Source organism: Microvirga brassicacearum, assembly GCF_008757455.1.
Classification (GTDB): Bacteria; Pseudomonadota; Alphaproteobacteria; order Rhizobiales; family Beijerinckiaceae; genus Microvirga; species Microvirga brassicacearum.
This window is the reverse complement of sequence record NZ_VCMV01000010.1, coordinates 1-57,671: the sequence shown is the minus strand read 5'-3', so window position 1 is coordinate 57,671 and position 57,671 is coordinate 1. Positions and strand designations below refer to the sequence as shown.

The 57,671-nt window shown below is 64.9% G+C and carries 50 protein-coding genes and 1 pseudogene (1 of these 51 running past the window's edge); 15 read left to right on the top strand and 36 right to left on the bottom strand.

What is annotated here, in order from left to right; translation table 11 throughout:
* Positions 1-1,341, top strand: partial view of an anti-phage dCTP deaminase gene (locus FEZ63_RS07055; protein WP_150942934.1) — the 3' portion only. It extends 162 nt beyond the left edge of the window; 1,341 of the gene's 1,503 nt are visible here — the last part of the coding sequence; the start codon falls outside the window, past its left edge; the stop codon is at positions 1,339-1,341.
* A gap of 91 nt (positions 1,342-1,432) precedes the next feature.
* Here FEZ63_RS07055 and pnp read toward each other — a convergent pair whose 3' ends face one another.
* Together pnp and rpsO are read right to left on the bottom strand one after the other, a co-directional pair.
* Positions 1,433-3,595 carry a polyribonucleotide nucleotidyltransferase gene (gene pnp, locus FEZ63_RS07050; protein ID WP_150942933.1) on the bottom strand — a complete coding sequence of 721 codons (2,163 nt, stop codon included), beginning with the start codon at positions 3,593-3,595 and terminating at the stop codon, positions 1,433-1,435.
* 210 nt (positions 3,596-3,805) lie between these two features.
* Positions 3,806-4,075, bottom strand: a complete 270-nt coding sequence (gene rpsO, locus FEZ63_RS07045) for a 30S ribosomal protein S15 (RefSeq protein WP_150942932.1) — start codon at positions 4,073-4,075, stop codon at positions 3,806-3,808.
* A gap of 284 nt (positions 4,076-4,359) precedes the next feature.
* On the opposite strand from rpsO, the gene FEZ63_RS07040 reads away from it, so the two are divergent.
* The gene (locus tag FEZ63_RS07040) at positions 4,360-4,899 is read left to right on the top strand and encodes a ferritin-like domain-containing protein (RefSeq protein WP_244622682.1); all 540 of its coding nucleotides are present in this window, start codon (positions 4,360-4,362) and stop codon (positions 4,897-4,899) included.
* Between the two features lie 60 nt (positions 4,900-4,959).
* On the opposite strand, the gene truB is transcribed toward FEZ63_RS07040, so the two are convergent.
* The 24 genes from truB to murJ form a co-directional block, all read right to left on the bottom strand.
* A complete protein-coding gene (gene truB / locus FEZ63_RS07035) occupies positions 4,960-5,898 on the bottom strand; it encodes a tRNA pseudouridine(55) synthase TruB (RefSeq protein WP_150942931.1) in 939 nt (312 codons plus the stop codon).
* A complete protein-coding gene (locus tag FEZ63_RS07030) occupies positions 5,891-6,490 on the bottom strand; it encodes a YcxB family protein (RefSeq protein ID WP_150942930.1) in 600 nt (199 codons plus the stop codon). The genes truB and FEZ63_RS07030 overlap by 8 nt, the downstream gene beginning before the upstream one ends.
* Before the next feature lie 5 nt (positions 6,491-6,495).
* Positions 6,496-6,921, bottom strand: coding sequence for a 30S ribosome-binding factor RbfA (gene rbfA / locus FEZ63_RS07025; RefSeq protein ID WP_150942929.1), 426 nt, complete (start codon positions 6,919-6,921; stop codon positions 6,496-6,498).
* 163 nt (positions 6,922-7,084) lie between these two features.
* Entirely contained in the window at positions 7,085-9,922 is a 2,838-nt protein-coding gene (gene infB, locus FEZ63_RS07020) for a translation initiation factor IF-2 (RefSeq protein WP_150942928.1), read from the bottom strand.
* A gap of 19 nt (positions 9,923-9,941) precedes the next feature.
* A complete protein-coding gene (locus tag FEZ63_RS07015; protein ID WP_150942927.1) occupies positions 9,942-10,589 on the bottom strand; it encodes an RNA-binding protein in 648 nt (215 codons plus the stop codon).
* Between the two features lie 29 nt (positions 10,590-10,618).
* On the bottom strand, positions 10,619-12,238 hold the full coding sequence (gene nusA, locus FEZ63_RS07010; protein WP_150942926.1) for a transcription termination factor NusA: 1,620 nt from the start codon (positions 12,236-12,238) through the stop codon (positions 10,619-10,621).
* 5 nt (positions 12,239-12,243) lie between these two features.
* Positions 12,244-12,882 (bottom strand): ribosome maturation factor RimP, encoded by a 639-nt coding sequence (gene rimP / locus FEZ63_RS07005; protein WP_150942925.1) that lies wholly within the window; start codon positions 12,880-12,882, stop codon positions 12,244-12,246.
* A 214-nt stretch (positions 12,883-13,096) separates the two neighbouring features.
* On the bottom strand, positions 13,097-14,614 hold the full coding sequence (locus FEZ63_RS07000) for a M10 family metallopeptidase C-terminal domain-containing protein (protein ID WP_150942924.1): 1,518 nt from the start codon (positions 14,612-14,614) through the stop codon (positions 13,097-13,099).
* A 128-nt stretch (positions 14,615-14,742) separates the two neighbouring features.
* A complete protein-coding gene (gene trmB / locus FEZ63_RS06995; RefSeq protein WP_150942923.1) occupies positions 14,743-15,432 on the bottom strand; it encodes a tRNA (guanine(46)-N(7))-methyltransferase TrmB in 690 nt (229 codons plus the stop codon).
* Between the two features lie 6 nt (positions 15,433-15,438).
* Positions 15,439-16,617: a methionine adenosyltransferase gene (metK, locus tag FEZ63_RS06990; protein ID WP_150942922.1), complete on the bottom strand. Its 1,179-nt coding sequence runs from the start codon at positions 16,615-16,617 to the stop codon at positions 15,439-15,441.
* A 114-nt stretch (positions 16,618-16,731) separates the two neighbouring features.
* A complete protein-coding gene (locus FEZ63_RS06985; protein WP_150942921.1) occupies positions 16,732-17,130 on the bottom strand; it encodes a helix-turn-helix domain-containing protein in 399 nt (132 codons plus the stop codon).
* Positions 17,131-17,154: 24 nt separating this feature from the next.
* Positions 17,155-18,777, bottom strand: a complete 1,623-nt coding sequence (gene lnt / locus FEZ63_RS06980) for an apolipoprotein N-acyltransferase (RefSeq protein WP_150942920.1) — start codon at positions 18,775-18,777, stop codon at positions 17,155-17,157.
* Complete coding sequence (locus tag FEZ63_RS06975) at positions 18,774-19,817, bottom strand: hemolysin family protein (RefSeq protein WP_150942919.1); 1,044 nt, start codon at positions 19,815-19,817, stop codon at positions 18,774-18,776. The genes lnt and FEZ63_RS06975 overlap by 4 nt, the downstream gene beginning before the upstream one ends.
* A 31-nt stretch (positions 19,818-19,848) precedes the next feature.
* On the bottom strand, positions 19,849-20,328 hold the full coding sequence (gene ybeY, locus FEZ63_RS06970) for an rRNA maturation RNase YbeY (RefSeq protein WP_244622681.1): 480 nt from the start codon (positions 20,326-20,328) through the stop codon (positions 19,849-19,851).
* Positions 20,325-21,395 carry a PhoH family protein gene (locus FEZ63_RS06965; RefSeq protein ID WP_150942918.1) on the bottom strand — a complete coding sequence of 357 codons (1,071 nt, stop codon included), beginning with the start codon at positions 21,393-21,395 and terminating at the stop codon, positions 20,325-20,327. The genes ybeY and FEZ63_RS06965 overlap by 4 nt, the downstream gene beginning before the upstream one ends.
* 14 nt (positions 21,396-21,409) lie before the next feature.
* On the bottom strand, positions 21,410-22,768 hold the full coding sequence (gene miaB, locus FEZ63_RS06960; protein WP_150942917.1) for a tRNA (N6-isopentenyl adenosine(37)-C2)-methylthiotransferase MiaB: 1,359 nt from the start codon (positions 22,766-22,768) through the stop codon (positions 21,410-21,412).
* Complete coding sequence (gene olsA, locus FEZ63_RS06955; protein ID WP_150942916.1) at positions 22,765-23,601, bottom strand: lyso-ornithine lipid O-acyltransferase; 837 nt, start codon at positions 23,599-23,601, stop codon at positions 22,765-22,767. Before olsA ends, miaB begins: the two co-directional genes overlap by 4 nt.
* Positions 23,598-23,972 (bottom strand): Fur family transcriptional regulator, encoded by a 375-nt coding sequence (locus tag FEZ63_RS06950; RefSeq protein WP_150942977.1) that lies wholly within the window; start codon positions 23,970-23,972, stop codon positions 23,598-23,600. Before FEZ63_RS06950 ends, olsA begins: the two co-directional genes overlap by 4 nt.
* Positions 23,973-24,169: 197 nt before the next feature.
* Positions 24,170-24,655 carry a GNAT family N-acetyltransferase gene (locus FEZ63_RS06945; protein WP_150942915.1) on the bottom strand — a complete coding sequence of 162 codons (486 nt, stop codon included), beginning with the start codon at positions 24,653-24,655 and terminating at the stop codon, positions 24,170-24,172.
* Positions 24,652-25,335 (bottom strand): tRNA (adenosine(37)-N6)-threonylcarbamoyltransferase complex dimerization subunit type 1 TsaB, encoded by a 684-nt coding sequence (tsaB, locus tag FEZ63_RS06940; protein ID WP_150942914.1) that lies wholly within the window; start codon positions 25,333-25,335, stop codon positions 24,652-24,654. Before tsaB ends, FEZ63_RS06945 begins: the two co-directional genes overlap by 4 nt.
* 123 nt (positions 25,336-25,458) lie before the next feature.
* The gene (locus FEZ63_RS06935) at positions 25,459-26,019 is read right to left on the bottom strand and encodes a NifU family protein (RefSeq protein ID WP_150942913.1); all 561 of its coding nucleotides are present in this window, start codon (positions 26,017-26,019) and stop codon (positions 25,459-25,461) included.
* Positions 26,020-26,311: 292 nt separating this feature from the next.
* Entirely contained in the window at positions 26,312-26,809 is a 498-nt protein-coding gene (locus FEZ63_RS06930; protein WP_201274104.1) for a universal stress protein, read from the bottom strand.
* A gap of 71 nt (positions 26,810-26,880) precedes the next feature.
* Complete coding sequence (gene trpS, locus FEZ63_RS06925) at positions 26,881-27,921, bottom strand: tryptophan--tRNA ligase (protein WP_150942912.1); 1,041 nt, start codon at positions 27,919-27,921, stop codon at positions 26,881-26,883.
* Positions 27,922-27,988: 67 nt separating this feature from the next.
* Complete coding sequence (gene murJ / locus FEZ63_RS06920) at positions 27,989-29,512, bottom strand: murein biosynthesis integral membrane protein MurJ (RefSeq protein ID WP_150942911.1); 1,524 nt, start codon at positions 29,510-29,512, stop codon at positions 27,989-27,991.
* 162 nt (positions 29,513-29,674) lie between these two features.
* On the opposite strand from murJ, the gene FEZ63_RS06915 reads away from it, so the two are divergent.
* The 4 genes and pseudogenes from FEZ63_RS06915 (at position 29,675) to FEZ63_RS06900 (ending at position 36,826) form a co-directional block, all read left to right on the top strand.
* Positions 29,675-30,556 (top strand): F510_1955 family glycosylhydrolase, encoded by an 882-nt coding sequence (locus FEZ63_RS06915; protein ID WP_150942910.1) that lies wholly within the window; start codon positions 29,675-29,677, stop codon positions 30,554-30,556.
* A gap of 177 nt (positions 30,557-30,733) precedes the next feature.
* Positions 30,734-31,417 (top strand): annotated as a pseudogene (locus FEZ63_RS06910) (UdgX family uracil-DNA binding protein); the annotation flags it as partial.
* 117 nt (positions 31,418-31,534) lie between these two features.
* Positions 31,535-33,661, top strand: coding sequence for a transglycosylase domain-containing protein (locus FEZ63_RS06905; protein ID WP_150942908.1), 2,127 nt, complete (start codon positions 31,535-31,537; stop codon positions 33,659-33,661).
* 147 nt (positions 33,662-33,808) lie between these two features.
* Positions 33,809-36,826 (top strand): beta strand repeat-containing protein, encoded by a 3,018-nt coding sequence (locus tag FEZ63_RS06900; RefSeq protein ID WP_150942907.1) that lies wholly within the window; start codon positions 33,809-33,811, stop codon positions 36,824-36,826.
* Positions 36,827-37,116: 290 nt separating this feature from the next.
* Here the strand turns inward: FEZ63_RS06900 and FEZ63_RS06895 are convergent, their stop codons facing one another.
* The 4 genes from FEZ63_RS06895 to FEZ63_RS06880 all read right to left on the bottom strand — a co-directional run bounded on the left by FEZ63_RS06895 (position 37,117) and on the right by FEZ63_RS06880 (position 41,384).
* Positions 37,117-38,310 (bottom strand): multidrug effflux MFS transporter, encoded by a 1,194-nt coding sequence (locus FEZ63_RS06895; protein ID WP_150942906.1) that lies wholly within the window; start codon positions 38,308-38,310, stop codon positions 37,117-37,119.
* 94 nt (positions 38,311-38,404) lie between these two features.
* Positions 38,405-39,148 carry a M48 family metallopeptidase gene (locus FEZ63_RS06890; protein ID WP_150942905.1) on the bottom strand — a complete coding sequence of 248 codons (744 nt, stop codon included), beginning with the start codon at positions 39,146-39,148 and terminating at the stop codon, positions 38,405-38,407.
* Between the two features lie 91 nt (positions 39,149-39,239).
* The gene (locus FEZ63_RS06885) at positions 39,240-40,499 is read right to left on the bottom strand and encodes a polyhydroxyalkanoate depolymerase (RefSeq protein WP_150942904.1); all 1,260 of its coding nucleotides are present in this window, start codon (positions 40,497-40,499) and stop codon (positions 39,240-39,242) included.
* Between the two features lie 207 nt (positions 40,500-40,706).
* Entirely contained in the window at positions 40,707-41,384 is a 678-nt protein-coding gene (locus tag FEZ63_RS06880) for an ArsR/SmtB family transcription factor (protein ID WP_150942903.1), read from the bottom strand.
* A 72-nt stretch (positions 41,385-41,456) separates the two neighbouring features.
* On the opposite strand from FEZ63_RS06880, the gene FEZ63_RS06875 reads away from it, so the two are divergent.
* From FEZ63_RS06875 to FEZ63_RS06860, 4 genes are all read left to right on the top strand, one after another.
* Complete coding sequence (locus FEZ63_RS06875; protein ID WP_150942902.1) at positions 41,457-41,786, top strand: NIPSNAP family protein; 330 nt, start codon at positions 41,457-41,459, stop codon at positions 41,784-41,786.
* Positions 41,783-42,142 (top strand): antibiotic biosynthesis monooxygenase family protein, encoded by a 360-nt coding sequence (locus FEZ63_RS06870; protein ID WP_150942901.1) that lies wholly within the window; start codon positions 41,783-41,785, stop codon positions 42,140-42,142. The genes FEZ63_RS06875 and FEZ63_RS06870 overlap by 4 nt, the downstream gene beginning before the upstream one ends.
* A 64-nt stretch (positions 42,143-42,206) precedes the next feature.
* The gene (locus FEZ63_RS06865) at positions 42,207-43,586 is read left to right on the top strand and encodes an ActS/PrrB/RegB family redox-sensitive histidine kinase (protein ID WP_150942900.1); all 1,380 of its coding nucleotides are present in this window, start codon (positions 42,207-42,209) and stop codon (positions 43,584-43,586) included.
* 55 nt (positions 43,587-43,641) lie between these two features.
* On the top strand, positions 43,642-44,217 hold the full coding sequence (locus FEZ63_RS06860) for an ActR/PrrA/RegA family redox response regulator transcription factor (RefSeq protein WP_275552335.1): 576 nt from the start codon (positions 43,642-43,644) through the stop codon (positions 44,215-44,217).
* Here FEZ63_RS06860 and FEZ63_RS06855 read toward each other — a convergent pair.
* From FEZ63_RS06855 to FEZ63_RS06845, 3 genes are all read right to left on the bottom strand, one after another.
* Positions 44,214-44,726: an MmcB family DNA repair protein gene (locus tag FEZ63_RS06855; protein WP_150942899.1), complete on the bottom strand. Its 513-nt coding sequence runs from the start codon at positions 44,724-44,726 to the stop codon at positions 44,214-44,216. The two genes, FEZ63_RS06860 and FEZ63_RS06855, sit on opposite strands and share 4 nt — an antisense overlap.
* 78 nt (positions 44,727-44,804) lie before the next feature.
* The gene (locus FEZ63_RS06850; protein WP_150942898.1) at positions 44,805-45,953 is read right to left on the bottom strand and encodes a helix-turn-helix transcriptional regulator; all 1,149 of its coding nucleotides are present in this window, start codon (positions 45,951-45,953) and stop codon (positions 44,805-44,807) included.
* Positions 45,954-46,303: 350 nt separating this feature from the next.
* Entirely contained in the window at positions 46,304-46,858 is a 555-nt protein-coding gene (locus tag FEZ63_RS06845) for a tetratricopeptide repeat protein (RefSeq protein ID WP_150942897.1), read from the bottom strand.
* A 221-nt stretch (positions 46,859-47,079) separates the two neighbouring features.
* Between FEZ63_RS06845 and FEZ63_RS06840 the strand changes: the two genes are divergently transcribed.
* The 5 genes from FEZ63_RS06840 to FEZ63_RS06815 all read left to right on the top strand — a co-directional run bounded on the left by FEZ63_RS06840 (position 47,080) and on the right by FEZ63_RS06815 (position 53,743).
* On the top strand, positions 47,080-49,617 hold the full coding sequence (locus tag FEZ63_RS06840; protein ID WP_150942896.1) for an ABC transporter transmembrane domain-containing protein: 2,538 nt from the start codon (positions 47,080-47,082) through the stop codon (positions 49,615-49,617).
* Positions 49,618-49,704: 87 nt separating this feature from the next.
* Positions 49,705-50,616 carry an MBL fold metallo-hydrolase gene (locus tag FEZ63_RS06835; RefSeq protein ID WP_150942895.1) on the top strand — a complete coding sequence of 304 codons (912 nt, stop codon included), beginning with the start codon at positions 49,705-49,707 and terminating at the stop codon, positions 50,614-50,616.
* Positions 50,617-50,794: 178 nt separating this feature from the next.
* Complete coding sequence (locus FEZ63_RS06825; RefSeq protein WP_150942894.1) at positions 50,795-51,802, top strand: NAD-dependent epimerase/dehydratase family protein; 1,008 nt, start codon at positions 50,795-50,797, stop codon at positions 51,800-51,802.
* Position 51,803: 1 nt separating this feature from the next.
* On the top strand, positions 51,804-52,805 hold the full coding sequence (locus tag FEZ63_RS06820) for an MraY family glycosyltransferase (protein ID WP_150942893.1): 1,002 nt from the start codon (positions 51,804-51,806) through the stop codon (positions 52,803-52,805).
* A complete protein-coding gene (locus FEZ63_RS06815) occupies positions 52,802-53,743 on the top strand; it encodes an NAD-dependent epimerase/dehydratase family protein (RefSeq protein WP_150942892.1) in 942 nt (313 codons plus the stop codon). Before FEZ63_RS06820 ends, FEZ63_RS06815 begins: the two co-directional genes overlap by 4 nt.
* Here the strand turns inward: FEZ63_RS06815 and FEZ63_RS06810 are convergent.
* The 3 genes from FEZ63_RS06810 to FEZ63_RS06800 all read right to left on the bottom strand — a co-directional run bounded on the left by FEZ63_RS06810 (position 53,676) and on the right by FEZ63_RS06800 (position 57,502).
* A complete protein-coding gene (locus FEZ63_RS06810) occupies positions 53,676-55,643 on the bottom strand; it encodes a nucleoside-diphosphate sugar epimerase/dehydratase (RefSeq protein ID WP_150942891.1) in 1,968 nt (655 codons plus the stop codon). The genes FEZ63_RS06815 and FEZ63_RS06810 overlap by 68 nt on opposite strands.
* Before the next feature lie 81 nt (positions 55,644-55,724).
* Positions 55,725-56,507 carry an ABC transporter ATP-binding protein gene (locus FEZ63_RS06805; RefSeq protein ID WP_150942890.1) on the bottom strand — a complete coding sequence of 261 codons (783 nt, stop codon included), beginning with the start codon at positions 56,505-56,507 and terminating at the stop codon, positions 55,725-55,727.
* Positions 56,504-57,502 (bottom strand): FecCD family ABC transporter permease, encoded by a 999-nt coding sequence (locus FEZ63_RS06800; RefSeq protein ID WP_150942889.1) that lies wholly within the window; start codon positions 57,500-57,502, stop codon positions 56,504-56,506. The genes FEZ63_RS06805 and FEZ63_RS06800 overlap by 4 nt, the downstream gene beginning before the upstream one ends.
* Positions 57,503-57,671: the final 169 nt, after the last annotated feature.

The window sequence follows — 57,671 nt, the reverse complement described above, 5'->3', positions numbered from 1 at the left end:
AATAAGCTAGCGCGCAAATTTGATACTTTATTTGATCGATACGATACGCTAATCACGCGCTCCAATGAGCTTCGTCGTGAATATGGCGACAATAGTATAATGGCAATGTTAAGTATTCTAAAAATTCGCGAGTATAGATATAGAAAACACCAGGATTCTGACAAAGCTTTACACAAAACCGCATATATTATTCGTCAATTAAAGCGCCCTGAAGAAATTAAATTATTTCGCGAAATATACGGTAAGCAGGTATTTCAAATATCAATATATTCAGACCATCTTGTTCGAAAGGAACGCCTCGCCGGTCAAATGAGAGAGTACGACTCGGTGAGTACGCGAAGTTCGGACTTTGATGAGCAGGCGTCCAAGCTTCTAGCGCGGGATGAACACGAAAGCGCGGTTACCAGTGGGCAGAGAATAAGAGATGTATTCCCATTGGGCGACGTTTTTATAGACGGTTCTAACAAAAAAACGATCGATTCAACTATCGAGCGATTCATTAAAATAATATTTGGTTATAATTTCTGCTCCCCTAGCAGGGAAGAATACGGAATGTACTTGGCTAAGTCAGCTTCGTTGAGGTCAACTGATCTATCAAGGCAAGTTGGAGCCGCAATCTTTGATCCGAAAGGCGAGGTAAAGGTCCTGGGGTGTAACGAAGTTCCGAGTCCAAGCGGCGGTACCTATTGGGAGGATGATCCAGGCGATTCCCGAGAATTTAACGTGGGTTACGATACTAATGAAGAATTTAAGCACCGTCTCTTAAGCGATTTACTGAGAAAATTTTCAGAAACAAACATAATAAACGATGCGTACAAAAATCTTAAATCGCGGGAATTGATTAAGAAAATAAAAGAAGATCATAAAATAGATCTCGAAAAGAATTTACTTCTGATGGATCTAATTGAGTATGGCCGAATTATACATGCGGAAATGAATGCAATCACTGACGCAGCACGTAAGGGAATTTCACTTCAAGGTACTAATCTATACTGTACAACGTTCCCTTGCCATCTCTGCGCAAAACACATCATATCTTCTGGAATCAGCAAGGTTGTTTACATAGAACCGTATCCCAAGAGTTACGCAGTAGACCTCTATAAGGACGAAATTATCATAGACGAAATAGGGTTAACGGCGGCGACGAGAAAAGCAAAATGGTTCGGTTCGAACCATTTATCGGAATCTCACCTCATAGATACCGGGACTTGTTCGAGAAGACTAAACGGAAAGATGAGCATGGGAAGGCACAGACTTGGCACCACAAGGTGCCGAGACCAATCATCGAAATCTCGTCTGAGGTTTATACACAAGTCGAGAAGGATTATTTTACCATTCTGATCGGAAAATTTGCAGAAAAAAGCATAGATCTGAAATCGCTTTTTTCATTAGGTCAGGAGGCAGGCGAGGTTTAGCCTCGCCTGCCTGAACCTTACTCCCCAGCAGCCTGCCGGTTCTTCTCGGCTTCGCGCTCGGCTTTCAGCTTCTCGGTGATGTCTTCGCCGGTTTCCTGGTCGACGACCTTCATGGAGAGGCGGACCTTGCCGCGTTCGTCCATGCCGAGGAACTTGACCTTGACCTTGTCGCCTTCCTTGACCACATCCGTGACCTTGTTGACGCGGTTCTTGGCGAGTTCGGAGATGTGGACGAGGCCGTCGCGCGAACCGAAGAAGTTCACGAAGGCGCCGAATTCCATCACCTTGACGACCGTGCCCTCGTAGATCGTGTTGAGCTCGGGCTCGGCGACGATGGAGCGGATCCAGTTATAGGCCGCCTTGATCGACTTGCCGTCGGCCGACGCGATCTTGATGAGGCCGTCATCGTTGATGTCGATCTTGGCACCGGTCTTTTCCACGATCTCGCGGATGACCTTGCCGCCCGAACCGATCACTTCGCGGATCTTGTCGGTCGGGATCTGCATGGTCTCGATGCGGGGCGCATGCTCGCCGAGTTCGGAACGCGGCTGGTTAAGCGCGTTGTTCATCTCGACGAGGATGTGATTGCGGCCGGCCTTCGCCTGATCGAGCGCGACGCGCATGATCTCTTCGGTGATGCCCGCAATCTTGATGTCCATCTGAAGCGACGTGATACCGCCCTCGGTGCCCGCCACCTTGAAGTCCATGTCGCCGAGGTGATCCTCGTCGCCGAGGATGTCGGACAGGACGGCAAAGCGCTCACCCTCGAGAATGAGGCCCATGGCGATGCCCGCCACCGGACGGCGCAAGGGCACGCCCGCATCCATCAGCGCCAGAGACGCGCCGCAGACCGTGGCCATGGAGGACGAACCGTTCGACTCGGTGATCTCCGACACGACGCGCAGGGTGTAGGGGAACTCGTGCGCCGGCGGCAGCATCGGGCGAATGGCGCGCCAGGCGAGCTTGCCGTGGCCGATTTCGCGGCGGCCGGGCGAACCCATGCGGCCGGTCTCGCCGACCGAGTAGGGCGGGAAGTTGTAATGCAGCAGGAAGGTTTCCTTGCGGGTGCCTTCGAGCTGGTCGATGTATTGCTCGTCCTCGCCGGTGCCGAGGGTGGTCACGACCAGCGCCTGCGTCTCGCCGCGGGTGAAGAGCGCCGAGCCGTGGGTGCGCGGCAGCACGCCGACTTCCGACACGATCTGGCGAACGGTCGTGAGATCGCGGCCATCGATGCGCTTCGAGGTGTCGAGGATGTTCCAGCGCACGACCTTGGCCTGCGCGTCCTTGAAGACCGCCTTGACCTTCTCGGGGTTGAACTTGGCTTCGCCCTCAGCCGGGACGAGCGCGTCCATGACCTTCTGCTTCACCGCGTCGACGGCGGCGTAGCGGTCCTGCTTCTTGGTGATCTTGTAGGCTTCGCGCAGATCGTTCTCGGCGATTTCCAGAACCGCCTTTTCGATCTCGGCGACATCGGCCGGCTGGTAGTCGCGCGGCTCCTTGGCGGCCTTCTCGGCCAGGCGGACGATCGCCTCGATGACCGGCTGGAAATGCTTGTGGCCGAACATCACGGCGCCGAGCATCACGTCTTCGGCCAGTTCCTTGGCTTCCGATTCGACCATCAGGACCGCATCGGCGGTGCCGGCGACCACGAGGTCGAGGGTCGATTCTTCGAGCTCCTGCAGGGGCGGATTCAGCTTGTACTGACCGCCGATGAAGGCGACGCGGGCAGCGCCCACGGGACCCATGAAGGGCACGCCCGAGAGGGTGAGTGCGGCCGAGGCCGCCACCATGGCGACGATGTCCGGATCGTTCTCGAGATCATGCGACAGGACCGTCACGACGACCTGGGTCTCGTTGCGGTAGCCATCGGCGAAGAGGGGACGGATGGGGCGGTCGATGAGGCGGGAAACCAGGGTTTCCTTCTCGGTCGGGCGGCCTTCGCGCTTGAAATAGCCGCCGGGGATACGGCCGGCTGCGTAAGTCCGCTCCTGGTAGTTCACGGTGAGCGGGAAGAAATCGATGCCGGCCTTGGGCTCCTTGGCCGACACGACGGTGGCGAGCACCGAGGTCTCGCCGTAGGTGGCGACGACGGCGCCGTCGGCCTGGCGGGCGATCTTGCCCGTTTCGAGCACGAGCTTGCGCCCGGCCCAGATCAGTTCTTCGCGTTGAATATCGAACATGCTTTGTCTTTCATGACAGGGCGGAAGCGATGCCATGAGCAAGACGGCAAGAGACTCCGGGGGCTCAGCATTGCTGGGCCGGCAAAGCCTCTTGCGATCCTGCCATGGTCATCGCGTCGTCCGCCTCTTTTCCAAGGACGCGCGGAGCGTGTCTCCGTCGGCGTCAAGAGGCCGTTCGGAGCCGGGCTCCGAACGGAAGTGTCGTCGAGCTTAGCGGCGGATGCCGAGACGCTCGATCAGGCTGCGGTAGCGCGCCTCATCGCCCTTCTTGACGTAGTCGAGAAGCGAGCGGCGCTGGGACACCATCTTCAGCAGGCCGCGACGGGAATGGTTATCCTTCGCGTGGCTCTTGAAGTGGCCGGTCAGGTTGTTGATCCGCTCGGTCAGAATGGCGACCTGCACCTCAGGGGAGCCGGTATCGCCTTCCTTTTGAGCGTATTCCTTGATAAGCGCGGTCTTGCGCTCAGCCGTAATCGACATCGTGTATCCTTTCGGTTGGATCGTTGAAAAAAGACCTGTTTCGTTGGAAACCAGGTCGTCTCGCTGAGGAAGGCCGGGCCGGGATGTCGTCCAGCGCGGTCTCGGTCTCAAGCGCGTCCTGCAGGCATTCTCCTGCGGAAGTGGCCGCACCATACACGAAAACGCAATCGGCGCCAGAAGAATCCCTTTTCGGGGACCAGGCCGCAAATGGGGACGTGGCCGTGTTCCGTCGGAACAACTCCTTGCGGCAATGGTTGGAGGGTAGCCCGAGAACAGGAGACCTCATGATGACCGCAACCACTGTCGATCTGACGTCCTCCGAAACCGTCCGGACAATCTTCATCCGTGGTCTTCAGAACGCCCATGCGCTCGAGAAGCAGGCGATCCAAATCATGAGCCGTCAGATCGAACGGCTCGAGCATTATCCGGAGATGAAGCAGCTTCTGCAGCAGCACACCGCTGAAACGGAAGCTCAGATCCGCCGCCTCGAGGAAATCCTGCAGACCCTCGGGGAGGATCGCTCGTTGTTGAAGGATACCGCCACCCAGCTGATGGGCAACATGGCGGCGCTCGCCCACGTGCCGATGGCCGACGAGGTTCTCAAGGACACGTTCTCCAATCACGCCTTCGAGAATTTCGAGATCGCCGCCTACACGTCCCTGATCGCCGTGGCCGAGGCTGCCGGATATCCGCAATTCGTGCCGGTGCTGCGCCAGACCCTCGAGGAGGAGGAAAAAGCCTCCCGGATGATCTTCGAGCAAATCGGACCCATCACGCTCAAATATCTCGACCGTGAAGCCAGGGGACTGAAGGCCGACCGCTGACCCATCTCACAATGTGCCGGCCCGCCTCGACGCCACAAAAGGGGCGGGGAAGGGCGCGCCTCACGCCCCCAGATTGAACACCCGGTGCGGCACCAATTCGCCCTTCTCCACATCGCCGACGGCCACCAGCACGCCGTTGCATGTGGCGTAGATCTTGCCCGCGATCGGCGCCTCGCGGCCGCGCAGGATGATCGACTGGCCGCGCATGAGCCGGCCCGCCATGTCGCGGCTGACCGCGATCGACGGCAGGTCGTGGAGGGCTGATTCCACCGGGCGCAAAGCGGCCGGATCGGTGGCGAGATCGTCGACCACCACCGCATCGGCCTCGCTGAACGGTCCGACCCGCGTGCGCCGGAGCGCCGCGATGTGGCCGAGGCAGCCGAGCGCCCGGCCGAGATCGCGGGCGATGGCGCGCACATAGGTGCCCTTGCCGCAATCGGCCTCGAGCACCGAGCGGTTGCCCTCGTGATGGACAAGCGCGATGCGGTCGATCTCGACCGTGCGGGCCTGCAACTCCACCACCTCGCCGTCGCGGGCGAGATCGTAGGCGCGCTCGCCCTGGATCTTGATGGCGGAGAAACGCGGCGGGACCTGCTGCACCTGGCCGATGAAACGCGGCAGCAAGGCTTCGATGGCGGAAGGTTCGGGAAGGAGGTCGCTGCGGCCCACCACCTCACCCTCGGCATCGTCGGTGTTGGTCTCCTCGCCCCAGGCGACCGTGAACACATAGGATTTGCGCCCGTCCATGATGAACGGAACGGTCTTGGTCGCTTCCCCGAGCGCAATCGGCAGGATGCCGGAGGCCAGGGGATCGAGGGTGCCGGCATGGCCGGCCTTCTTCGCCGAAAGCCCGCGCTTGACCACCGCGACCGCATGGGTCGAGGTCATGCCGACGCCCTTGTCGAGGATGATCCAGCCGTTGACGTCCCGCTTTTTGGGCCGGTCGGCATGCGGCCGCCGCTGCTGTTGCGGATTGGGGTTCGTCGGCAGTTCATTCATGGCGGGTCTCTGTTGTGTGGCCGTCGGCCGAATCGATCCGGCGACGGAGAAATTCCGCCAAAGCCGTGGCAATTTCAGGCCGGGGAAACGCCGCCCGAGGCAAAGCCAGGACCGGCGCGTAGCGGTGAAAGATGATGAGATGTGCGGGGGTTTCGACAAGCCGGCGCAGGTCGTCGAGATTCATGCGAACAAGCAGGTGCTCGTCCTCGATGGCAAGCGAGCGGCCGTCGCCGATGAGCCGGTAGGGATCCCGTCGCCCGACCACGTTCCGGGCAAGGCGCCGTTTCCATTGATGCTCGATGGCGAACCGGAACGCCGCGATGCCCACGACGCCGCCTGCCAGAGCGGTGCTGAGCAGCAGGATCGTGTCGTCGGCGGAACCCATCAGCCACAGGAAACCGGCCGTGAAGCCGGCGAACACCGCGCCCGATCCGAGGCGCGCCAGGATCGTCAGCAGCGCATTGTAGGGTCGATAGGGATCGGCACGCGCCTCGACGCGCCGCTCAGCGGAGGTCGGCACGACCATGAGGTCGATTACGCCGCGCCGCGCTGCCGCAACGGTGTCCAGAGGGGCCGCGAACGCCTCGCTCACGGACGTTACTCGTCCGAATCGTGGTCGTCGTCGGTCTCTGGTCGCCCGGTATCGCGCGCCACTTTCTCGGTGCGCAGAAGCGCCGTGATGCGATCCGCTTCGTCGAAGGTCTCGTCCCGGTGGAAGCGCAGATCGGGCGCGAATTTCAGCGCCACGCGGCGCGCCACTTCCTTGCGCAGCATGACCTTGTTTTTCTCGAGCGCCTTGATGACCGCGTCCTCGTCCCGGCCGCCGAGCGGCATCACGTAGGCGGTCGCAAGCTTGAGATCCGGCGACATGCGCACTTCGGGGATGGTGATGACGTGCTTGCCGAGAACCGGATCCTGCACGTCGCCGCGCGACAGCACCTCGGCGAGGGCATGCCGCACGAGTTCTGCGACGCGCTGCTGACGCTGGGTCGGACCGGCATTCTGATCGAAACGTTTAGCCATTTTTCAGCCTCCGGGATTGGACCGGACCATTGGGCCGCAGCGTGCGTGGGGGTTGCCCGACCGACGCGCCTCGGCGACGCATTGCGCATGCGCATTGCAAAACAGGGTCACCGGGACAAGCCCGGTGACGATGAGTTTCAGACGATGGAAGGCAACGCCGCCTTTAAAGCGAGCGTTTCACTTCTTCGACGCGGTAGCACTCGATTAGATCGCCCGCGCGCATGTCCTGGTAGTTCTCGAACGACATGCCGCATTCCTGACCCGAGGTCACCTCGCGCGCATCGTCCTTGAAGCGCTTGAGTTGGCTCAGGCGACCCTCGTGGATGACCACGTTGTCGCGGATGAGGCGCACATGAGCGCCGCGCTGGACTACGCCGTCGAGGACACGGCAACCGGCGATCTTGCCGACCTTCGAGACGTTGAACACTTCGAGGATCTGCGCCTCGCCGAGCCGCTCCTCGCGGAGCGTCGGTGCGAGCAGGCCCGACATCGCCTTTTTCACATCATCCACGAGATCGTAGATGATGTTGTAGTAGCGGATCTCGACGCCGGCCCGTTCGGCTGCCTCGCGCGCTTCCTTGTGGGCGCGCACGTTGAAGCCGAGGACGATGGCGCCGGAGGCTTCCGCCAGCGTGATGTCCGATTCCGAGATGCCGCCGACACCCGATTGCAGGATGCGGGCGGTGACCTCGTCGGTGCCGAGCTTTTCGAGCGAGCCGACGATGGCCTCGGCCGAACCCTGCACGTCCGCGCGCACCACGAGCGGGAATTCCTTGCGGCCGGCTCCGGCCTTAAGGTCCTGCATCATGTCTACCAGTGTGCGGCTGCCTGCGCCTGTACGGGCGGCCTGGCGTTCACGCTTCTGGCGGGTGCGGTACTCGGTGACTTCGCGAGCCCGTGCTTCGGATTCGACAACCGCGACGCGATCGCCCGCTTCCGGCGTGCCGTTGAAGCCCAGAACCTCGACCGGAACCGAGGGCGCTGCCTCTTTGACGTTGGAGCCGGTATCGTTGATGAGCGCGCGAACGCGACCCCATTCGGCGCCCGCCACGACGATGTCGCCGGTGCGCAAGGTGCCGCGTTCGACGAGAACCGTCGCCACCGGGCCGCGGCCGCGATCGAGCTTGGCCTCGATGACCGTGCCTTCGGCCGACCGATCGGGATTTGCCTTCAGGTCGAGGATTTCAGCCTGGAGCTGCAAGCCTTCGAGCAGAGTCTCGAGACCGTCGCGGGTCTTGGCCGAGACTTCGAATTCGAGGGTGTCGCCACCCATCGATTCGACCACGATCGAATGCTGCAGCAATTCCGTGCGGACCCGCTGCGGATTGGCATCCGGCTTGTCGATCTTGTTGATGGCGATGATCAGCGGAACATTGGCGGCTTTCGCATGGGCGATCGCCTCCACCGTCTGCGGCATGACGCCGTCATCGGCCGCCACCACCAGCACCACGATATCCGTGACCTTGGCGCCGCGAGCCCGCATGGACGTGAAGGCGGCGTGGCCGGGCGTATCGATGAAGGTGATCTTGCCGCCGAGCGGCGAGGTCACCTGATAGGCGCCGATATGCTGCGTGATGCCGCCGGCTTCGCCCGACACGACGTTGGTCTTGCGAATGGCATCGAGCAGCGAGGTCTTGCCGTGATCGACGTGACCCATGATGGTCACGACCGGGGGACGCGATTGCAGGTTGTCGTCCACGTCGCCGGTGTCGAACAGGCCCTCTTCCACGTCGGATTCGGCGACGCGCTTGACCGTGTGTCCGAGTTCCTCGGCGATCAGCTGGGCTGAGTCGGAATCGATCACATCCGTGATCTTGTGCATCTGCCCTTGCTTCATGAGCATCTTGATCACGTCCACGGCCCGCTCCGACATGCGGTTGGCGAGTTCCTGGATGGTGATCGTCTCGGGAATGATCACCTCACGGGCGATCTTTTCCTTCTGCTCCACGTGGCGATGGCCGGTGAGGCGCTGGTTGCGGCGACGGAACGACGCGACGGAGCGCGTGCGCTCGTCCTCGCCGGAGGTCGCGGCGGTGACCGTCAGGCGACCACGGCGCTTTTCCTCGCCGGGGGCAGCCTTGGGGGCCTTGAGCACCGTTGTGGGTTTGGCCGGGACGCCGGGACGGCGGATGACGCGGGCGCCATCCTCGTCCTCGATGGTCGCAGCGCGTGCGGCCACGGGCGCTGCCGAACGGGTGTTCGGCTTCGCGGTTGTGGGATCGGGCGCCACCGGCGGGGCCGGGCGGGCCATATGGTTGAGGCTCTGCGGCCGACCGCCGACGGTGCCGCCGCCGGAGCGGGGGCCACCAAAGCCGGGGCGCGGACCAGCGCCGGCAGGGCGCGGACCACGGTCGCCCGAAGGACGCTCGCCGCCACCGGGACGCGCTGCTTGCGACGGTCCGCGATTGGCCGGCACGGCCTGAGGCGTTGATTGGCGGGGGGCGGATGCGGGAACGGCCTCTTCGCCAAGGCGACGACGGGCCTGATCCTCGGCGACGCGCTTGCGCTCGTCCTCATGCCGGCGACGCTCATCGTCCTCGCGCTTGCGGGCTTCGGCCGCCTCGCGTTCCTGCGCCTCTGCGGCTTCGCGCTCGGCGCGACGGCGGGCATCGTCTTCCTGCGAAGAACGATCCTCTTCCTCGCGACGACGGGCATCGGCCAGTGCGTTGGCGCGGGCATCGCGTTCGGAATCGGAGAGCGTGCGCAGCACGACGCCGGAGCGTGGGGCATTGGATGCCGGGCCGCCGCGGCCGCCACGACCCTGAGGCGCGACCTTCGGCGCAGCCGGAGCCGGGGCCGCAGCCTGTGGCGGCGCGGCCTTCTGCTCGACAACTCCGCCGGGAGCGACGGGACGACGCTTGACAGTCTCGACCACCACCGCCTTCGAGCGGCCGTGGGAGAAGCTTTGGCGCACCACGCCCTGTTCGACGGGGCGCTTCAGAGACAGCGTCTTGGGCGACACATGGAGAGTCTTGTCGCCCGGATTTTTCGTATCATTCATTCCGCTCAGATCCTGCGGGTTACGTAATCGTGGGTTCGCCGGACTCGGTCTCGAGGCCAGTCGGTTCGGCTTCGATGCCGCAATAAGTACGGTAACGATGCCAGCGGTTGAGAAAGCCATTGCTTCCAGCGCCCGCGACAAGCGCAGCATGTATCACATTTGCCCGGCCTAATGCCAAACCCAATTCGTCATTCGACAAATCTTGGATCACCGGAAAGGCAGATATGGCCCCCCCGAGGCGTTTGCGCAACTGGTTTGCTAGTTTTCTTCGCCCATCTTCGGCCGCTTCTGCGGCGTGAATAAGGGCGACGATGGGCTTTTCGGCGATGGCCGAGTCGAGCTTGGCAAACCCGGTGATGACCGTGCCCGCCTTGTTGGCGAGCGACAGGCCTTGCCGGAGATCTTCCCGCAACGACGCCGCGATATCGTCGGCGAGCGTGTCGGGAACCTGCACCTCCGCCTTGAAGGCGCGGGCGAAGAGGCGGCGCTTGACCGCCTCCTGGACCAGATCGCGGCGGGCGGTCACCCACACGCCGCGACCGGGCAGTTTGTGTTTCAGGTCGGCGAAGACGCGGGCGTCAGGTCCGAGGACAAAGCGGATCAGGCCCGCGGCGGGCAAGGCCGCGCGGGTAACGATGCAGGTCCGCTCCGGTTCATGCCGCGCCAAATGGATTGTCCTCGCCTTGTCATGACCGGTCAGGAAGCTTCGGCTTCGGAAGCGGCGCCTTCAGCCTCTTCCGAACCCTCGGCTTCCACCGCGACCGGCGCTTCGACCCAGCCGGCTTTGACGCGGGCGTCCATCACCATGGCCTCGGCCTCGGTGCGCGACAGATCGAAGCCGTCGAGATAGCCGCTGTAGCGGGTCGCCTCGGGGCCGCGTCCTTCGGTCCAGCCGACGAGATCGTCCGTCGCGCAGCCCGCCAGATCCTCCAGCGTCTTCACGTCGTTCTCGCCGAGCGCGACCAGCATGGCGGTCGTGACGCCCTCGATGTCCTTCAATTCGTCGGCGACGCCGAGTTCCTGGCGGCGGGCCTCGTTCTCGGATTCGATGCGCGCGATGTAATCCTGCGCGCGCGCCTGGATCTCGGCCGCGGTGTCCTCATCGAAGCCTTCGATGGACGAGACTTCGCCCGCATCCACATAGGCAAGCTCTTCGACCGTGCGGAAACCTTCGGAGGCGAGCAGCTGGCCCACGACCTCGTCCACGTCGAGGGCAGTCATGAACAACTCGGTGCGCTCCGCGAATTCCTTCTGGCGGCGCTCCGATTCCTCGGCCTCGGTGAGGATATCGATATCCCAGCCGGTGAGTTGCGAGGCGAGGCGCACGTTCTGGCCGCGGCGACCGATGGCGAGCGAGAGCTGGTCGTCGGGCACCACCACTTCGATGCGGTCCGCATCCTCGTCGAGCACCACCTTGACGACTTCCGCCGGCTGCAGCGCGTTGACGATGAAGGTCGCCTGATCCTGCGACCACGGAATGATGTCGATCTTCTCGCCCTGCAATTCGCCGACCACGGCCTGAACGCGCGAGCCGCGCATACCGACGCAGGCGCCGACGGGATCGATGGAGCTGTCGCGCGAGATCACCGCGATCTTGGCACGCGAGCCGGGATCGCGCGCCACCGCCTGGATGGTGACGATGCCGTCATAGATCTCGGGCACTTCCTGGGCGAACAGCTTCGCCATGAATTGCGGATGCGTGCGCGACAAAAAGACCTGCGGACCACGGGCCTCGCGGCGCACGTCGAACAGATAGGCGCGAATGCGGTCGCCGGGGCGGAAGGTTTCGCGCGGGATCATCTCGTCGCGGCGCACGATGGCCTCGCCGCGGCCGAGATCGGCGATCACGTTGCCGTATTCGACGCGCTTGACGACGCCGTTGACCACTTCGCCGATGCGATCCTTGTATTCCTGATATTGCCGGTCGCGCTCCGCATCGCGCACCTTCTGCACGATGACCTGCTTGGCCGATTGCGCCGCGATACGACCGAAATCGAAGGGCGGCAGGGTCTCGGAAATCGCGTCGCCCTCTTGCGCGGCCGGGTTGCGCTTGCGCGCTTCCGACAGGGCGATTTCGCGGGAATCGTTTTCGAGCGCCGCGTCGTCGACCACCAGCAGGTGGCGCGACAGCCGCAGCTCGCCGGTCTTGCCGTTGATCTCGGCGTGAATGTCGGTCTCGGCGCCATAGCGCGACCGTGCCGCCTTGGCGATGGCATCGGCCATCGCGTCGAGCACGATCTGTTTGTCGATCACCTTTTCGCGCGCCACCGCGTCGGCGATCTGCAGAAGTTCAAGCCTGTTGGCGCTGACAGCCATCGAAGTTACTCCTTCGTCGAATTTGAATCGTCGCGGCCTGGCGCATCGCGCACGGGCTCGACAGGTGTGTGGTCGTCATCGGTCTCGTCCTCGTCGTCCGCCGGCGCAGAGCCGCGACGCAACGATTCGCGAATGAGATTGTCGGTCAGGACCAGATGCGCCTCGGCAAGATCGGTCAGCGGCAGGCGCGCGATCGGATCGAGGCCTTCCTTCACGTCCGGCAACGCGATGATCGCCGCGCCGTTCTCGACCCCGCGGATAAAGCCGCGGAAGCGCTTGCGGCCATCCAGCGGCACTGCCATTTCGACCTTGGCCTCATAATCCGTCCAGCGCTCGAAATCGCTCGCCCGAACCAGCGGACGATCAATTCCCGGCGACGAGATTTCAAGATGATAGGCCTGCGGAACCGGATCTTCGAGATCCAGCACCGGCGAAATCGCCCGGCTGACGGTGGCGCAATCGTTCACCGACATGGTGCCGTCGGGACGTTCAGCCATGATCTGCACGGTGCAGCCGTTCTCGGCGGTGATCTTCACCCGCACGAGGTTGAAACCCAGATCCTCGATCGCAGGCTCGACCACGGCCGCCACGCGCGCGGCGACGCCGGTTTCGGTGATCAGACGCTTGTCGCGTTCGTTTGCCATCAGGTCGCGTATCTCCGCGCTCCGGCATCCGAGCAATAAAAAAGAGCGGACCCGGCGGGGTCCACTCCTGCAAGGCAGTTTACACTGCAACCAGAGCTGACGGCACGGATATATCGAATCCTGCCCGTGATTGCAAGGGTTGTGTCGCCAGAGCACCCGGTTCGGCCGATCGCGCTTCGTGAGTTTGGACCGATTGGGTCCAACTCATCGTGATCTAGACGATCAGGAAGTCGGCCGCCGTCATCTTGAGTTTCTTCGGCAAGGTGGCGATCTCCACGGCCGAGCTTTTGCCCGTCCCGTCGGGGTCATAGAGGAGCACGCCCTTCTGTTTGTCGTACAGAATATGGTCGTTCCGGTCCCGGGCGGCGTGGCCAACGGCAAAGAACCCCTTGGCCAATTTCTCCGGCGTCGCATGGTGGTTCCGGCCGAGCGCCTTGAAGACGGCGTTGTCGAGCCAGATCGTATCGTCCCTGACGTGGAAATCGGTAATCTTGTCGCGATTGGTTTTCCCGGATTTCGTGTCGAACACGAAGACATCCCGGCCGGCCCCACCGCTCAAGCCGTCGCGGCCGAGCTTGCCGGAAAGCCAGTCGGCGCCCGGGCCGCCCCAAAGGTGGTCGCTGCCTCGGCCGCCATCGAGACGGTCGTCGCCGTCGCCGCCTCTCAGTCGGTCATCCCCGTTCCGGCCAGCGAGAAAATTCGCCGCGCCGTTGCCGCTGATCGCATCGCGGCCGGAGCCGCCGATGGCGTCCTCGATCAACGAGCGAGGATCGCCCTGGAAGAGCATCGCGTTGTAGACATTGCCGGCCGCCAGGATGCGGGGGGCGAGTTCGGCGCGCTGAACCGGGGACAGCGCCGAGTGGCTGCCGGGCTCGAGGTTGATCGTGAGCGGGTCGGCATAGGCGGAAAAATCGAAGGTGTCCGCGCCGCCGCCATCCCAGATGGTGCAGAAAATCCGGTTGCCCGCGGGCGCGCCCTGGCCGATCCCGTCGACGAACGCCTCGCCGGTCGCCGGATTCCACGAATAGGTCGTGTTGGCGCTGCGGAACGCATAATTGGCCCCATAGAGGGTCTGCAGCGCCAGAATGTCGAGCATCATGTAGGTCTGCGGATAGCTGGTGGGCTCGTTGGAATAGGCCCCGGTCAGCGACGCGCCGGGCACGGAACGATACGACATCAGGGTGTATTCGTGGGAATCCCGATCGAGCGGCACTGCGGCGGCGTTCGGCTGCGACAGGTCGTGCGGGTGTTTCAATCCCAGGGCATGGGCGAATTCGTGCATGGCGGTCGCGAAGGCGTAACTTCCCGCCCGCGGGGCCGTGAAATCGTAAGTCCGGCCGAACCAGACATCGCCGCCATACGGGGCGGCATCGGGCGAATACGCATAGGCGGTGGAGGGCAGCGACGATCCGGCGATGAGAATGTCGGGCTCGGCCGCGCCTGTCCCCGGCTTGCTCTCGGCGAACACGAATTGCGCGAAACCGGCAAGCGGGGTCAGCGCGCCCGCACCCACATTCGCGCCTTCGAGAAAGCTGCGAAACGCCTGCATCATGGCAGGCGCCACCGGGGCAAAATTCCACTCCGGTTCACCGTTGCCGTAACCGGGCTCATAGGCGGAGGCGGTGGCGGGAAACGCATAGGTCAGGCCGTTGCTCAGCCATTGCCGGCCGGAGAGCAGGCCATCCACGTCGGGATTGCCGGTCGAAATCTTGCGAATGCCACCCAGCGCCATCGCGGTCCCCTCCGTTTGGAGGGTATTTCTACGATTTGGACGCGCGTGGCGAGGGGAGCTACACCGAATTTCCGCCCGTCAGCCGGGAACACCACCAAATGAGCGACCGCTAACGGCGGAACCCCAATCTAGACGCGACTGAACCTGAGATAGCTCGGCACGCGGCCCTCGCGGATCGCTTTCGCCTCGTAACGGGTGCCCGGCCAACCCGCATAAGGTTTGCGCCAATCGTCTGGGCGGGCCGCATTCCAGCGAAAATGCCGGGAGCGGAGCGCGCGGGCGAGCACCCAGCCGATGTAATTGTCGATATCGCTGGCAAAGCGCAGCTCCGCGCCCGGCCGCATGACGCGGGCGAGTTCGACGAGCGTTTCGTCGGAGACGAGGCGGCGCTTGCGCTGGCGGCGCTTGGGCCACGGATCGGGATAGAGGATGTAGACCCGGTCGAGGCACGCATCGGGCAGGGTCGGCAACAGGTCGGTGACGTCCTCGTCCCAGATGCGGATGTTTTCGAGCCGGTCCTGCTCGACCACGGCCAGGAGCTTGGCCATGCCGTTCACGAACGGCTCGCAGCCGATGAAATTCACGTCCGGATGGGCATGTGCCTGGGCCGCCAGATGCTCGCCGCCGCCGAAGCCGATTTCGAGCCAGGTCGGATGATCCTCGCGGCCCGGAAACAGCGCGGCCGGCGCCGCCCCCAAAGGCACGCGCAAGGCCGGCAGCAGCGTCTGGACGAGTCGGTCGTGAGACGGGCGAAGGCGCTTGCCTTTCCGGCGCCCGAAAAAGGCGCCGGCGCGATCAGAACCTTCGCTGTCGGACATGGTGAATTAGCTGAGAGCGGCCTTGAGGGTCTCGGCGAAGTCGGTGCGCTCCCACGAGAAGCCGCCATCGGCATCCGGCTTGCGGCCGAAATGGCCATAGGCCGAGGTGCGCGCATAGATCGGCTTGTTGAGGCCGAGATGCGTACGAATGCCGCGGGGCGACAGGTCGATGGCATCCATCAGGGTCGCTTCGAGCTTCTCTTCCGAGACCTTGCCGGTATCGTGCAGGTCCACGTAGATCGACAGGGGCTTGGCGACGCCGATGGCGTAGGAAAGCTGGAGCGTGCAGCGATCGGCGAGGCCAGCCGCCACCACATTCTTGGCGAGATAGCGCGCCGCGTAAGCCGCCGACCGGTCGACCTTCGTCGGATCCTTGCCGGAAAATGCGCCGCCGCCGTGGGGAGCCGCACCGCCGTAGGTGTCGACGATGATCTTGCGCCCAGTCAGGCCGCAATCGCCGTCCGGTCCGCCGATGACGAACTTCCCGGTCGGGTTCACGTGCCAGATGGTCTCGGCCGAGATCCAGCCCTGCGGCAGGGTCTTGCGGATATACGGCTCGACAATCTCGCGGACGCCCTCGGAGGTCAGGTTCTCGTCGAGATGCTGCGTCGACAGCACGATCTGGGTCGCGGCGACGGGCTTGCCGTTCTCGTAGCGGACGGTGACCTGGCTCTTGGCATCGGGGCCGAGCACGGCGGCGCCATTGGCCTTGGCCTTGCGGGCAATGTTGAGGTCTTCGAGGATCTTGTGGGCGTAGTAGATCGGCGCCGGCATCAGCTCGGGCGTCTCGTTGCAGGCATACCCGAACATGATGCCCTGGTCGCCCGCGCCCTCGTCCTTGTTGCCGGCGGAATCGACGCCCTGCGCGATATGCGCCGATTGGGCGTGGAGGTAGACCGACACGTCGGCGTTCTTCCAGTGGAATCCGTCCTGCTCGTAGCCGATATCCTTGATGGCGTCGCGCGCCAGCTCGATCACGCGCTCGCTGGTGATCGAATCGGGGCCGCGCACCTCGCCGGCAATGACCACGCGGTTGGTAGTGGCGAGCGTTTCGCAGGCGACGCGCGCCTCCGGCTCGGCTGCCAGGTAGGCATCGACGACTGCATCGGAAATCCGGTCGCAAACCTTGTCCGGATGACCCTCGGAAACCGACTCGCTGGTGAAGAGATAGCTTGAACGGCGCACGACCATATTCCTTTGAGGCGAAGAAGAACGCACCCGCGACCGCAGGCTTTGCGCAAGCTCTTGCCGCAGCCCGGTGGAAAGGTCAAGCGGACGCGTTCGTTTTGTCGAACGTTCCTAGTCGTCCTGCGCCGCCAGCGCCGCGACAAGCTGGACGATGCTTTTGCGAACCTTCGGATTCTTGATGCCCGTGAAGGTGCGGATGAGCTGAAGACCTTCGGGAGTCGACATCATCTCGGAGATGTACGGGGGCGATTCTTCCTCCCCGAAGCCGGCATCGGCCTTGGCGCTTCTGACGCCGTCGAAAAAGAAATGGATGTCGACGCCAAGGATCTTGGCGATGTCGACCAGGCGGCCGACGCTGATGCGGTTGGTCCCCTTCTCGTATTTCTGAACCTGCTGGAAGGTGAGGCCCAGCAAGTCGCCAAGCTTTTCCTGGCTCATACCGATGGAAATACGGCGCATGCGCACGCGGCTTCCGATTTCGATATCGATTGAACCGGTCGACTTCTTCATCAGTTCAGACTTCCTGTCCGTGCCTTACGCTGCAGTAGGGCTGGGAGATTGGGGGGAACCGCGTCGCCGCCTGCGTGCGGCGGGTGCCATTAAGCAGATGACAAGCATGGCCGTCAAAACAAACCTGCGGCTTTTGCCGTAAACGGTTTGGGATATCGAACGCGGCAAATCGGCATCCAGCACGCCCTCCGTTCCGAGCGGCAGCGAGCCTATGATGCGGCCAAACGGATCGACCACGGCCGAGATGCCAGTGTTGGCGGCGCGCACGAGCGGCAACCCTTCCTCGACGGCGCGCAGGCGTGCCTGCGCGAAGTGCTGGTACGGGCCGGGAGTCGAGCCAAACCACGCGTCATTGGTGACGTTGAGGATGAGATCCGGGCGCGGACCGTCCGGCAAAAACGCGTCCGGAAAGATTGCCTCGTAGCAGATTGTCGCGGCAACCGGCGGCAGGCCGGGAATCGCCAGGGTCGTGCGTTGCTCGCTCGCCGCGAAGCCACCCGGGATGCTGATGAAGGGCCTGAGCCCCACCGCGCGGATCAGCGCATCGAGCGCGTGCGGCAGATATTCGCCGAACGGCACCAGGTGGATCTTGTCGTAGGCGGAAAGAATGGTGCCGCGATGATCGATGGTCTGGATCGCGTTGTAGAATTTCCCCACCGACTCGCCCGGCAGCGGCTCGTCCATCCGCGCCGCCCCCGTGATGAGCAGGGAGCCCGGGCGAAGGATGCCGGCAATCTGCGCCAGCGCGCCGGGGTCGCGGTGGAGCAGGAACGGGAACGCCGATTCAGGCCAGATCAGGTGCGTTGCCGAATCGAGGGTCTTGCCGGCCTCTCCCGCATAGCGGCTGATCGCCAGATAACGCCGCATGATGGCGTCGCGATTGCGCGGATTGAACTTGGCGTCTTGCGGAAGGTTCGGCTGCATGATGCGCAGCGAGACATTCTCCACTGTGGCCACCGGCCCGTCCGGGAGCCGCCAGATGCCGAAATCGGCCATCAGCGCGAGTACGCCGAGCGCCATGAGAGGTGCGGTCCAGCGCTGCCGTCGGGTAGCCCCTGTCAGCAGCACCGCGGGCGCCGCGCCGATCGCCAGACCGAGCAGCGTCAGGCCGTACAACCCGACCACGGAGGCGCTCTGCATCAGCCAGAGGTTCTGGCCGAGCGCCATGCCGGGACTGTTCCACGGAAAGCCGGTGAACAGATGACCGCGCAGCCACTCGCTCAACGTTACGGCCGCCGCGAAAGCCAGGATGCGGGTCGCGTCGCCGGTCCAGAGCAGCCGCGCCAGGGCAAATCCGAAAGCGGTGAAAAACGCCAGCAATGCCGGCAAGCCGAGGACGCCGAAGGGGAGCGCCCAGGCGAATTGATCGGCCTCGACCAGGAACGCCGCGCCGAGCCACCACAATCCGGCGACGAAATAGCCGAAGCCCCAGAACCAGCCCGTGACGGCGGCGGCTTTCAGCGTCCGCATCCGGGTGTCGCGGGTTGCCCCGTCAAGCAGCCAGATCGCCGGGACGAGGGACACCATCAGGGCGGGCAGAAAGCCGAAGGGCGGCATCGCTAGCGCCCCGGCGGCGCCGGCCGCGAAGGCCGCAAGCGCGCGACGCCACCCGGTCCATCGGGTGACGCGATCCGCCAGAATCGTCATCGAGCGGCGGAGCTTTCGGAAGAGCCCGATTCCACGCTCGCCGGCTGCCCGTTATCGACCGTCGTCCTGCCGTTGAACTCGCGGCGGAAGATGCGCACCCGTTTGACCCGGCGAGGATCGGCGTCGAGGATCTCGAATTCGAGATTTCCGGGACCGAGGATCAATTCGTTGCGCGCCGGCACGCGGCCCGCAATCGTCACGATGAAGCCGCCGATCGTGTCGATATCCTCGGCGCGTTCCTCGTATTGCAGGTCGACCCCGAGGCTTTCCTTGACCTCGTCGAGGCTCGCCCGCGCATCGGCGATGAAGGAGCCATCGGCCGCCGTGACGATCATCATCTCGGTGGCGTCGTCGTGCTCGTCCTCGATATCGCCCACCACCATCTCGACCAGGTCCTCGATGGAGACGAGGCCGTCGGTGCCGCCGTATTCGTCGATGACGAGCGCCATATGGGTGCGGGTTGCCTGCATGCGGACCAGAAGGTCGATGGCCGGCATCGAGCGCGGCACGAACAGGACGGGGCGCAGGATCTCGGCGGATGCCAGGGGAATCGAGAAATCGACCTGACCGAGATTGGGCAGGCTGTGCTTGCCGGGATCTTCCGCCGCGGCCCCGTTGCCGGGATCCGCATGTTTGGCGATGAAGTCGAGGAAGTCCCGGATGTGGACCATGCCCTTGGGATCGTCCAGCGTCTCCCCGTAGACGGGCAGGCGCGAATGGCCCGCCGTGCGGAAGAGGTGGAGCAATTCGCCCAGGGCGGTATCGTCGGAGACCGCCACGATGTCGGCCCGGGGCACCATCGCGTCATCGACGCGGATGCGGTGGAAGCCGAGCACATTCTTGAGCATCGCCCTTTCCTGGGGCGAAAAATCAGGATCCTCGACGGTTTCCGCGAGAGCATCCTCGAGGTCGTGGCGGATGGATTCACGGGGCTTCAGGCCGAGCCGGGTCAGAACGCGGTCGTACCAGTGGTCGCGCAAGCCCTCGGGCTCCGGAATTGGCCGGAGCGGGCGGTCGTTGCGACTTCGATCTTCATTCATAACTTTTGAGTTTCAGCCGAACGTCATCCGTTCAAGCTGCCATATCGCGATAAGGATCGGCAATGCCAAGGGTCGAGAGCGCCTTGACTTCAAGACCTTCCATCAGTTCCGCCTCCGCCTCGGTTTCGTGGTCGTAGCCGAGAAGATGCAGGACGCCGTGAACGATCAGATGGGCGTAATGATGCGCGAAAGCCTTCGATTCGTCTTCGGCCTCACGCACCAGCGTCTCATACGCTAATGCAATGTCGCCGAGATTGCGAGGGCCTGCGTGGCCTCCCGGCGGCGCGGGAGCCGGAAACGACAAAACATTGGTGGCTTTATCCTTGCCCCGCCATGCCTTGTTGAGCTCGCGGATATGCGCGTCGTCGGTCAGCATGACGCTCGCCTCGAAGGCCTCGGCCTCCCGGCCGGCGACGTTCGTCGCGGCGGCGGCCGCCCGCTGCGCCAGGGCCTCGGCATCCTCGAGCCGATCCCAGTCGCCGCCCTCCACCATGACGTCGAGCTCGATCACGGTCGTCGGCTCCCCTGTTCCTGTCGGAAATCGGCGTCGTACGCGGTCACGATCCGGCGCACGAGATCGTGCCGCACCACATCCTGTTCCTTGAAGGTGATCCGCGCGATGCCCTCGACTCCGTCGAGAATGCGCACGGCCTCGATCAGCCCGGATTTCTGCCCTGGCGGCAGGTCGATCTGGGTCGGGTCGCCGGTGACGATCATGCGCGAGCCCTCGCCGAGCCGGGTCAGGAACATCTTCATCTGCATGGTGGTGGTATTCTGCGCCTCGTCGAGCAGCACGATCGCGTTGGTGAGCGTACGCCCGCGCATGAAGGCGAGCGGCGCGATCTCGATCATGCCGGTCTGCAGGCCGCGATCCACCAGCCGCGCATCCATGAAATCGTAGAGGGCGTCGTAGATCGGCCGCAGGTAGGGATCGACCTTTTCGCGCATGTCGCCGGGCAGGAAGCCGAGCCGCTCGCCCGCTTCCACGGCGGGGCGGGAGAGAATCAGCCGGTCGGCCTGCCCGTTTTCGAGCAGCGACACCGCATAGCCGACCGCGAGCCAGGTCTTGCCGGTGCCCGCGGGTCCTTCGGCGAAGATGAGCTCGTGCTGCTTGAGCGCCTTGATGTAATCGTTCTGGGCGGCGTTGCGCGCCCGCACCGGACCCCGCTTGCGGGTGGCGATCTGGTCGAACGCGCTCAGGCCCGCCGGGGCCGCCTCGGTGGTCGGAAACAGCGAGCCCTGCAGCGTGCTCTCCTGGATCGCTCCGTCCACGTCGCCGGTCGACAAGGCGCGGCCCTGCCGGGCGCGCTCGTAGAGTCCTTCCAGCACGCGCCGCACGATCTCCGAACTTTCCGGCGAACCCTTCACGGTCACGCGGTTGCCGTTGGCGACCGCCTTCACGTTGAGGCGGCGTTCGAGATGGGCGAGGTTCTGGTCGAATTGCCCGAAAACGAGGCTGGCGAGGCGGTTGTCGTCGAAGGTGAGGATGATTTCGGCTTCCTCGACGACGCCGGGATGGAGATTCGCAGGATTCCGTCCCTTCTGCGTTCGGGCAGTCGCACTGTCCGCTGGCCTCAAATGCCTCTCCCGTTTTACGCCGCGACTTTGTCGCCGGCTTTGATCAATTCCCCGAACAGGCTGCCGCCGCCTGCCCGTATGATTCGCACCGTCGCGATCTCGCCGACCGCCAGGGTCTCGGTGTCGAACTGGACCGGCTGCAGATAGGGCGACTTGCCGGCCATCTGACCGGGAAGCCGACCCGGCTTCTCGATGAGAACGTCGAGAGTCTGACCGACTGTTCCCTGATTGTAAGCCACCCTTTGCGTTTCCAACAGCTTTTGCAGTCGCGCCAGGCGCTCGGTCTTCACCGCTTCGGGCACCTGGTCGCCGCGCTCGGCCGCCGGCGTGCCGGGGCGCGGGCTGTATTTGAACGAAAACGAGAAGGCGAAGCCAACATCCGCGACGAGGCGCATGGTTTCGTCGAAATCCGCATCGGTCTCGCCCGGAAACCCGACGATGAAATCGGATGAGACGGCGAGGCCGGGCTGGCGGGCACGCATGCGCGCGATGATGCGCCGATACTCGTCCGCCGTGTGCTTGCGGTTCATCGCCTCGAGAACCCGGTCCGATCCCGATTGCACCGGCAGGTGCAGCGAGGGCATCAGCGCCGGCAGATCGCCATGCGTCAGGATCAGTGCCTCGTCCATGTCGCGCGGGTGCGAGGTGGTGTAGCGAAGGCGGGCGATGCCCGGGACCTCGGCGAGGCGGTAGAGTAGCCGGCTCAAGGTCCAGGTCGTCCCGTCGGGTCCCTCGCCGTGATAGGCATTGACGTTCTGGCCGATCAGGCTGAGTTCGCGCACGCCCGCTCCCGCGAGCCGCGTCGCCTCGTCCACAAGCCGCGAGACCGGCCGCGAGATTTCGGTGCCGCGGGTATAGGGCACGACGCAGAAGGTGCAGAATTTGTCGCAGCCTTCCTGAATCGTCAGGAAGGCGGATACGCCCCGCGAGACGATCTGCGCCCGGGTCGGCTTCGGCAGGTGATCGAACTTGTCCTCGATCGGAAACTCGGTGTCGACGACCGCCTTCATGCGCGACCGCTGCAGCAGGTCGGGCAAATGATGATAGTTCTGCGGGCCCACCACCACATCGACGGACGGCGCGCGCCGCAGGATCTCGGCGCCTTCGGCCTGGGCGACGCAACCCGCCACGATGATCTTCGTCTCCTGTCCCTGCGCCTCGCGCTCGATTTTCAGATCGCGCACGCGGCCCAGTTCGGAATAGACCTTCTCGGCCGCCTTCTCGCGGATATGGCAGGTGTTGAGGATGACGAGATCCGCATCCTCCATGGTGGCGGTTTCGCTGTAGCCTTCGCCGGAGAGCAGATCGGTCATGCGCTCCGCGTCATAGACGTTCGCCTGGCAACCGTAGGATTTGACGAAGACCTTTTTCACGAAAGACGAGCCTGCTGGGTTCCGGGGTGAGACGCCTGTTTACGCGGTTTGACGCTGCAAGAGAATAGTGGCGCGTTCACGGCCTCGCGCACCGCCGCCTCGGCCGTCGCCGTCGCTTCCTTGCGATTGCCATTGAAGGAAATCGGCTCCCCCCACGTCACCTCCACATCCACCGCGCCGCCGCGCACGAACGCGCCGAGATGTGGCGCCAGCTCCATGTCGCCGTACCAGGCGAGATACGGCCGGTCGCGGCGGGTCACCGGCATGCCGCTGCGGCGCGTATAGGCGATTGCGAGCGGCTGCAGGACCACGCGTGCATCTGCGTCGTTGACGAGGGCCGCCTGCGCGGCGCCGACGAGGGAGGAGCGGAACGGCAGAAGCCGGTTGCCGTCCCCGGTCGTGCCCTCGGCGAACAGCACCATGACCTCGCCCTTCGCGAGCCGATGGGCCAGCGCGTCGTTGACCTCCGCGGTCGCCCGGCGGCGCTGCCGATCGATGAAGACCGAGCGCTGGAGTTTCGCCAGAAGGCCGACGATCGGCCAGGTTTCGACCTCGGATTTCGCGATGAACGAGAGCGGGTGCAGCGAGCCGATGACCGGAATATCGAGCCACGACACATGGTTGGACAAAACCAGGGTCGGCACCCCCCCGGGCGGGCGGCCCCGCTCGGTGATTCGGACCCCGAAGAGGCGCAGGAAAAGCCGGTGGAACCACATCGGCAGCCTGTGGCGGATCGGCCAGCCGAAGCGCAGCGCCAGCAACTGGAGCGGGATGGCGAAGAGGGCAAAGAGAGCGAGGACCAGAAGCCTCGCGGCGACCCCGATGCGCCTCACGCCTGATCCTCGTCGATGGGCACAGCGTAAAGCTCAAGCCGGTGATAGATCACCTTGTAGCCGAGACGGCGGGCGATTTCCGTCTGCAGCGCTTCGATGTCGTCGGACTGGAACTCGATCACGTCGCCGGTTTCGAGATTGATCAGGTGATCGTGGTGCTCGCGCGCGGCAAGCTCGTAGCGGGAGCGCCCATCGCGGAAGTCGAGGCGTTCGATGATGCCCTGCATCTCCAGGAGCTTCACCGTCCGATAGACGGTGGAGAGCGAAATCCGGTCGTCGACGGCAACCGCGCGCTTGTGCAGCTCGACCACGTCCGGGTGATCTTCGGCCGCATCGAGGATGCGGGCGATGACCCGGCGCTGGCCGGTCATGCGCAAGCCCTTGTCGCGGCACGCCCGCTCGATCGCGTCGGATCGTTTGATTTTCACCGTTTTGCTGTTCCGTACTGCCAAGGCCGACCCCGCTCCTTCCCGATGCTTATAGGGGAGCCGCGACGCGGGGGCTACGGCCCGGGCCGGAGGAAGATCGGCGAAGTGGTCCGCCGAAACACCCTACGCCCATTCGGAGCTTAAAGGTCGAGCCGCATGGTCAGCGCGGCCGTCCGGGCCTTGTCAGCCTTGAGATAATAGCCGGCGCGCCGGCCGATTTCACGAAATCCGAGCCGGCGATAGACGGCGAGCGCCGGAGCGTTGCCGTCCTCGACCTCGAGATGGACGAAAAGCACTCCCGTCCGCGAGAGCCCGTCGAGATGGGCTGCCAGCAAGGGTCGCGAATAACCCCGTCCGCGCAGCTCCGGCAGGAGGGCCACAGTGAGGATCTCCGCCTCGTCGAGAACGCTGCGCGACAGCACGAAACCCGATGGAGCGCTTGCCTGCCCGATGAACAACCCGTCCGCCGTCACGTTCCGCTCGCCCAGCAGGCGTTCGAATTCGAGCGTGCTCCAGGGCCGCGCGAAGGCGGTGGCGTGGATCGCCGCGAGGCGCGCGGCGGCCTGGCTGTCCAGCCCGGCGATGCGCACGGATGGTGGCGGGAAGAAGCGGGCGAGCAGGCTCATCGTCTGGCGATTCGCGCTCCGTCCTGCGGTTTGGCGTCGGGTTCGCGCAGGTAGAGCGGCTTGGGAAGGGCGTTTGCCGGATCGGCGATGGCGCCGAGGCGGGCCACCCAGGCGATGTCGGGCGCCGGCGAATCCTCGATCACATGCGCCTCGACCCCTTGCGCCCGCGCTTCCGCCGCAAGCGACGCGGCGGCGTTGCCGGTCAGCAGCAGCGGCCCGGAACCGAGCTGGCGAATGGCGTCGCGATAGCTCATGAGGGAGGGCGCGATGATGGCCTTGCCGCCGAACGCGATGGCCTGGATGTAGATATGGCTATGCTTGGCGTCGATGGCGCTGGCGAACAGACCGCGGGTCTCGCCCGCCATCAGGGGCGCAAGGTATGCCGACAAGGTGGCGACACCCACCACCGGAATGCCGGCGGCAAGCCCGATGCCGCGCGCTGCCGCGATGCCGACGCGCAGGCCCGTATAGCTGCCGGGCCCGACGGTGACGGCGACCCGGTTCAGGCTCTCGAAGCCGCCCTCGCCATGCGAGACCAGCCGATCGATCAGCGGCAGCAGGGCTTCCGCATGGCCGCGGTCCATCGGAATGGTTTCGCGGGCGAGCAATTCGCCGCTATCCGATTGAAAGATGCAGGCCGAGCAGGCGCCGAGGGCGGTATCGATGGCAAGGACGCGCAATGTTCGTCTCCGTCTGGTGGCGTCTCTTTAGAGCATGATCGGGACGGGTGGGACAAAAAAGGCGGCCCGAAGGCCGCCCTGATTCGCAAAACCGTCGAGACGCCTCAGACGGCCAAGAACACTTCAGACGGCTTGGACCTCGCGCACATCGGGCAGGAAATGGCGCAGCAGGTTCTGGATGCCGTGCCGGAGCGTGGCGGTGGAGGAGGGACAGCCCGAGCAGGCGCCCTTCATGACCAGATAGACGGTGCCGTCCTTGAAACCCCGGAACGTGATGTCGCCGCCATCGCCCGCGACCGCGGGGCGGATGCGGGTCTCGAGCAGTTCCTTGATGGTCGCGACGGTGGCGGCGTCGTCCGCATCGAAGAATTCCTCGCCGTCATGCTCGGTCAGCATGGCGCCATCCGTGAACAGCGGCGCGCCGCTCATGAAATGCTCCATGATGGCGCCGAGGATTGCGGGCTTGAGGTGCTGCCATTCAGCATCGGTCTTGGTCACGGTGATGAAATCGTGGCCGTAGAAGACGCCGCTGACGCCCGGAATGGCGAAGAGCCGGTCGGCGAGCGGGGAGGCTCCCGCTTCCTCGGAGACGCGCGCCTCGAACGTCCCCTCGGGCATGACGACACGGCCGGGCAGGAACTTCAGGGTGGCGGGATTCGGTGTGGCTTCGGTCTGGATAAACATCTGTCGTGTTGTCCTCTGCGCCGGTTCAAGGCCGGCCGAGCGGGTTGAGCGGCCCTGAATGGGCTTGGAATCGTTCTAACAGGTTCTCTCGGAGATGTGGACCGGGTGCGCGGCGATTCCAAGGGGAGATCGTCCTCTCGCCTGCCTCATCCTGAGGAAGCGCGGAGCGCTGTCTCGAAGGACGAGGCAGTTCCAGAGACCACTGGAGATCCTTCGAGACGCCGCTTCGCGGCCCTCAGGATGAGGTCGCGGCCCTCCTCAGGATTGGGTCCGTGGGGAATCTCGGACCCCCTCACCCCGCCAGCGCATCGATCTCCTCGTCCGACAAGCCGCCGGGCACGATCACGATGGGGATCGGGAAGGTTGCGGCGGCCCGGCCGGCGAGCGACGAGACGAGGGGGCCGGGGCCCTCCTTGCCCGATCCGGCGGCCAGCACTAGAAACGAGATGTCCTCGTCCTCGTCGATCAGCGCGATGAGGGCCTGGGCGCGGTCGCCGACCCGGATGACCTGTTCGGGTTCGACGCCGGCGGCATCGCGCGCCTCCTTGGCGGCGGCCTCCAGGCGCTTCACCGCCTCGGCGCGCGCTTCCTCGATCATCGCCTCGCCGACGCCGATCCATTCGAAATTGTCGGGCGGATCGACCACGGCCAGCATGATCATGCTGGCGCCGGTGCGGGCGGCGCGACGGGACGCGAAGTGGACGGCCCGGAGGCATTCCGGCGTCTTGTCGATCACCACCATGAATTTGGGCCGGTGGCCGGCCTCGTAGGATTGGCGCTTACCGCTCACAAGCCTGTCCTCCGAACGGCCGAGATGCTGCCTTGGCGGTACGCCGAGAGCAAGGCTCCCATGGCGGCATTTCAGCGAGCACGCACGAAGCCGAGGATATCCTTGACGGCGTTCATCGTCTCTGCGGCGATGACGCGGGCGCGGCCTGAACCGTCCGCCAGGACTGCGTCAATGTGACCGGGATCGGCCATCAGGCGGCGCATTTCGTCCGCAATGGGGGCAAGCCTCGTCACCGCGACGTCCACCAGGGCGGATTTGAAGCCGGAGAATTGCGAACCGCCGTGATCGCGCAGGACCTCGGCCGGCGAAACGTCGGTCAGCGCCGCGTAGATCGCCACCAGATTGTCCGCCTCGGGACGCGCCCGCAGGCCCTCGGTCTCGGAGGGCAGCGGCTCCGCATCGGTCTTGGCCTTGCGGATCTTCTGCGCGATCATGTCGGCATCGTCCGTGAGGTTGATGCGCGAGTAGTCGGAAGGATCCGATTTCGACATTTTCTTCGAGCCGTCGCGAAGCGACATGACGCGGGTCGCGGGACCGGCGATCAAGGGTTCGGTGAGCGGGAAGAAAGCGTCGCCGAAGCCGTGCTCGGCGATGGAATCCGCCCAGTCGTTGTTGAATTTCTGCGCTACGTCGCGGGTCAGTTCGAGATGCTGCTTCTGGTCCTCGCCGACCGGCACGTGCGTTGCGCGATAGACCAGGATGTCAGCCGCCATCAGGTTCGGATAGGCGTAGAGCCCGACCGATGCGTTCTCGCGATCCTTGCCGGCCTTGTCCTTGAACTGCGTCATGCGGTTGAGCCAGCCGAGACGGGCGACGCAATTGAACACCCAGGCCAGTTCGGCGTGCTCGGAGACCTGGCTCTGGTTGAAGACGATGTGACGTTTCGGATCGATGCCGGCGGCGAGAAAGGCCGCCGTGACCTCCCGGATCTGCCGGTTCAGGTCGTGCGGATTCTGCGGCATCGTGATCGCGTGCATGTCGACCACGCAATAGATGCACTCATGAGTGTCTTGCATGGTGACGAAGCGTTTGATGGCCCCGAGGTAATTTCCGAGGTGAAGATTTCCGGTCGGTTGAACGCCCGAAAACACCAGCTCCTTGAACGTTGCCATCGTAGTCGAACTCCTCAAAACGCATCGCGGCCGGGTTATGACAGGGCGGGGCGGCGATGCAAGCCCATTAGGCTTTTTTGACCGGCGGCGCGAGATCCCGCCACGTCACCGCCCCCAGCAGCCATGCGGTTGCCGCATAGAAGCCAAGACCGCCGAGGCAGAGGACGGCAAGCGAAACGGCGGTGGGTGCCGGCGAGACGCGAAGCCCCATCAGGAGGCCGCCGCCCAAGAGGGCGCTGGCGAGAGCGATTCGCAGGGCCTTGCCGAGCAAGGCGCGGTCGGGCCGCCACATACGGGCCTGCTGCAAAAGCCACACCAGCACAGCCGCATGGGCGAGGCAGCCGAGGCTGATGCCGAGCGCGATGCCGACGACGCCCCATGCGAAACCGAGCAGAACTGACGACAGGCCGGTGGCCGCCATGCCGATCAGCGCGGCGGCGACGGCGCCTTTCAACGCACCCCTGGCAAACAGAGCCTGGCTGAACACCTTGGCGAGGGTCGCGGCCGGAAGCCCGAGGCTGAGGCCCAGAAGGACGAGCGCGGTGCCGGCCGCATCCGCGTCGTCGAAGGCGCCGCGCCGGAACAGCACGAACGCCATGGGCTCCGCCAGGCAGGCCAATGCGACGCTCGCCGGCAGTGACAGCAGCAGCCCCAAGCCGATGGCGCGGTTCTGCGAATCGACGAGGGCTTGCCGTTCGCCGGCCCGGTAGCGCAATGCGAGTTCGGGCAGCAGCACGCTGCTGGCGAGCGCCGCCATCAGCCCGAGCGGCAATTGCACCACCCGGTCGGCGTAATAGAGCCATGAGACGCCGGAGGGCCAGAACGACGCCACCTGCGTTCCGACGAGCACGAAAAGCTGCACCGCCCCACTGGCGACGAGCGCCGGAAATCCCGCCAACAGCAGGCTTTTCAGGGCCGGCGACCAGACCGGCTTGCGAAATCGGACAATGCTCGCCTCGCCGCGCGCAAGAGCGAGGATGACGATCGCCAGCTGAACGACGCCCGCCAGGCTCGAGGCGGCCGCCAGCCAGGCGGCTTTCTGCACGAGCGGAAGCGGGAAGTGGGTCTCCAGCAGCACGACGGCAAGAATCAGGCCGCCATTCATCGCCAGCGGCGCGAGGCTGGCGGCGGTATAGCGGCGGTGGAGATTGAGCAAGGCGGCGCCGATGGAGGCGAGCGTGATGCAGATCACCGCCGGAAACGCCAGCCGCGTGTAAAGCGCCACGAGATCGAGCGTCTGCGGCTCGCCGGCAAAGCCCGGCGCCAGGGCGAAGGCGAGAAGACCGGCGCCGAGTTCAACCAACCCCGTCACCCCGAGAAGCGCCAGTGCGAAGACCGTCACGACATCGCCGGCGGTCTTCGCCGCGGCGTCGGCCTCCAGCGCGCCGAGGACCGGAACGAGGGCCGGGTTGAGGCCGCCCTCGCCGACCACCCGGCGCATGAGGTTGGGCAAGCGGAACGCCGCCAGAAACGCATCCGCCACCGGTCCGGCGCCGAGCGCTTGGGCAAACAGCACATCGCGGACGAATCCGAGCACACGCGACGCGCCCGCGCCGAGGCCGACCAGAAGGGATGAGCGGATGACCGACATGCTGGATCGCGCTTAGCCGGTTGTGTGGGGATTGTCCAAGGGCGACGAAGACGGCCCCCGCGCGCCCGTCCCGCGGGCGGGATACCCAACACGATGATGTGTGTTGCCTGTCGAAAGCGAAGCGGGATCATCTGCGGCTCGACAGGCCTTCAAGGGACGGCGATGACCATCGGCTTCTCCACAAAACTCGCGGTCGCCGGGGCCGTGGCACTCGCAACCTTGGTGGTCGGATCGATCTCCCGGTCGGTGGCCGGTGAGACGGTGGCCGTATCGGAATTGACCCGTCAGACCCACATCCACGGCCTTGCGGTGGATCGGCAGGATTCTTCGCGGCTCTTCATCGCGACGCATCACGGCCTGTTTCACGCAGGCTCGGACGGCAAGGCGGAACGCGTCTCCGAAGTTCAGGATTTCATGGGTTTCAACCCTCATCCGCGCGACGCCCGCACCTTGTACGCCAGTGGCCATCCTCAGAGGGGCGGTAATCTCGGCTTCATCGCCTCCACGGACCAAGGAAGAACCTGGACGCAGATTTCGCCCGGGGTGAATGGCCCTGTCGATTTCCACCAGATGAGCGTGAGCCCGGCGGACCCAACGACGATCTATGGCGTCTATCAGGGTCTCCAACTGAGTCAGGACGGCGGGAGGTCCTGGAAGGTCGTCGGGACGCTGCCTGCGAAGCTGATCGATCTGGCCGCGTCGGCCAGGAACGCGGAGACTTTATATGCCGCCACCGAGACGGGTCTCCTGCGCAGCGGCGATTCGGGCCGAACCTGGACGTCGCTGATCGAAGGCGCACCCGTGACCCTCGTCGAAATCGCACCGGATGGCGCCCTGTACGCTTACGTGTTCGGCCGCGGCTTGGTCCGCTCGCAAGAAGAGACGCTGCAATTCGAAACCCGCGGCAATGATATCGGTGGCGGCTTCCTTCTCCACCTCGCCGCCGATCCCACCAACGCGAACCGGCTCTTTGCAGCCACTGACAGGGGACGAATCCTCAGCAGCGCCGATCAGGGGCGGAGCTGGGCGAGCTTCGGCGGCTGAAGCTCAAACCGGGACTTCCCGATGGACATGATGCAGGGCATGGGTTGGATGATGAGCGGCATGACGCTCCTGTGGGTTGCGGTCGCTCACATCCTCGTTCTCGGGATAGCCGCATTGGTAAAATATCTTCGATCCTGACGAGAGCGAGCATTCGCTCGATCGAACCTCAATCGCCCGCCAGTGCTGCAACGGAGGGCGCGGATGGAGGAGATGGCGATGCCGGCACAATCAAAATCCGCGCGGGCGGCGAAATCCGAGCGATCCTCGGAGGCGCTGTGGGACCAGGAGCCCAGGACGCTGGCGGAGCTGAACGCTCTCATCGCCAAGGCCGGGCCGCTCGTGCCGGGTTCGACCCAGCCGGTCTTCGGCGAGGGTCCGGATCACGCGGAGATGGTTTTCGTCGGCGAGCAGCCAGGCGACCAGGAGGATCTCCAGGGCCGCCCGTTCGTCGGCCCGGCCGGTCAATTGCTCGCGCGGGCGATGACGGAGGCCGGGATCGAGCGCGACGAAGTCTATCTCACCAACGCGGTCAAGCATTTCAAATTCGAGGAACGCGGCAAGCGCCGCATTCACGCCAAGCCGACGGCGGGCGAAGTGAGACATTATCGGCCCTGGCTGATGAAGGAGATCGATCTGGTTCAGCCGAAGCTCGTCGTCGCCCTCGGCGGCACGGCGCTGCTGGCCCTGGCGGGCAAGGCCTTGCCGGTCACGAAAGCCCGCGGCCCGGCGCGGTTCGAGAATCGACCTGGCTTCGTCACCGTTCATCCCTCCTATCTGCTGCGGGTGCCCGACGCGCAGGCGAAGCGGCGGGCCTACGAGGATTTCGTCGCCGATCTCGTGCAGATCCGGGCCATGGCTTAGGGGATGTGAAACCTTGTGCGGTCGCACTTAACCGCCCCTTAAACCGCCATATTTACAGTGCCTCAGAGCGTGCAACGAAAAGCCGGATCACCGGCCGCATGGCACAAGAGGTTTGACGTGGCGAACGGACGTGACAGGCGCGAGCCGGTTTTCGGCGCGCCCGCCACTGAAGCGGAGGCGCAGGATTTTCGCCTTTCGTCTGAAGATCGGGCAGGGGGCAACATGGCGCAGAAGCGCGCGTCTCGAGGCGGCGGCGGAGGCTCGGGTCGTCCGCCCTCGCGGCAGAGAAAGTCGACGCGCAAGCGCCGCGGACGCTCGCTGTGGAGCAAGTTGTTCTATGCGGGCGTGGTCTTGTGCCTCTGGGGCATCATCGCGGTCGGCGGCGTCGTTGCCTATTACGCGGCGAAACTCCCACCCATCGATGAACTGACGGTTCCCAAGCGTCCGCCCAACATCGCCATCATGGCAAGCGACGGATCGCTGCTCGCCAACAAGGGCGAGACCGGCGGTCGCACCATGGCCATCAAGGAGTTGCCGCCCTACCTGCCGAAAGCCTTCATCGCCATCGAGGATCGACGCTTCTACGACCATTGGGGCATCGACCCTGTCGGCATCGCCCGCGCGCTGTACCGCAACCTCAACCGCGGCGGCGTTTCGCAGGGCGGCTCGACCCTGACCCAGCAGCTCGCCAAGAATCTCTTCCTGACGCAGGAACGCACCGCCTCCCGCAAGATCCAGGAGGCGATTCTGGCGCTCTGGCTCGAGCGCAACTATTCCAAGGACCAGATACTCGAACTTTATCTCAACCGGGTCTATTTCGGCGCCGGCGCCTATGGCGTCGAGGCCGCGGCCCAGCGCTATTACGGCAAGTCCGCCCGCAACGTGTCGCTATCCGAGGCGGCGGTCCTTGCAGGTCTCGTGCAGGCCCCGTCGCGGCTTGCGCCGAACCGCAATCCGGAAGCCGCGCAAGCCCGGGCCGAGCTGGTCATCGCGGCCATGAACGATCTCGGATTCATCACTCCCGGAATGACCAAGACCGCCCTTGGCGCGCCCGCCGAACCGGTTCGCGCGCCGGGGGCGGGCTCGGTGAACTACGCGGCCGATTACGTGATGGACGTGCTCGACGATTTCGTCGGCACGGTCGAATCCGACATCGTGGTGTCGACCACCCTCGACCCGGCGATGCAGAACGCCGCCGAAAAGTCGCTGGTCGACGAGCTGAACGAGAAGGGCCAGAAATTCAACGTGAGCCAGGGCGCCTTCGTCGCCATGCAGCCGGATGGCGCCCTGAAGGCGCTGGTCGGCGGCCGCAATTACGAGGCGAGCCAGTTCAACCGGGCCACGACCGCGCGCCGGCAGCCGGGATCGGCCTTCAAGCCGTTCGTCTACCTCGCCGCCATGGAGGCGGGGCTCACCCCCAACACGGTGCGGGAGGATTCGCCGGTCAACTACAAGGGCTGGGCGCCACAGAACTACGATCATGGCTACCGGGGCGCCATCACCTTGCGGGAAGCGCTTGCCCTGTCGCTCAACACCGTCGCGGCCAAGCTCGCGATCGAAGTCGGTCCCAGGAACGTGGTGCAGGCGGCGCAGAAGCTCGGCATCAATTCGCCGCTTCAGGCCGTTCCGTCGCTGTCGCTGGGAGTGTCGGAAGTGACGCCGCTGGAGCTGGTGAGCGCCTACGCGGCCTTCGCCAATGGCGGGACGGGCGTGATCCCGTACGTGATCACCCAGGTCAAGACCGCCGAAGGCCGGGTGATCTATCGCCGGCCGAACGGTGGCGGGCTCGGGCGCGTGCTCGATCCGATGACGGTCGCGATGATGAACGACATGATGCACAGCACCTTCGTGATCGGCACGGCCCGCAAGGCGCGGATCCCCGGCTGGACTCTGGCCGGCAAGACCGGCACGACCGACGACTACAAGGATGCGTGGTTCGTCGGCTTCAGCGGCAATCTGGTGGCGGGCGTCTGGCTCGGCAACGACGATGGCGCGTTGACCAAGCGGGTCACGGGCGGAAACCTGCCGACCGAGGTGTGGCACGATTTCATGAAAGTTGCCCTCAAGGATCAGAAGCCCGTGCCGCTTCCCGGCAGCGAGCGCTTCCTGCGGCCGGAGGACATCCCGGTCGCCGATGCGGGCGCGCAGCCCGGACCGCCGCGCGAGAGCGCGTGGATTCCGCCGCAACAGCAGCGGCGCGGCGGGCGCGAGAAGAACTTCCTGGAGAAACTGTTCGGGCTTTAAAACCTGAAGTAGCAAATAGAATGCCGCCACACCTCCTTGGACGAAGAGCTCTCAGGTTCGAAAGTTTAGTTATGATCTATCATATCTAAACCATAGCGCCCGCGCGCCGACCTGAATGACGGGCTCTGCACACCAAGGGGTCTTCTCATGGCAACCGATAGCAAGAGCGTATCGTCCGGCTCGAACACCCAGATGGCTTCACCCATCGATTCCAGCATCACCCTCGCGGGCGAGTTCAGCGCGCTTGCGGTGGTCTCCGGCGATGCGGGCAACAACACGCTGCAAGGCAGCGCGGGCGACGACCAGATCAACGGTCTCGACGGAAACGACCTCCTCATTGGCGGGAATGGCAGCGACACGCTGAACGGCGGCAATGGAACCGACACGGTCTCGTACGCCACGGAAACCGGCAGTGCGGGGGTCAGGGTCAATCTCGGCACGCAGGCCTGGACCTATGAGGGCGTCACCTACCAGGCGGGCACCGGCACGGACACCTGGGGCAATGTCGATACCTACGTGCAGATCGAAAAGATCATCGGCACGGCCAAGGCCGACGTTTTCACCGGCGGAAATAACTTCCTCCCCGCCTACATCGAAGCCGGCGCCGGCGACGACATCTTCCTCGGCGGCGCCGGCTCCTACACGGTCGATGGCGGCGCCGGCAACGATTACATCGTCGGCGGCAACGGCCGGGATATCATCGTGGCGACGCTCGGCTCCGATACGATCATGAGCAGCCGGGGCAACGACACCATCACGGGCAACTGGAGCACCACGCTCAGCTACGAGAACGAAACCGCCTTCAGCGAAGGTCTCCGGGCTGATTTGAGCACGGGCAACATCGGCAAGGGCGGCGGCGCGGCCGACAAGGTCTCGAAAATCGGAACCTTCATCGGAACGAATTTCGGCGACATTATCAGCGGCAACACCAATGCGGAGGTTATCCGCGGTCTCGGCGGCAACGACAAGATCTCGGCCGGCGGCATTGGCAGCGACACCATCGATGGCGGCGACGGTGACGATACCCTCGACGGCGGATACGGCGCCGACAGTCTGCTCGGCGGCAGCGGCAGCGACATCCTGACCGATAACGGTGGCGGCGACGATACACTCGATGGCGGCACCGGCAACGACATCTTGATCGGCGGCCTCGGCAACGACGTGTATTACGTCGATTCGCTCGATGACATCGCGACCGAGCTCAACGGCACCGCGGACGGCAACGACACGGTCTATGTGTCGGTGGCGAATTTCGATGGCGCGAAACTCGCCAATATCGAGAATGTCATTCTGGTCGGGGACGGCAGCGTGATCGGCGGCAACGCGGCGCCGGAGATCGGCGGCGCCGCTGCGCCCATCACGATTGCGATCCCGGACGTGGAAGTCGCAACGCCCTTCGCCGGCGTGACCATCACCGACGATAGCCCAACCGTCACCGTTACCATCACCATGGGCGATCCCGGCGACGGCGCGTTCACCCATCTCGGCGCGGGTGCCTACGATTTCTGGGCCGGCACCTATACGATCACCGGCGATGCCACCAGCGTTCAGGCGGCGGTGCAGGCCCTGCAATTCGATCCGACGGACCACCCGGATTATCCGGTCGGTCACGCGTCGAGGACGCATTTCACCATCGCGGTCGTCGACAGCAATGGCGTCTCCGGCACATCGAACAGCAATATCTCGGTCGATTCCATCACCACCAATCGCGCCCCGACGATCATCGCTGCGGCGACGACGTTCACGGTGAACGATTCGGCGAACGTCAATCTGGTGGCGCCCTTCGCCGACGTCACCATCGACGATACGAACGCCAGCGACGTTCTCACCGTCACCATTGCGCTCGACGCCGCCGCCAAGGGGGTCCTGGTGCCGGTCGCGGGCGGCAGCTACGATCCCGCAACTGGGATCTTCACCATCACGGGTGCGGCCGCAGATGTGCTTGCGGCGGTCCGCGCGCTCCAGTTCAACCCGGAAGACCGGGCCGGCGCACCGAATGGCAGCATCGAGACGACCACCTTTACCATCGCGGTGGTGGATGCGGGCGGCCTCTCCGTGGCGAGCAGCAGTATCGCGGTCGATTCCGTTCACGTCGGGAATCTCGGGCCGGCGGCTCCGGTGCTGAGCAGTGGCGCGATCACCGATTCGGCGCAGGACGGCACCGTCGTCGGCACGCTGTCCGCCGCCGATCCGGACGAGGACGCGGTCACCTTCGCGTTCGTGGACGCGCTGGAGGATTCCGGCGGTCTTGTCAGTGCGGATGGCCGGTTCAAGATCGTGAACGGCGAAATCATCGTGAACGACCAGGGCCTGATCCAGGTCGCGCAGCAGACGAGCTTCTCGTATGCGGTCGCAGCCTCGGACGGCAATGGCGGCGTCACCACGGGCGACGTGACGATCACGGTGGGAGACCAGAACAAGGCGCCGTCGGTCACCCTCATTTCAAACGCCAAGGTCAACGAGCATGCGGCCGCGGGCACCCTCATCGGCGTGCTGTCGGCGACCGATCCCAATGGGGACGCCCTCACCTACGCGCTGCTCGACGATGCGCATGGTCGGGTCGAACTCGTCGGCAACGAGCTCCGCGTCAAGGATGGCGTGACCCTCGACTACGAGCAGCTCACCCAGATCTTCATTTCGGTGGCGGCAAGCGACGGCGGCGAATCGGTTCGGACCGATTTGCGGATCGCCGTGATGGATGTCCGCCAGGAGAACGTCGTGGGCACTGCGGGCCACGACATCATCAAGAGCGGCACCGGTCGCGACATCCTCAACGGCGCCGCCGGCAACGACATCCTGAGCGGCGGCGGCGGCCTCGACCAGTTGATCGGCGGCACCGGCAAGGACGCTTTCGTGTTCGACGCCGCTGCGGTGAGCACCAACGCGGACGCCATCGCCGATTTCAGCCGGGTCGAGGGCGATCAGATCTGGCTCGCCAAGGCGATCTTCGTGGGCTGTGGCGGGACCGGCATGATGAATGCAAGCGCCTTCGTCAACGGCACCGCCGCGCGGGATGCGGATGATCGCATCATCTATGACGGGACCACCGGCCGGATCCTCTACGATGCGGACGGCGCGGGGCTGAATTCCCAATCCGTGCTGATCGCCACGATCAATGGCGCCACGACGCCGATGCTGACGGCCTCCAGCTTCTTCATGGTCTGATCGGCACGCCGGACAATCAAACACCGGGCGGCCTCACGGCCGCCCGTTCTGTTGCGGCGTGCCGCGCTTCCTCAGCATGAGGCTGTGGGGATTGCCGCTTTGGGCCAACGGCTTCTGCACCACCTCATCCTGAGGAGCCGCGAAGCGGCGTCTCGAAGGATCGTCCAGTGGTCTCCGGAGAAGCCTCGTGCTTCGAGACAGGCCTTCGGCCTTCCTCAGCATGAGGCTTGCCAAATTTTCCCATCCGATGGCGTCGCCCTCGGTCAGCCGGTATCCGGCCGGCTCCTCTCTCAGGAACGACAGGCCCGGGCGTGCCGCGTCGATGAGAACAGGACCAGCGCCGCCAGACCGGTTGCGGCGATGGTGAGGGCCAAGGGCAGCGCCGAGCCGTCGAGGTTCTGGCCGAGCACGATGCCGAGGATCGCCGCGAAGCTCATCTGGCAGATGCCGAGCAGCGACGAGGCGGTGCCGGCGCGATCGGGAAACGGCATCAACGCCGACGCCATGGCCTGCGGCATGGTCAGCCCGACGCCTGCGCAATAGAGCACCATCGGGCCGACAATCGCCAGGAACGACGGCACGCCCGCCGCCACCAGGACGGCCATCGCGCCGCCGCCGAGCGCCAGGCAGGCGACGCCGATGAGAATGGTGCCGTCGAGCCCGCGCGGGCCCACCAGGTGCTGCGCCAGGAATGTGCCGGCGATGTAGCCCACCACCACGAGCGCGAAGGAAAACGCGAAGGCGAGCTGGCCGAGGCCGTAGATGTTCTGCAGCACGAAGGACGAGCCAGAGATGAAGGCGAACAAGCCGCCATAGGTGAGCATCGACAGCATCACGTAGACGCGATAGCCGCGATGCCGCGACAGGTTGCCGAAGGCCCGCAGGATCGACCCGAACGAGACCGCCTGCGCGGCCTTTCGCGGCAGGCTTTCGGCGAGGCGGAACGCCACCACGATGGTGAGCATGGCGCCGAACGCCATGGCGACCATGAAGGTCATGCGCCAGCCGCCCCAAGGCGCGATCAGGCCGCCGAAGATCGGCGCGATGGCCGGCACCACACCCATGATGGAAGCCATGCGGGACAATTCCCGGCCGGCGCGCGAGCCCTCATAGAGATCGCGCACCACGGCGCGCGCCAGCACGATCGGCCCGGAGGCGCCGAGCGCCTGGACGAACCGCGCGCCGATCAGCATCTCGACGTTGGGTGCGACCGCACAGGCAAGGCTTGCGAGCGTGAACAGCACGAGCCCGCACAAAAGCACCGGCTTACGGCCGACCCGGTCCGAGATCGGCCCATAGAAGAACTGCCCGACCGCGAAGCCGAACAGGAACACCGACAAGGTGAGCTGCGCCTGCCCGGCCGTGGCCGCAAGGTTGTGGGCGATCGCCGGCAGCACCGGCAGGTACATGTCGGTGGAAAGAGGCCCGAGGGCGGTCAGCAGCGCCAGGACGACGGTCAGGGCGAACGTATTCGGCTTGAGCATGGGCGAGATGACCTGGAGCGGGGCTTCGCATCTAGGACGAAAACACCCGCCTGTCACGCGGGCGTCAGCTCATTCGATCCGATGCCAGCGGTCCTCACCCGAACCGGTGCAGCGCCGAGCCGTAGGTCTTCAGCCATTTCTCCGCGTCTTCGGTGCGCGGGCAGAGCTGATGCGTCAGCTTCCAGAACCGGTGCGAATGGTTCAGCTCGCGCAAATGGGCGACTTCGTGCGCCGCCAGATAATCGAGCACGAAGGCCGGCGCCATGATCAGCCGCCACGAGAAATTGAGCGCCCCATTGGCCGAGCAGGAACCCCAGCGGCTCTTGGTGTCGCGCACCGTGATGCGTTTGGCCGGGATGCCGAGCGCGGCCGTGTGGTGCTTCACGCTGGCGGCAAAATCCCGCTTGGCCTCGGCCTCGAGAAAATCCTGCACCCGGCGCGCCACGTGGAGGACGTCGCCGGACACGGCGAGGATAGGCGCGCCGTCGCTACCCGTGGTGGCGCGGGTGACGCCCCGGATGCTGGACCAATGGACGATCTTATGCGGCACGCCGCGCAGGGGAACGAGGGCGCCGGGCTCGAACTTCACCCGCATCGGCACCTTGGCGAGCCGCGCCGCGATCCAGGCACCGTGGCCGTCGGCGAAACGCTGGGCGATCTCGATGCTGGTACGCTCGGGAATGGTCAGCACGACCTCGCCGGAGGCGTTCGAGACGCGCAAGGTGATGCGCTTCGCCGTGGGGCGGCGCTTGAGGGCCACCTTCAGGGTGCGGCCCTCGTGACTGACTTTCAGGTGCGGGGGATCCTCGGGGACCCGGCGGAACAGGGCGAACTTCATGTCCGCAATCTGCCCTGCCGCTGCGTCCGTGTCAGCGCAGCCGTTTGCCGCTGGCAGGAACCGATCGGGGACGTTCGCCGGGGCTTGACGGCTAGGCGGCGACCTGTCCGGGCGTCTCTGAATCGGCATGCTGCCGAACAAATTCAGCGATTCGAGGAGCGATTTCAGACCGGAAGCGCGAGCCGTTGAAGACGCCATAATGGCCGACACCCTTCTGAAGGTGGTAGAGCTTCTTGTCCGACGAGAGGTTCGGGGTCAGCTCCAGCGCCGCGAGCGTCTGGCCGATGCCCGAGATGTCGTCGCGCTCGCCTTCGATTGCCATGATGGCGCAGCGGCGGATCGACACCAGGTCGACCGGCTTGTCCCGGTGCATCATCTCGCCCTTCGGCAATTCGTGCCGCACGAAGACCTTGTCGACCGTCTGGAGATAGAACTCGGCGGTGAGGTCCATGACGGCCAGATACTCGTCGTAGAAATCCCGGTGCTTCTCGGCGGAATCCCCGTCGCCTTCGACCAGATGGTTGAACATGTCCCAATGGGCGGTCACGTGCCGGTCGAGATTCATCGCCATGAAGCCGGAGAGCTGCAGGAAGCCCGGATAGACGCTGCGCCAGAAGCCCGGATGGGCCGGCGGCACCTGCATGATGCAATGGCGCTCGAACCACGCGATGCCGCGCTCCTCGGCCAGCAGGTTGACGGCGGTCGGCGACCGTCGGGTGTCGATCGGCCCGCCCATGAGGATCATGGAGCGGGGCGTCTTCGGGTCGTTCTCGGCTTCCATGCGGGCGATGGCGGCGATCACCGGCACCGCCGGCTGGCAGACCGCCATGACGTGCAGGTCTGGCCCGAAGGTGCGGAACATGTCGATCAGGTAATCGATGTAAACGTCGAGGTCGAACCGCCCCTCCGAGAGGGGAACCATGCGGGCATCGGCCCAATCGGTGATCATCACCTGATGGGTCGGCAGGAAGGTTTCGACGGTGCCGCGCAGCAGGGTGGCGTAATGGCCCGACATCGGCGCGACGATGAGAAGCCGGGGCTGGCTCGCGGCGCTCTTGTGATCGCGTTCAAACGCGATCACGTCGCAGAAGGGGTGCTCCCAGACGATGCGTTCGGTCACCCGGACCGGTTTGCCGGCGATCGTCGTGGTCGGGAGGTCGAAGGCGGGTTTGCCGTAGCGGCGGGTGGTGCGCTCGAACAATTCGCAGGCGGCCGACACGGTCCGGCCATAGGGTGTGTCGCTTAAAGGGTTGCCCGGAATGTCCAGCATGGACCTGGCGGCGTCGGAGGCTGCGCGGGCGGGGCCCAGCAACCAATGGGCGGTCTCGTACCAATAATAAGAAAGATTCATCTACAATACCCCACGGGCCGGGTGCTCTTTTTCCTCGCCAACGCGATTCGAGCTTATCCTCAACCCTGACTGTAAAATGTAAGTTCCCGGCCGTAAAAGCAAGTTTACCTTATTTTCCTAGGATTTCGGCCGTCTCGCCTGCCTCAGGAGGCAGGCCCGGAAACGCCATCGGATCAAGGGGTTGGAGGTCCGCCGGCCGGCCAGGAACTAGGCTTCGGGCGCCACGTGTTCGACGAATTGCTTAAGGCCCGTCGGCGTGAAAGCCAGAGAGCGGCCGTCGCGCACGGCCCAGTCGCGGCCGATCACCTCGGTCAGGATGGCGGCGCCGAGGGCGCCTCCGAGGTGGCTGCGGCGCTCGCTCCAATCGAGACAGGCGCGGCAGACGGGCCGGCGGCCTTTCTCCAGCGCCGCCACGTCGATGCCGAAATCGACGAAGAATTGCCGCCCCGAGGGCGTCAGGGCCAGATCGTCCTCGCCGGCAATCAGCTCTCGGCGCTTGAGGCTCAGGAGCATGGCGACGCCGCGTTCACCCGCGAGATGGTCGTAGCAAATCCGGGCGGTGCGCAGAGCCTCGTCGCGAGGACCCGTTCTCACCCGGACGGCGCCGGTCCGTTGCGCCAGCCCCATCAGTGCCTCGAGCACCTGCGCCACATCCGGCCCCGAGAGGCGGAAATAGCGGTGGCGCCCCTGCTTCTCGCCGATCAGCAGGTTGGCGTCCGAAAGCTTCGCCAGATGTCCGCTCGCGGTCTGGATGGTCACCCCGGCGGCGCGCGCCAGTTCGCTGACGGTCAGCGCCCGTCCGTCGATGAGAGCGGTGAGAATATTGGCGCGGGCCGGATCTCCCAGCAGCGCCGCCACGGATGCGATGACCGGACCTTCCTTCATACTTCGATCATAGCCGAAGCATCCGCGTCGATCAATCGGCTAGGATTTGGGCTCGTACATAAGGAAAAACCGATGATCACCTGCTTCATTCGCTACGAAATCGATCCCTTCAAGACCGAGGCCTTCGACGAATATGCTCGCAATTGGGGCGAGGCCATCCCGCGCTGCGGCGCCGATCTGATCGGGTATTATGCGCCACACGAAGGCTCGGCGACGACCGCCTATGGGGTCTATAACATCGACAGCCTTGCCGCATACGAGCAATACCGGGCGCGCCTCAAAGCGGACCCGCAGGGCCGGGCAAATTACGAGTTCGCCAAGAAAGAACAGTTCATCCGGCGGGAGGATCGCATGTTTCTTCGTCTCGCCTCCGCGCCGCACGGAAAGCTGATCCAGCCATGATCGCCGTCATCTTCGAAGTCTGGCCCGCTGAGGGCCGCACGCAGCATTATCTCGATCTAGCAGCCGCTCTGCGCGCCGATCTGGAGCGGATCGATGGGTTCGTCTCCATCGAACGGTTCCAGAGCCTGAGCGAGCCCGGGAAGCTCCTGTCGCTGTCGTTCTTTCGCGACGAGGAGGCGGTGCGGCAATGGCGCAACCTCCCCGCGCACCGCAAGACGCAGGCGGCGGGGCGGGCCGGAATCTTCCGGGATTACCGCCTGCGCATCGCGTCCGTAATTCGCGATTATGGCCTGGATGACCGCGACGAGGCGCCGGACGACAGCCGGCAGGCCCATGCTGTGACGGCGAAACCCTGAGCGGCCGAGCCGGGTACGGCCAAGTCTTCCTTGGCGCGGGGCGGAAAGGCCCTATCCTTGGCGCATGGATGAACTCAACCCGACGCCGCTGACGCGCAATGCCCGGCAATTGCGTCTCGACACCCTGGTGCGCCTGCGCTGGCTTGCCATTGCGGGCCAGGCGTTGGCGGTGGCGGTGGTGCGGTTCGGGCTCGGGTTCGAGCTGCCCTTCGGCCTCTGCTTCGTGGTGATCGCCGCCTCCGCGTCGGTCAACCTGGTGCTGCGCATCGAATTTCCGGCGAGCCACCGCCTTGGCGACAATGCGGCCACCATCCTGCTCGCCTTCGATATCCTGCAGCTCGCAGGTCTGCTCTACCTGACCGGCGGGCTCGCCAATCCGTTCGCGATCCTGTTTCTGGCGCCGGTCCTGATTTCCGCCACCGCCTTGACGCCGGAGCGCACGCTCGCGCTCGGCCTGCTGGCGGTGGGGTTGTCCACGGTGCTCGCCCTCACCCACCGTCCCCTGCCGTGGTTTCCGGGCGAGACGCTGACCTTGCCGTTCCTCTATGTGACCGGCATCTGGACCGCGATCCTGCTCGGCATCGTTTTCACCGGCATCTATGCGTGGCGGGTTGCCGAGGAGGCGCGCCAACTCGCCGAGGCGCTGGCGGCGACCGAACGGGTGCTGGCCCGCGAACAGCACCTGTCCCAGCTCGACGGGCTGGCGGCCGCGGCCGCGCACGAACTCGGAACCCCGCTCGCCACCATCGCGCTCGTGGTGAAGGAACTGCATCATTCCCTGCCGCAGAAAGGTCCGGTCGCCGACGACCTCAGGCTCCTGCGTGAGCAGGTCGAGCGCTGCCGCAGCATCCTCACCAAGCTCACCTCCATGGGGCAGGAGGAATCGGCGTTCCTCGAAACCATCACCCTGAGCCATCTGGTCGAGGAGATCGTGGCGCCCCAGCGCGCGCTCGATCTCGATGTGGCGGTGAAGACCGGCGGCGAGGGTCCGGAGCCGATGGTCCGGCGCAATCCCGGGGTGGTCTATGGCCTGTCGAACATTCTCGACAACGCGGCGGACTTCGCCAAAGCCCGCGTGAGCATCGCGGCGCATTGGACCGATCGCGACGTTGTCATCGAGATCAGGGATGACGGGCCAGGCTACGCACCCGATATCCTGCTGCGCGTCGGGGAGCCTTACGTGACGACGCGAAGTGCGTCGGCCAGACTGGACAGCAGCGGAGAAGGCGGCGGGCTGGGCCTCGGCCTCTTCATCGCCAAGACGCTGCTGGAACGATCCGGCGCTCAATTGACGCTGACGAATGCGGCTTATCCCGATTCGGGTGCCGTTGCGCGGATCGTTTGGGCCCGTCAGGCGTTTGAAAGGGGTGCGGCAATTTCGCCGCAGCCGGAGGCGAGGGGAACTCTCACGCAGGAGAGCAACAATTCCCATATGAGAGACTGAACGGAGTGAGTCCGACTATCCCGAGTGGCTTCGCGTTCCAAGGAGTTTTGGCGACATGCAGGGAGATGTTCTGATGGCCGATGCGCCGCTGGCGTTCGAAGAGCGTGCCGACAAGAGCCTCTTGATCGTGGACGACGATCGTCCGTTCTCAAGCCGTCTGGCGCGCGCCATGGAAGCGCGCGGCTATCAGGTCCGCGTGGCCGAAAGCGTGGCCGAGGGCCTGAGCGCCATCGAGTCCGAGGCTCCTGCTTTCGCGGTCATCGACATGCGATTGGGCGACGGCAACGGCCTCGACGTGATCGAGCGTTTGAAGAATCGCCGCCCCGAGGCGCGGGGCGTCATCCTGACCGGCTACGGCAATATCGCCACCGCGGTGACGGCGGTCAAAATGGGCGCCTTCGATTATCTGGCGAAACCCGCCGATGCCGACGAGATCCACGCTGCCTTGATGGCGATCCCGGGAGAGCGGGCAACGCCGCCGGAAAATCCCATGTCGGCGGACCGTGTGCGCTGGGAGCATATCCAGCGGGTCTACGAGTTGTGTGGCCGGAACGTCTCCGAGACCGCGCGCCGTCTCAACATGCACCGCCGCACCCTGCAGCGAATTCTGGCAAAGCGCGCTCCGCGTTAAAGTCCGCCGTCATGCACGAGGTCGGGATCTGCCAGCTGATGAAGCGCAAACGCTGCCGATTGCGCGAAGCGCAGGGTCACGGCCTTGCGCCGCGCACCGGCGAGCGGGTGGTGGCTTGCATCCCGCAGGATGGCCGCGCCGAATGAATCGGCGACGATGAGACCGCAATCCTCGGGCAGGATCTCCACCGGCATGGTGTCGGGCGCGGCGAAATAGAAGCGGTCGCAGAAATCCCGGTAATCCGGCCACTTTCGATCGGCGCGAAAATCCGCCACGCAGGATTTGATCTCGATAATCGTCAGGAGACCGTTCGGCGCCAGCGCGATCACGTCCGCGCGCCGCCCGTTCGCCAAAGTGAGTTCCGGCAGCGTGGCTTGGCCGAGCTGGGCGAAGAGCCGCCTCACGCCGCGCTGCACGTGAAGCGCGGTCGGCGATTGCCGGCCGTCGGGCCGCAGGACCGGACGCGCGGGCAAATCGCCGGCTGAAGGGGAAACGATCGAATCGGACATCGCGGCAGATTACCCTGCCGGGCAAACCTCGCAATGGCGCGATTGTCGCGTTGCGGCTCACACGCAGAGAACCTGCATTCAGCTTTTGCGGGTCGTGTCGCCGCTGCCGCGGAGAAAGTGGCGGATCAGGTCGGCCTGCCTGTTTTCGCCGGTCTTCTCGAAAATCTGCTTCATGTGGCTCTTGACGGTATTGATGCTCAGGCGGGCCTCGTCGGCGTAATCAGCCAACTTTCTGCCATTGAGGATGGCTTCCAGCAAACGGGTCTGCGCCCCCGTCAATCCATATCGCCGCGCCAGTTCGGTCGTCGCATCGGGGTTCCGCGTCAGCGGATGCTCCACCAACAGCATGGCTGCCGGACCATGGCGGAGCTCCAGGTGCTGCTCGGTCGTCATCGGACTGACCATGACGGACAGAGCTTGCGACGGGCCGAACGGCAAGGCGAGCTTGGTGCCCGCATGCGTGTTTCTTCCCATTCCGGTCGATGCCGCTTCCTTGATGGCGTGCAGGAGAGCCTCAGTGTCCTTCGAGGACAGAGCGCAGATGCGGCCGAAGCGGGTCGAGAGGCCGTGGCCTGCCGACAAGATGCTCTCCGCACTGGCGTTGGCGAAAATGATCCATCCATCCTCCCGCACGAGGATCACGCCGGTCTTAAGGTGATCGAACGCCGAAAGGGCGCTGCGGTAGTGAGCATCGGCGTGATGCAGTTTCTCGTGAACCTGCACGGCGCGCCTGATGTGCGGGAGCAGTTCGCGCCAAGCCTCGACTTCGTGAGGCTCGAAAGCGGCATGCCGGCGGGACCGCAAAATCGTCAGGTTCGTTATGCCTGCGCCACTGACGAGGACCGGCGTTGCAAGGGTTTCGTATATTCCTTGCGGCCGCAGCCAGTCGGCATAGAACTCCGTGCGTTCGAGCTCGCGCGGATCGACAAGCCCGGAACCGAAGAAGAGCCTGCCTTCCTGGTTGATCGGGTTGACCCCGCCCGACCATATGTTTCGGTACCAGGGATTTACGTGGGCGTAGTAATCTTGATACAGTTTTGCGTATGCGAGGTCGGCTTCACCATATTTGACCAGTCCAACTTCGTTACTGGTGATATTTTGTGAGAAGAGACCTGCGTTTCCCTTGAAGTGCGCTGAGAAACTCGCAAGAAAAACGTCCCACAACTCTGGGTCAAGGGCAGCATCGTAAATACTGCCGATCAGCCTCAGGATTACCTTAGAATCCATACCCAATTGTTTGCAACGAATTAAGATAATCGTGCACGATGAGTTTGCCTGTATTTAAATCGCTATTTTTTCGTACTGGAGAAGCGCGAGATCATCTTTTGCAGATCGAAGGCTTTTGGTTCAGACTGCCTGATAGCACGCAAGTCCAACGTCGTCCCCGTATGAACACATAGGATTTGATGGCTCTGAGCGGCTCGTAATTCTGCGCATGTTCTGGCCAGGCGGGATCGCCGGGCGGACAGCAGACCCCTGAGCGACGCGGCTTGAATTTGGATCCTGAACGGTGCGGCCGACAGGGATCGACGAGATGCGGCGGGAGCAACCCTTCGGGCCGATCTCCTGCAAACGCTCTAGTGCAACATCAACGTGTGCGGCGCGAGGTCTTCGAGGATTTCAGCCAGGTCTTCGAGATGCGGATTGATCGAGAGGGCGATCTGGAAGGCCGCCCTCGCCTCGTTCAGGTGCCCATGGCGCAGGCACACATGACCGAAATCCGAGATGGCTCCGAAATGGCGGGGTTCGAGAGCAAGTGTGCGCTCGATATCCGCGAGGCAGTCGGCATCGCGCTTTTCGATGAAGCACAGGGTGGCGCGCCGGTTCCAGGCCTCGGCCCAATCCGGATAGCGCTCAGTCAGGTCGTCGAGCAGGATTCGCGCCGCGTCGAGCGCACCGACTTCCATCCCCTCGATGGCCTCAGCCATGATTTCCTCGGCATCGCGGTCCTCATGCGAAGTCCACAGGGTCCAGATCACCTCTTCGACCTCCTGGGCGGCGTCCGCGTTCTCGGTTTCCGAGAGTTCGCAAAACAATTCCCGCAGGCGGGCGGGAACGCCCGGCGCGGGCTGGTGGGCCGAGAGATCGAGGATAAGGTGAAAAACCGGATCGAGCGTTTGGGCTGAAATCATCGTGGCCTGTTACTATCCTCCAGGGTCATCCAGGCAAGATAGAATGCGAGTAAGGCACAAACATAGAGTCGGAAACCCCGGAAACGAGGGGTGCGCGACCTTTGAGACCTCGCGCAGCCGGCGGATACGAGGCGTTGGCGCCAACTTTTAACGCGCGGCCTCTGGTCCTTACGGTTCCGCTTCGATAACGTTCCGGCGTTCGAGCGATCCAGGGAGACGATATGGAGCGCGATCCACTGCGCCTGACCTGGAAAACCAGCCCTTGGCGGCACGTCCTGGGCTTTCTGCTCCTGACGCTCTCCGGCCTCGTTCTGCTTCTCGGCCTGGAGATGATCCGCGTGGCGACCGATATCGCGACGGGCGCCCCCGGCATTGCCGCCGACGCGGCCGCTTTTCTGCGGCTGGCCATTCCGCTGCCGCGCGAGATCGCCGCGGCGCCGCTGGTCATCCTGCCCGGCTTCGCGCTCGCCCCGGACCTGCTGGCTTTCGTTGCCGTCTGCGGCCTCGTGCTCGTGCCCCTCATCGTGGCGGTTCTCTCCGTCCTGCTCGACTGGCTGATCGTGGGAATCGGCGCGCGCGTGATCACGCGCCTCCGCGCGACGATCCTCGACGCATCCTTGAGGGCGCCGGTATCGCTCGAATCCGACGTGGAGGCGTTGCATGACCTCGCGGCGGGCGATCTCGCGCGCGAAGGACGGGTGCTCGGCGCCGCCCTGCTGGCGTCCGTGCGATTGACCGGAATGGTGACGCTCGCGTTCGTTTATGTGCTGCTCGTCAACTGGCATTTCGGCCTGGCGCTGGCGGTGGTCATGGTCGTCGGCGCGGCCCTGAACGCCCACCGGCTGCGGCTTCGCATCGATATCGGGCGTATCCGCCAACGCGAGGGCGAGACGGTCGACAAGACCTTCGCGGAACTTCGCCACCGGGTCCCGGCAATCCGTGCGCACGGCACCGCTGCCTTCGAGCGGGAGCGGCTGGCAACAGCGCTCGCGCTCCGCCATCGACCGGTCGAAAGCTGGGAGCGCCGGCTCGCGATCGTCGAGGCGCTCTCGGTGGCGGTGATCTGGCTTGCTCCGATGGCGGTCCTGGCTGTTGCCGTCTGGTATTCGACCCCCGGCATCGTCAGCCCTGGCGCGCTCTTGGCCTCCAGCCTTGCGGCAACGCTTGCGGCTTTCGGCGCGCGGGAATCGGTGCAATGGCGGCGCGTGGTGGAGCGCACCAAGATGCTGCTCTCCAGCGTGAGCGAGGCCTTGAACGCCGTCCGGCCCCGCGCCCGGGAGATGGCACCCGTCGCCCTCCCGGACAGTGGAGCGCTGGTGGCGGAAGGGGTCTCGGCCCTCGACCCGGCAAGTGGATCGCGGATCGCGGGCGTCGATCTGCGCATCGCCTTCCCGGCTCATGTGGCGCTGACCGGGGATGGCGACGCCGGTCCGCGCGTTCTGGCCTCCCTGCTGGGCGGGCGGATCGCCCCCTCGACCGGCCATCTAACCTTTGGGGGCGTCAACCTGGCGGCGGTACCGGCGGTCGAGCGGGCGCGCCGGATCGCGCTTGCGGGAGAGACCGTGCTGATCCCCGGCACCCTGCGCGACAATCTGCTTTATGGCTGCTTGGGCGACGAGGCCGAAATGGATGCGCGGCTTTCCGACGCCATCGTGACGACGGCGCTCGACCGCCTCATCCATGCGCGAGGCCTGTCCGGCAGCCTCGATCCGAAACGCGAGGACAGGCTCGCGGCCGCCATCGTGGAAGCCCGCCGTGCCGTGCAGGCGGCGCTGGTCGCCGAAGATCTGGACCGTTTCGTCGATCCTTTCGAAGCGCAGCGCTATAACCGCTACGCCACGGTCGGTGAGAATCTCCTGTTCGGCAAGGCCATCGGCGACACGTTCCGGGAGGATCGACTCGCCGGCCATCCGTTCATCCGCGCCATTCTCGAGGCCGAGGACCTGACCAAGCCGCTCGCGCGAATGGGCCTCTCGATTGCCACCAGCATGATCGAGATCTTCGCCGAGATTCCGGACGGACATCCGCTTTTCGAGCGTTTCTCGTTCTTTTCCGCCACCGATCGCCCCTATTTCGAGGACCTGGTCGAGCGCCGACGGGAGAACCGGCGTGGGGTCCAGACCGGGCGCGATCAGGAGCGCCTGATCGGCCTCGCGCTGCGCTACAACGAGAGCCGCCATCGCCTGGGGCTGATCGACGAGGCGATGGAGGCGCGGATCGTCACCGCCCGCGCTGATCTCGCCCGCATGCTGCCGGTCAGCCTGCAGCCTGCCATCGAGTTTTACGATGCGGCACGGCTCTGTGCCGCCGCCAACGTACAGGACAATCTGCTGTTCGGCCGAGTTGCTGCCGATCAGGCCGGCGCCGAGGCTGCGATCCAGCAGGTCATCCGCCGCGTCCTCACCGACCGGGGCCTCGACGCCGAGGTGGCGCGCATCGGCCTCAACACCCCGATCGACATGCAGGGAAGCGATCTCACCTTAAGCGAGGTCGCGATGATCGATCTCGTGCGCTGCCTCGTGCGCCGGCCCGATATCCTGGTAGTGCAGCGGGCGCTCGAGGGCCTGCCGACGGCGACCGCCGAGGCGCTGGTGGCTAATCTGCGCCGGTCGCTGATCGGCCGCGGACTGGTGCTGGTGACGCCCGACGTGACCCCGAGCATGGAACAACCGCCGTTCGAGGCCGTCATCCGTTTCGAGCGCGGCGTGCCGAAGGTGGAGCAGCGCCAAGCGGCGCCTGCCGAGGCCCTGAGCGCGTGACCGATTGGCGCTTGACCCCGCGCGTCCCGGTCTGTTCATGTGTGCCAGCGCACATGCGGCAACTTTCGGATCGGCGATGATCGAGAAATGATGAGGCGTGTTTTATCCTCCGGTGACCTCCAGATCCGATTCTGGGGAGTCCGCGGTTCGACCTGCGCCTCGGGTCCTCAATTCGTCGAATTCGGCGGCCACACGCCTTGCATCGAAGTGCGCTGCGGCGAGCGGCTCTTCATCATCGATGCCGGAACCGGACTGGCTGCCCTGGGATCCCACCTCGGCAATTCGGCGCCCGATACCGTCGATATCCTTCTCAGCCATCTCCATCTCGATCACATCAGCGGGCTGCCGTTCTTCAAACCGGCTCTGCTCAGCAACGATCGGGTCATCCGCACGTTTTGCGGCAATCTCGATGGGGAGAGCGCGCAGGCTTCCCTCGACCGGCTCTACTCGCCCCCGCTCTTTCCGATCTGCCTCGATCAGCTGCCGGCGCATTTTGAGCATCACGGCTTCAAGGCCGGCGACACCCTGTCGTTTGCGGACGGCACCACGATCAGGACCCACCTGCTCAACCATCCGGGCGGCTCGACCGGATACCGCTTCGCCCATGGGGGGCGCAGCGTCTGCTATATCAGCGACATCGAACATGCCGACCCGTGGCCCGATCCGGCGCTGACCGAATTCGTGCGCGACGCCGACCTGATGATCTATGACGGCATGTTCTCGGATGCCGAGTACACCCGCTGCCAAGGCTGGGGCCATTCAACCTGGAACAAGGGCGTCGAACTGGCGAAGGCGGCCGGCGTCAAGGCGCTGGCGATCTTCCACATCTTCCCCGGCCATGACGACACGTTCCTGAAGGTCTCCGAAGCCGAGATGCAAAAGCTCATGCCGACGGCGTTCGTCGCCCGCGAGCGCCAGACGATCGCTCTCGCGCCTCTGCCCAAGGCCGGTAAACCGGTTGCGGATCAGCCACTTCCCGTTAAGGTGCCGGCCCACTAGATCTCGATGAGTTTGAACCGAAATCGGTCCAAACTCGGGAACGTGATCGATCCCAACAACCTGGAGCATGATGTCGGCCGAAAACCGCTTCACACTTTTCGGCATCATGCTCTAGCTTAAAAAAATCGGCGACAATGCGTCCGCCGGCGCAACCATAACTCGGGCGAGCGGGCGTCTCATGCCAACACCCATCCTTGTCACCGGTGCGGCCGGATTCATCGGCTTTCACGTGGTGCAGCGCCTGTTGCGGGACGGCCATCACGTGGTCGGCGTCGACAGCTTCACGCCCTATTACGATATAAGCCTGAAGGAAGCGCGCTTCGCCAATCTGGCGCCGCACAACACCTTCATGCCGGAGCGGATGGATCTCGCCGATCCTGACGCGACGAGGGACCTGTTCGCGCAGCATCGCTTCGAGCGCGTCATCCATCTGGCGGCCCAGCCCGGCGTGCGTTTCATCGATCCGCAGCCTTATGTGGCGTCGAACCTGGTGGCGTTCACCCACATGCTGGAAGCCTGCCGGCATAACGGGGTCGAGCATCTGGTCTATGCGTCGTCAAGTTCGGTCTATGGCGCCAACCGGCGATTGCCGTTCTCCGAACACGCCGCCGCCGACCATCCGATCAGCCTTTATGCGGCGACCAAGAAGGCCAACGAAATGATGGCGCATTCCTATGCGCATCTCTTCGGATTGCCGGTCTCCGGCCTGCGGTTCTTTACCGTTTATGGTCCGTGGGGCCGCCCGGATATGGCGGTCTATACGTTTACCCGCGCCATCGCGGAGGGGCGCGAGATCCAGGTCGCCAATGGGGGCCGCGTGTGGCGCGATTTCACCTATGTGGACGACATCGTCGAGGGCATCGTGCGCCTCGTCTTTCACGACGCCACGCCCGATCCGGCCTGGGATGCGCTCGACCCGGATCCCGCCACCAGCAGCGCGCCCTACCGCCTCTACAATATCGGCAATGACCGCCCGCAGGAGATCAACCACCTGATCGCGCTGATCGAGGACGCGCTCGGCAAGAAAGCCAGGCGCGTCGACGTTCCGCTGCCGCCGGGCGACGTGCTGGAGACCCGCGCCGACGTTTCGGCCCTGCACCGCGCCGTCGGCTTCGCGCCCTCGACCTCGCTCGAGGACGGTGTTCGGCTTTTCGTGGATTGGTATCGGGGCTATCACGGCGATTGACATGCTGATCGCCCTCACCCTCCTCGCCGCGGCTGCTCTCTCGAGTGCGCTGATCGTCGTCATGATGCCGCTGCTCGTGCGCTATGCGCTGGCGCGCCCGAATGCGCGTTCGAGTCACACCGTGCCCACGCCGCAGGGCGGCGGCATCGCGGTCGTGGCGGCGGCGCTGGTGGTGGCGACCGCGACGCTTGTTTCGCTCAGCACCCCGCTGGCGCATTTCGGGATCGTTGTGGCCGCGAGCGTGGCGCTCGGGATCCTCGGCATCATCGACGATATTCGCCCCTTGCCCGCGCGCCCCCGCCTGCTCCTGCAGGTCCTCGCCGTGGTGGCGATCCTGTTCACGGCCGAGTACCGGGTTTTTCCGGATTCGGTTCCGCTCGTCGTGGAGCGCGCCTTTCTGTTGCTGGGCGGTGTCTGGTTCGTGAACCTCGTCAATTTCATGGACGGGCTCGACTGGATCACTGTGGCCGAAATGGTGCCGATCACGGCCTTTATGGCGGCGCTTGGTGGCTTCGGCGACCTTCCGGCGATCCCCGCACTTTTGGCGGCGGCCCTGTGCGGCGCCTTGATCGGCTTCGCGGTTTTCAACAAACCGCCGGCAAAACTCTTCCTCGGCGATGTCGGCTCGCTGCCCATCGGGCTTCTCGTCGGCTGGCTCCTGCTGCAACTCGCCGGAACCGGCGCGCTCGCCGCCGCGATCCTGCTGCCGCTGTATTACGTGGCGGATGCCACCATCACCCTGCTGCGCCGGCTCGCCCGGCGCGAAAAGGTGTGGGAGGCGCATCGCAGCCACTTCTACCAGCAGGCGACCGTCAACGGCTTCTCGGCGATGGCGGTGAGCGGACACGTCTTTGCCCTCAACATCTGTCTGGCTGGGCTTGCCGCCTGGACCATCCTGTCGCCGACGCCCATCGTGCAGATCCTGGCCCTGCTCACCGGGAGCGCTCTCGTGGGCCTGTTGCTGCGCCGCTTCTCGCAAGCCCGCCTGGAGATTTCCGCGTGACCGGTCCTCTCATCGCGCTCACCGGCGCCACCGGCTTCATCGGCCGTCACCTGGTGGCCGAATTGCCGAAGCGCGGCTATCGCGTGCGCGTGCTGCTGCGACGCCCTGCCGAGGTGCCGGAGGGCGCGACGGGCGCGGTCATCGGCGATATCGCGTCGCCGCACAACATGGCGGCGGCCCTGCGCGATGTGGATGCGGTGATCCATTCGGCCGGCCTCGCTCATGCCATGTCGGGGATGCCCGAGGACGATTACCGCGCCATCAACACGCAAGGCACCCTCAACCTTGCCCGCGCCGCCGAGCGCGCGCATGTGAAGCGCTTCGTGTTCCTGTCCTCGATCCGCGCGCAGTCCGGGCCGGTGGCGGCCCTGCCGCTGACCGAGGCGGACGAGGCGTGTCCGACCGATGCTTATGGCCGCTCCAAGCTTGACGCCGAACAGGGTCTCGACGCGCTCGGGATCGATTGGGTGGCGTTACGCCCGGTGCTGGTCTACGGGCCGGGCGTGAAGGGCAACATGGCGGCGCTGCTGCGGCTTGCGCAATCCCGCTGGCCGCTGCCGCTCGGCAGCCTTTATGCGCAGCGCTCACTGCTCTCGCTCGACAATCTGACCTCGGCGCTCGACGTGGTGCTGAAGGCGCCGGGCCCGCTACGCCGGGCACTGATCGTCGCCGATCCGGAGCCGCTGACGGTGGCTGAAATCGTCGCCGCCATGCGCTCCGGAATCGGCCGCAGACCCGGCCTCGTCCCCATCCCGTCGGTGCTTCTGCGCCTTGCCGCCGCGCTGACGGGGAGGTCAGAGGCCTATGACCGGTTGGCGGGCTCGCTGGTGGCGAAACCCGATGCGCTGAGGACGCTTGGCTGGCAGCCGGTCAGCTCGACGCGAGACGGACTGGCTCGGCTGGCGCAATCGGCTCAGGATTCTTCATCCGCCGGCTGAATTCGGGGATCGCATCCTCGAACACGCGCTCGGCCGCCGCGCGATCATTGGCGGCGACGGCCCGTGCCAGGGCCTTGAGCCATTCGTCGACGCGCTGACGGTCCGCGAAGACCGGCTTTGCGGCCATGACCCCGTCGATGCCGATCTCGGCCCGGGGCTCTTCGCGGGCAAAAAGGATTTCGTGCAGTCTTTCGCCGGCCCGCGTGCCGGTGACAGCGATCTCGATTTCCTCGCCGGGCTCGAACCCGGCCAGCCGGATCATGCGCTCGGCGAGTTCGATGATCCGCACCGGCTGCCCCATCTTGAGCACATAGACCGATGCGCGCTCATCCTGGTTGGCGCCGTCATGGAGCACGCGGCCTTCCTTATCCGCATGGGACGCGGAGGTGAGCACGAGATCGGCGGCCTCGCGGGTCGTCATGAAGTAGCGCACCATGTCGGGATGCGTCACCGTTACCGGGCCGCCACGCGCGATCTGCGCCTTGAATTTGGGCACCACGGAGCCGACCGATCCGAGGACGTTGCCGAAGCGCACGGCGATAAGGCGGGTCGAGCCGCCACGCCCCATGAATTCCGCATCGAGCGCCTGTCCGTACATCTCCGCAAAGCGCTTGGTGGCGCCGAGCATCGAGACCGGATCGATGGCCTTGTCGGTGGAGATCATGACGATCGCAGCGGTGCCGGCTTCGACCGCCGCGTCGGCCACGTTCACGGAGCCGAACACGTTGGTCTTGATGCCCTCGGTCCAGTTCGCCTCGAGATAAGGCACGTGCTTCAACGCCGCCGCGTGGAAAACCACGTCGGGCGCGAATGCGTTGATGACCTCGCGCACCCGCTCGCGGTCGCGCACATCCGCGATCACGCCGTCGACCTCGGTATCGCTCGACAGGATCGTGGGGTTTTCGAGAATCTGATGCAGCGACGGTTCCGAGCTTTCGAGAACGAGCAGGTCGCTCGCGCCGAACGCCACCACGCGGGTGCAAATTTCCGAGCCGATGGAGCCGCCGCCGCCGGTGACGAGAACGCGTTTGCCGCGAATGAAATCCTCGAGCCGCGTGCGGTCGATCTGCACGGTTGGCCGCAGCAGCAGGTCTTCGATTTCGAGCGGCGCCAGTTCGGCGTCCCGCATGCCCTCGCCCAGGCTGGTGACGCGCACGAGGGGCAGTCCGAGGCGCCGCGCCCGCGCGATCAGCATGTCGGGATGCGCCTCGGGCGCCAGCGCGCTCGGGGTGGCGACGAGGCGACGGATCGGCACGCCCCGCTCCTGGAAATCCTGCACCACCTGATCGAGATCGGCGAAAGTGCCGAGCACCGGCACGCCACGGATCGACTGGCCGAGGTCATCAGCGCGATAGGACAGGACGCCCTTGGGTTGAAGCTTTTTGACCGAGCCCGATTCGATGGCCCGCAACATCACCTCGATGTCGGTGCCGCGCCCGAGCAGCAGGGTCGGGGTGTTGGCGTCGCGCTGCAGGGTCTGGCGCGACTGGGCGTATTTGATGTAGCGGAAGGCGAGGCGCGGCCCGCCCAGAAAGAACATCTGGATCAGCCAGTAGAGCGCGATGGTGATCTTGCCGAAGAAGAACGAGCCGAAAAGCTGCGGCGAGACGAGAATGTAATCGACCACCAGCAGGCTGAGCGCGAGCACGCTCGAGGCACGAAAGATGTTGTAGAGGTCCGGCAGGGACGCGAACCGCCATTTGGAGCGGTAGAGGTGGAAGAACCAGTAGACGAACCCGGCGAAGAGCACGAAGGGCGGCAGCACATAGGGCAGCTGGCGCAGATGCTCGCTGAGCAGAAAACCGTCGAAGCGCACGAAAAAAGTCGCGACCACGGCGAGCGCCGTCATCACGAGATCATGCACGATGATGAGTGTTTTCTTGAAATCCTGGCGAGTCATGAGCCCATGTCGAAATCTGCAACGGGGTATCCGCCGAGGTCGTGCCTTTGTCAATCTGGCGGAGGCCGCCTCCCTCGCGGGTTAGGGCGGGTCGAGCGGCCGCTCGGCCACCACCACCAGCCCGCCCGCTTCCCGGGTAATGTGGGCCGCAATGCCGAAGCTTGCGGCGAGCTGCGCCTCGGTGAAAACCTCGCCCGGCGGGGCATGGGCCTGCAGGCGCCCGCCATCGAGCAGCACGATCTCGTCGGCGAAACGCGCCGCCAGCGTGAGGTTGTGCATGATGGCGACCACCAGTGCCCCCGCCGCCGCATGGGCTTTCAGGACTTCGAGAACCACCAGCTCGTGACGCGGATCGAGGGAAGCGACCGGCTCGTCGACCAGAAGCACCGGTGCCTGGGTGGCAAGCGCCCGGGCGAGCAGCACACGGGCGCGCTCGCCGCCCGACAATTCGGTCGCGGGGCGGGTCTCGAAGCCCTTCAAGCCGACGGCGGCGATGGCGCCGGCGACCGCTTCCCGGCCCACAGGCGAAAGCGCGTCGGGTTTCTCCTCATGGGGAAGGCGGCCAAGCGCGACGACGTCCCGGACCGGCAGCGGCCAGGCGATGGAGCCGCTCTGCGCCAGATACGCAATGGTCTTGGCCCGTTCCGATCCGCGTAAGCGCGACAGGGGAGCGTCATTCAGCAGCACCGCCCCGTGCGTCGGCGACAGAAGCCCGGCGAGGCTCCGCAGCAAAGTCGTCTTGCCGGCGCCGTTGGGTCCGATCACGACGGTAAATCGCCCCGATTCCAGCGCGAGATCGATGCCGGCGAGCGCGTTCTGATGCCCGAGCCTGACCGAGAGCTCGCGTGTGACGAGAGCCGTCATGCGGCCGTCTCCGAGAGTTCGGCTTTCCGCCGGGCGATCACCCAGAGGAAGAACGGCACTCCGAGCAGGGCGGTCAGAACCCCGATCTTGATCTCGCCGGAGGACGGAATGAGGCGAACGGCGCAATCCGCCGCGAGCAGCAGGGCCGCGCCGGCAAGGCCGGAAGGAACCATGGTGCGCGCCGGATCGTAGCCCACGAACGGCCGGATCAGGTGCGGCGCCACGAGGCCCACGAAACCGATCGAACCCGCGACCGCCACCGACGCGCCGGTCCCGATGGCCGCCCCGCCGACGATGAGGAAGCGCAGGCGGTCGGTGTTGATTCCGAGGCTGCGGGCCGTGTCTTCGCCCAGCGACAACGCCCGCAGGCCCGGCATCGCCGCCAGCAGAAGCAGCATCGCCACGAGGAGGAAGGGGGCTGCCAACCACACATGAACGATGGAGCGGTCTTCGAACGAACCGAGGAGCCAGAACACGATTTCGGTGACGGCGAACGGGTTGGGCGAGAGCGAGATGGCAAGCGACGTGCCCGCCCCGGCAAGGCTGCCGATGGCAAGCCCCGCGAGAACCAGCACCACGATGGTGGCGCTGCGCCCGGCAACCGCCACCACAAGCGCAATGGACGCCAGCGCTCCGACTATTGCGGCGACCGGCAGCAGCCACGACAATGCCCCGGCGAAGCCGAAATAGAGCACGATCACCGCCCCCAAAGCCGCCGCCTGCGGCGCACCGAACACGGCGGTGTCGGCCAAGGGGTTGCGCAGCAATCCCTGCAGGGCGGCGCCGGTGAGGCCGAAGATCCAGCCGATCATCAGCGCCAGCAGCGTGCGCGGCAGGCGGATCTCGCGCACCACGATGGAGGCGCTGCCGAGATCCACGAACAGGGCGCGAATCGCCGTGAGAGGTGAGATCGGCGCGGGTCCGATGGCGAGGGAGGCAACGGCGAGGATTGCGATCAGAATCACGAGGCCGGGGATGAGAAGGTTGCGGGGCATCGAAGCGCTTCTCCCTCCCCTTTGCGGGGAGGGGTAGGGGTGGGGGTCGAAATGTCTTGGCGATGACATGGGACGCCGAGCAGTACGGATATACCAGCCTTGACCGCAATCACCCAGTCAACCCACCCCCACCCTCGGTCCCTCCCCGCAAGGGGGAGGGAAGAAAGGG

Bases quoted from the DNA above. Each gene is read 5' to 3' on its own strand.
- pnp (WP_150942933.1), bottom strand. From the start codon at position 3,595: ATGTTCGATATTCAACGCGAAGAACTGATCTGGGCCGGGCGCAAGCTC.
- rpsO (WP_150942932.1), bottom strand. From the start codon at position 4,075: ATGTCGATTACGGCTGAGCGCAAGACCGCGCTTATCAAGGAATACGCT.
- FEZ63_RS07040 (WP_244622682.1), top strand. From the start codon at position 4,360: ATGATGACCGCAACCACTGTCGATCTGACGTCCTCCGAAACCGTCCGG.
- truB (WP_150942931.1), bottom strand. From the start codon at position 5,898: ATGAATGAACTGCCGACGAACCCCAATCCGCAACAGCAGCGGCGGCCG.
- rbfA (WP_150942929.1), bottom strand. From the start codon at position 6,921: ATGGCTAAACGTTTCGATCAGAATGCCGGTCCGACCCAGCGTCAGCAG.
- infB (WP_150942928.1), bottom strand. From the start codon at position 9,922: ATGAATGATACGAAAAATCCGGGCGACAAGACTCTCCATGTGTCGCCC.
- nusA (WP_150942926.1), bottom strand. From the start codon at position 12,238: ATGGCTGTCAGCGCCAACAGGCTTGAACTTCTGCAGATCGCCGACGCG.
- rimP (WP_150942925.1), bottom strand. From the start codon at position 12,882: ATGGCAAACGAACGCGACAAGCGTCTGATCACCGAAACCGGCGTCGCC.
- FEZ63_RS07000 (WP_150942924.1), bottom strand. From the start codon at position 14,614: ATGGCGCTGGGTGGCATTCGCAAGATTTCGACCGGCAATCCCGACGTG.
- trmB (WP_150942923.1), bottom strand. From the start codon at position 15,432: ATGTCCGACAGCGAAGGTTCTGATCGCGCCGGCGCCTTTTTCGGGCGC.
- FEZ63_RS06985 (WP_150942921.1), bottom strand. From the start codon at position 17,130: ATGAAGAAGTCGACCGGTTCAATCGATATCGAAATCGGAAGCCGCGTG.
- lnt (WP_150942920.1), bottom strand. From the start codon at position 18,777: ATGACGATTCTGGCGGATCGCGTCACCCGATGGACCGGGTGGCGTCGC.
- FEZ63_RS06975 (WP_150942919.1), bottom strand. From the start codon at position 19,817: ATGAATGAAGATCGAAGTCGCAACGACCGCCCGCTCCGGCCAATTCCG.
- FEZ63_RS06950 (WP_150942977.1), bottom strand. From the start codon at position 23,972: ATGACCGGCCAGCGCCGGGTCATCGCCCGCATCCTCGATGCGGCCGAA.
- FEZ63_RS06945 (WP_150942915.1), bottom strand. From the start codon at position 24,655: ATGAGCCTGCTCGCCCGCTTCTTCCCGCCACCATCCGTGCGCATCGCC.
- FEZ63_RS06935 (WP_150942913.1), bottom strand. From the start codon at position 26,019: ATGTTTATCCAGACCGAAGCCACACCGAATCCCGCCACCCTGAAGTTC.
- trpS (WP_150942912.1), bottom strand. From the start codon at position 27,921: ATGGCAACGTTCAAGGAGCTGGTGTTTTCGGGCGTTCAACCGACCGGA.
- murJ (WP_150942911.1), bottom strand. From the start codon at position 29,512: ATGTCGGTCATCCGCTCATCCCTTCTGGTCGGCCTCGGCGCGGGCGCG.
- FEZ63_RS06915 (WP_150942910.1), top strand. From the start codon at position 29,675: ATGACCATCGGCTTCTCCACAAAACTCGCGGTCGCCGGGGCCGTGGCA.
- FEZ63_RS06900 (WP_150942907.1), top strand. From the start codon at position 33,809: ATGGCAACCGATAGCAAGAGCGTATCGTCCGGCTCGAACACCCAGATG.
- FEZ63_RS06895 (WP_150942906.1), bottom strand. From the start codon at position 38,310: ATGCTCAAGCCGAATACGTTCGCCCTGACCGTCGTCCTGGCGCTGCTG.
- FEZ63_RS06890 (WP_150942905.1), bottom strand. From the start codon at position 39,148: ATGAAGTTCGCCCTGTTCCGCCGGGTCCCCGAGGATCCCCCGCACCTG.
- FEZ63_RS06885 (WP_150942904.1), bottom strand. From the start codon at position 40,499: ATGAATCTTTCTTATTATTGGTACGAGACCGCCCATTGGTTGCTGGGC.
- FEZ63_RS06880 (WP_150942903.1), bottom strand. From the start codon at position 41,384: ATGAAGGAAGGTCCGGTCATCGCATCCGTGGCGGCGCTGCTGGGAGAT.
- FEZ63_RS06875 (WP_150942902.1), top strand. From the start codon at position 41,457: ATGATCACCTGCTTCATTCGCTACGAAATCGATCCCTTCAAGACCGAG.
- FEZ63_RS06870 (WP_150942901.1), top strand. From the start codon at position 41,783: ATGATCGCCGTCATCTTCGAAGTCTGGCCCGCTGAGGGCCGCACGCAG.
- FEZ63_RS06865 (WP_150942900.1), top strand. From the start codon at position 42,207: ATGGATGAACTCAACCCGACGCCGCTGACGCGCAATGCCCGGCAATTG.
- FEZ63_RS06860 (WP_275552335.1), top strand. From the start codon at position 43,642: ATGCAGGGAGATGTTCTGATGGCCGATGCGCCGCTGGCGTTCGAAGAG.
- FEZ63_RS06855 (WP_150942899.1), bottom strand. From the start codon at position 44,726: ATGTCCGATTCGATCGTTTCCCCTTCAGCCGGCGATTTGCCCGCGCGT.
- FEZ63_RS06850 (WP_150942898.1), bottom strand. From the start codon at position 45,953: ATGGATTCTAAGGTAATCCTGAGGCTGATCGGCAGTATTTACGATGCT.
- FEZ63_RS06845 (WP_150942897.1), bottom strand. From the start codon at position 46,858: ATGATTTCAGCCCAAACGCTCGATCCGGTTTTTCACCTTATCCTCGAT.
- FEZ63_RS06840 (WP_150942896.1), top strand. From the start codon at position 47,080: ATGGAGCGCGATCCACTGCGCCTGACCTGGAAAACCAGCCCTTGGCGG.
- FEZ63_RS06835 (WP_150942895.1), top strand. From the start codon at position 49,705: ATGATGAGGCGTGTTTTATCCTCCGGTGACCTCCAGATCCGATTCTGG.
- FEZ63_RS06825 (WP_150942894.1), top strand. From the start codon at position 50,795: ATGCCAACACCCATCCTTGTCACCGGTGCGGCCGGATTCATCGGCTTT.
- FEZ63_RS06820 (WP_150942893.1), top strand. From the start codon at position 51,804: ATGCTGATCGCCCTCACCCTCCTCGCCGCGGCTGCTCTCTCGAGTGCG.
- FEZ63_RS06810 (WP_150942891.1), bottom strand. From the start codon at position 55,643: ATGACTCGCCAGGATTTCAAGAAAACACTCATCATCGTGCATGATCTC.
- FEZ63_RS06805 (WP_150942890.1), bottom strand. From the start codon at position 56,507: ATGACGGCTCTCGTCACACGCGAGCTCTCGGTCAGGCTCGGGCATCAG.
- FEZ63_RS06800 (WP_150942889.1), bottom strand. From the start codon at position 57,502: ATGCCCCGCAACCTTCTCATCCCCGGCCTCGTGATTCTGATCGCAATC.